Below are 56,651 nucleotides of genomic sequence, written 5' to 3'. Positions count from 1 at the left end.
CTCCCGCTCAGTGGGTGGCGATGTTCGCTCGGGGCCACGGGCACGAATACGGTGCGACGAGTGAGGACTTCGGACGCGTCGCGGTCCCGGCGAGCGGCCTCATCCTGGTAGCGAGGAGTGACGATGACATACACGGCAACCGAACCGGCCGGTGCCTGGCGCGGAGTGGACCTCGGTACCCGCACCGTGTCCTACGACGAGCGCGACGCGATCCTGTACGCCCTTGCCGTCGGCGCCCGTGCCGACGAGCTGGATCTGGTGTTCGAGGATCGGTTGCGGGTGCTGCCGACGTTCGCGCTGACCCTCGCGCAGTGGGCGCCGGACGAACTCGGTGCGCGTGGCGGCTTCGACACGACGACGGCACTGCACGGGTCGCAGGAGCTGACCGTGCTCGCTCCACTGCCGCGGAGCGGCGAACTCACCCTGCGCGCGTCGGTGGGGGAGGTGTGGGACAAGGGCGCTGCCGCGGTGTTCGAGGTGCTGGTGGAATCGGACCGGTTCGTGGCGAAGTGGTCACTGTTCGCGCCCGGATCCGGCGGCTTCGGTGGTGACCGCGGACCGTCGAAACCAGCTCTGCCGGAAGGTGTTCCCGAGGTCGATGGGGTGCTGGAGACCGCTCCGAATCAGGCCGCGTTGTACCGGCTCACCGGCGACCGTCACCACATTCACATCGACCCGGCTGCGGCGGAGCGAATCGGCCGGCCCAGGCCGATCATGCACGGGCTGGGCACCCTCGCTGCGAGTACCGTTCACCTGGCGCGACTGCTCGGTGCGCATCCCGCGGATCTGACCCACCTGGAGGGTCGCTTCGCCGCCCCGGTGTTCCCCGGTGACTCGCAGGCGCTGCGGGCGTGGGGGAACGGAACGGATGTCGCATTCGAGGTGGGTGACCCGGAGCGCCCCGCCGTGACCGGGGCCCGAGCCACTTTCGCCTGATCGCCGCCCCCGCTTCCGACACGATGTCACATCGGATCGCTCAGATCGATACGGTGGGTCATCGTGTCGGGGTGGGGTGGGTGGCCAGATACCGGGCCGGATACTCCCCGCCGCCGTGGACGGCCAGATCGGCGCCGTTGACGTACGACGCCTGAGGGCTCGCGAGGAAGAGGCAGGCGGCGGCGACGTCCTCGGGCACGGCCATCCGGGCCATCGGCAGTGTCGCGGTGACTGCGGCCCCACCGTCTTCGCCGTACCCGGAGGCCGCTGCCTCGGTGCGGATGAGGCCGGTGGTGATGTGGTTGACCCGCACCCTCGGTGCCCACTCCAGGGCGAGCGCCTTGGTCAGTGCGAGCAGGCCCGCCTTCGCGGCGGTGTAGGCGGCGGTGCCGGGCTGGGGATCGTGCGCCGAGACGGAGCCGATATTGACGATGGAACCGCCCTCGGGGCGGCGCTGCATCACCGCGTTGGCGGCCTGCGCCAGGGTGAACGGAGCGAGGAGATTGAGGGCCACGATCTTCTCGACGAATCGGGGAGACACCGTGGCCGCGTCCGCGTCCGGCGATCCGCCGGCGTTGTTGACGAGCACGTCGACGTACCCGAATCGTTCCACGGCATCGGCAATCAGAGCCTGTGCCTGATCCGGGTCCCGGACGTCGGTGGCGCGGAAGGCCGCGCGGCGGGAACCCGCCGACGGCAGGTCGCGTGGTTCGGTCCGGCCACAGACGAGGACGTCGGCTCCGGCCGCGAGGAACGTCCTGGCGATGACGTAGCCGATGCCCTGGGTGCCGCCGGTGACCACGACGGCGCGGCCCTTCCAGTCGGTGGTGCTCACGAATACCTCACGTCTCGTCTCGTATAGCTCTGTCGCTCAATATGTTTGACGGACCATACTCCTCGGGAATAGGGTGAAGCAAACGCTTGGTTCGGCAGCGGCGTTCGGTTCGTTGTCGAGGGCACGAGTCGACGGGACGGGCATGGGAACACTCGACGGTAAGGTTGCGCTGATCACCGGTGCGGGACAGGGAATCGGTCAGGGGATCGCGCTGGCTCTGGCCAAGGAGGGCGCGGCCATCGGGGTGGCCGGACGCACCGAGTCGAAGCTGCACACCACGTGCGGGCTCCTCGCCGAGATCGGCGCGACGTGCCTGCCGATTCGGTGCGACGTGAGCGTGAAGTCCGACATCCGCGACGCGGTCGACCGGGTGGTCGAGGAGCTGGGCGGGCTCGACATCGTGGTGAACAACGCGAACGACAGCAAGCCCGGGCCTCTTCTCGACGTCGCCGACGGGGAATTCGAGAAGGCTTTCGCCACCGGACCGCTCGCGACTCTGCGGGTCATGCAGGCCGCCCACCCACACCTCGCGGCTCGTGGCGGCGGGACGATCGTCAACCTCGTCACGTCGGCTGCCGTGCGCTGGGACGCCTCGAACTACGGTGTCTACGGGTCGGTGAAGGAGGGGATGCGCTCCCTGACCCGCGCCGCGGCCTGCGAGTGGGGTCGGGACGGCATCCGCGTGCTGTCGGTCGCGCCCCACGCGAAGACGCCGGCGCTGAACTGGTGGATGGAACGGAATCCGGAGGAGGCCGCGGAGTTCGTCGCAGGCATCCCGCTGGGCCGCGTCGGGGACCCGGAGCAGGACATCGGGCGCGCCGTGGTCTTCCTGGTGGGGCCCGATGCGGCGTATCTCACCGGGGCCACCGTCCCGCTCGACGGCGGCCAGTCGCGCTGGGGCTGATCCACGCCGGACGCAGGGTCCCGCCCACTGGGAGACCGGACCGCAGGCGGCCACGACGTGCCGTACTTTCGGCGGCGAGTTGATCGTTCGTACCGAGAGGGCCACCGTCGCCATGACGACCGTCGAAACGCCGAAGAGTTCCCGTTCCGTGCTGGTCACGGTTGCCGACGTGGTGCGTGAGACCAGCGACAGTGTGTCGCTGGTGTTCGACATCGCGGAGGAGCATCGCGATCGATTCGACTATGCGCCCGGACAATTCCTCACAGTGCGCATTCCGAGTGAGCGCACCGGCTGGGTCGCTCGCTGCTACTCGCTGGCGAGTTCCCCGTTCACCGGTGAGCGCCCGAAGGTCACGGTCAAGCGCACCGTCGACGGCTACGGATCGAACTGGCTGTGCGACAACATCTCGGCCGGCGATGCCCTCGAGGTGCTGCCGCCCTCCGGAGTGTTCACCCCGCCGGACCTGAACGAGAACCTGCTCCTCTTCGCGGCGGGTAGCGGCATCACTCCGGTCATGTCGATTCTCGGGTCCGCCCTTGCCGTCGGATCGGCGAAAGTGGTTCTGGTCTACGCCAACCGGGACGAGAGTTCGGTCATCTTCGCGGAGGAACTCCGCGCACTCGCCGCCGCTCATCCCGAGCGGCTGACCGTCGTGCACTGGCTCGAATCCGTGCAGGGTCTGCCGACGTCGGCACAGCTCGCGGCGACGGCCCGCGCCTTCGCCGACCATCGCGCGTTCACGTGCGGTCCGGGGCCCTACATGGACGCCGTGCGGGAAGCGTGCTCGGCGTTGGGGATGCCTCGCGACCGGGTGCACGCCGAGGTCTTCACCTCGTTGACCGGCGATCCCTTCGCCGATCTCCCCACCCCCGAACTCGACGACGCGGACACCGCCGATGCCGCCAGCGCCACCGTCGTCCTCGACGGCCGGGAACACGAACTCGCGTGGCCACGCAAGTCCACGCTGGTCGAGGTCATGCTCTCGAAAGGGTTGGACGTGCCGTACTCGTGCCGGGAGGGGGAGTGCGGGTCCTGTGCCTGCACCGTCACCTCGGGCGAGGTGGCGATGGACGCCGTGGGCATGCTCGAACCGGAGGACATCGCCGCCGGGTACGTCCTGGGTTGTCAGGCCCGCCCGATCAGCGACCGCGTGCAGATCGAGTTCTGACCGGCTCCGGGCGTCAGAGGGGGCGAACGGGTCGCCGCAGGATCGTTCGACGCTGTTCCGGCGGGACGCGACGGGCGTCGGACAGGTAGATCTCGTGGTGCGGGCCGGCCACGGTGAGGCCGTGCTCGGGAAGATATTCGTCGTACATCCGCGCGAGCGTGGGCCCCGCCTCCTCGTACGGTCCGACGTGGAGCACCTGCACCGATCGTCCCTCCTTGACCGTCGTCAGGCGGATGCGCTCGAGTGCGGGGTTCTTCCTCTTCTTGTGGGAAGTGGCCGCGGCGTCGGCGAGCATCTCCGCGGTGATCCACTCCGGCTGGGCGATCATCATCGTCCAACTGGTGGCGTCCCGGCGCGAGGCGTACGGGTCGTCCGAGTGCCACAGCGCTTCGAGCGGCCCCACGACGAAGTTGCAGCCGAGATACCTCTTGCTCTCGAATTTCTCGGTGTACCCGGCCGAGTACAGTGCCTCGACCGCCGCGACATGATCGGCCGACTCGTCCGGGGTACCGGTACCGTCGATCGCCGCGTACCGCATCTCCGGCACGTCCACCTGCGTGAACTCTGTCGTGACCTGCGCGTACAGATCGCGGTACCCGGTCTTGACGTCGAACGTGCGCATGGCAGTCTCCTCCCACCCATTCGACCCGGCCCCTTCCATTGTGAGCGGCCGCGGGCCACCAGTGTGCGCAATACGCGCGCTTTGCGCACATCGGCGACGATTATCCGACCGGACTCGCCGGGGCAGGAGGAGATCGCCGCTCGGGGGAGGGGCTGTGACCAGTGGATTCACCCCGAGCGGCGCGCGTTCAGGCCGTGCCGGACGATGCAGCGGCGGGAAGGTTCGACCACTGCTCGTCGGTGTGTCGGGACCAGGAACGCTCGGCGGAGGCGGTGCGCCTGTCCAACAGCTTCCGATACGCGTCGACCGGTGTGTCGACGCCGTGCCTGCGGAACGCTTCCGCCGGGGTCGTCGTCACCAGCCGCCGCGGCAGGACAGGGCGGAGTACCGGTTCGACGACCGGGTAGGTGGACGGTGAGATCCACCGGAGCAGCAGGAGCTGCGCCGTGTTGCTCTGCGCCACCATCCAGAACACCAGGGTCATGAGTGGTCGGAGCAGGCGGTCCACGATGCGGGGCTGGTGCAACCCGCCGAGTGCCCGTTGCCATGCCGGCATCGTGGCGATGGTGGCGGCGCGGAGCGTGCGGCTGACCACCCAGGCGCCGGGACGCAGGAACCACGGCACCGGCGGAAACATCACCTTTGCGTCGAGGAGCTGGTGCATCATCGCCTGTGCCGCCTCGCTGGCGGCCAGACGCGGCCGTTCCCGCGCGAAGTACTCGCGGATTCCCTCCCGCGTCCGGGGGATGTCGGCGGGATCGCACGTCTGGAGTTCCGCGGCGATCGCGCATTCGTCCCAGTACCTTCCCTCCTCCTCGGGGGTGAGCTTTCCGGGTCCGTACATCTCGTAGGCGTAGAGGATCGAATGCCAGGCGGTGAGGTGGATCCACAGCTGCTGGCCGGGATCGTTGGCGTCGTAGGCGTTGCCGCTGATCGGTTCGGTGCCGAATGCTCGGCCGTGCACCTTCACCAGGATCTCCGCCGCTTTCGTCGCGGTCCGGGAGTCGGCGAAGGCGGCGATCGCGAAGTACCGCAGGGTGTGGTCGTAGCGGATTCTGGGCTGCGTGTAGATCTTTCCGGTGTCGTCGACCGCGGCGATGAGGAACGGGTCCAGTTCCTCGATGACGACCGCGCGCTGGAAGCCGACGGTCAGGGACGTGGGGTAGCCCCACACCTTCCAGGTGATGGAGTCGGGTCCGAAGAAGCCGTAATCCTCGGGCGGCTCGACCTGGGTCTTCGCCTTCCTCATGCGGCGGTCACGGGTGGATGACGCAGTGTTCATGCTGATCCTCTGATTCTGGGAAACCGGCAATCTCTGGCGACGTCGTGTTAGCTACGGTAGCGTACTTACGTGACCGTAGCTAGAGAAGAACAGGACGGGGCGAGCTCTCGCCGGGACGGGCCGCGGGTGCGGCAGCACCGGATGCCGATCGAGGTCCGGCGGACCCAGGTGCTCGATGCCGCGCGTGCGCTCATCGGCCGAGAGGGGTATGCGGCCGCCACCATGGAGGCCGTGGCCCGCGAAGTGGGTATCGCCAAACCCGTTGTCTACAAGGCATATCCGTCGAGAGGTGCGCTGTTGTACGCGCTGCTCGAGCGGGAGCGGTCGGAGGCGGTTGCGGCGTTGATCGAGGCGATGCCGAGGACGTCGGCGGAGGTGGGGCGCACCGAGGCGATCCTGGCGTGGATGCACGCGCTCGTGCAGGTCATCGACGGTTCGCCCGACCGATGGCGGCTCATCCTCACGCCGGTGGACGGCACCCCCGACGAGGTGCGCGAACACGCGGAAGCGGGACGCGCGCTCGCCCGAGCTCAGCTCCGGAATCTCCTGGACGCCGGATTCGGTACCCATTCGGCCTCGCGAGGAGGGCGTGTCGACGTCGATCTGGTGGCGCACTCGGTGCTGGCCGTGGCCGAGCACTCGGCGCGACTGATGATCGAGAGCCGGGACGAGTACCCACCGGAACGCGTCCTCGCGTTCGCGGAGAATGCCGTCCGAGCCCTGAAGTTGTCATGAGTTCTCACCGGCCCGGATTCGAAGTCATTGTCGCCCAATGAGTCAATCTGGCTAGGTGATCGAAGATTCTTCTTACTTTTCGGTAAGTTCGCTGCTATCGTCTCGGTGTGGCGGCCGCCACAACAACATTGTCAAGTGACGTACATCCTCTTGTGGAGGTGTGCGGCCGGGATGTGGGGCACACGAAATGGGTGATCGAGAAGCGGTGGATCCGGCCGGTGTGGACGGCACCGCCGTGTCCGCGCGCGCTCCCGATCCGATCGGCGGCTTCTTCGCGGAGATGGGGGTCCTCTTCGTCTTCGCCGTGCGCGTCGGCCGGGCCGCTCTCGCGGCGCCCTTCAGCAGGCCGCCGTGGCGAGAGTACTTGGGGCAGATGTGGTTTCTCGCCCAGGTGACCACCGTCGCCTCGGTGTTGGTGATGATCCCGCTGGGGGTCGGGGTGGCCCTGCAGATCGGATCACTCGCGAGCCAGATCGGTGCGGACTCGTACAGCGGCGCGGTCGTCGCCTTCCTGATCATCGGGCAGGCCGGCCCGCTCGTGTGCGCCCTGATCATCGCCGGGGTGGGCGGCTCGGCGATCTGCGCGGACCTGGGTGCGAGGACCATCCGCGAAGAGATCGACGCGTTGGAAACCCTGGGCATCCCGGTGCTGCAACGCCTCGTCCTCCCCAGGGTGGTGGCCGCTGCGGTGGTCTGTGTCCTGCTGAACTCCATCGTCATGGTCGTGGGAGTGGGTGCGAGCCTGCTCGTCCAGGTCTACGTCGTGGGTGGCAATGCGGAGAGCTTCCTGCGCAACCTCGTTCAGTTCAGCCAGCCCAGCGATTTCCTGGTCTCCGCGCTCAAGGCGGTGGTGTTCGCGGTGATCGCCGGGATCGTCGCCAGCTACCGAGGTCTCACGGTCAAGCGCGGCGCCCAGGGGGTCGGGGACGCGGTGAACGAGACGGTGGTGCTCTCGTTCATTCTCGTGTTCATCGCGAATCTGGCCATCACGCAGTTCTATCCCCTGTTCGTTCCGGTGAAGGGCGCGTACTGATGCACCGGCCGCTGATCATCCGCGGACGACGTGCCGGTACCAGGACCGTCGACTCCCTCGAACGACTCGGCGAACAGGTGGCCTTCCACGGGCGGGTCGTCGCCGGGATACCCGGCACCGTCGCGCGCTACTGGCGCGAGGTACTGCGCCTGGTGGCACAGGTGGCGTTCGGCTCGGGAACCCTGCTCGCGGGCGGCGGCAGCGTCGTGGTGATCTTCGGGATCTCCTTCTTCGCGGGCTCGCAGATCGGGCTCGAAGGCTATCGCGGGCTGAATCTGGTCGGGCTCGCGCCGTTGTCCGGGGTGATGTCCGCGATCGCGAACACCAGGGAGGTCGCGCCACTGGTGGCGGCGATCGCGCTGGCGGCGAAGGTGGGCACCGGATTCACCGCGCAGCTCGGGGCGATGCGGATCTCGGAGGAGATCGACGCCCTCGACGTGATGGCCATTCCCTCGGTGCGCTACCTCGTCACCACTCGCGTGCTGGCCGCGATGCTCGCGGTCGTACCGCTGTACCTCGTCGGCCTGTTCGCATCGTATGTGGCGACGGCATTCTCGGTGATCGTGGTGAAAGGTCAGTCGGCCGGCACCTACGGCTACTACTTCGGACTGTTCCTCACGCCGAACGACATTCTGCTCTCGGTCGTCAAGGTGCTGGTGTTCGCGGTCGTCGTGACGCTGGTGCACTGCTACTACGGCTACACCGCCACGGGAGGGCCCGAGGGCGTCGGCCGTGCGGCCGGTCGCGCGCTGCGCACCAGCATCGTCTTCCTGGCCTTCACCGACGTGGCGATGACGATGGCACTGTGGGGCCTTCGCCCGCACATCCCGGGGTTGATGGCATGAGAATTCGGGAGGGGAGGGGCGGATCCCGGCGCGGAGTGCACGCGCTGCTCGGTGCCGGGTCGGTGCTCGCCGCCGCGGCCGTGTACGTCTTCGCGTTCTCGCTCGGCTCGGATGTCTACGTCACCCGCGCCGACGTCGCGGTCACCGTTCCCGCCGAGGCGGGTGCGCTGCGCACGGGTTCGTCCGTGCTGTACCGCGGAGTGGAGGTGGGTCGGGTCTCGGCCATCGACGCCGCGACGACCAGCTCGCTGGTCACCCTCGGGATGGACCCCGGCCGTCTCGACCGAGTCCCTCACGACGTGCAGGTGCGCCTGATGCCGCGCACCGTGTTCGGCGACTACTTCGTCGATCTCGTGGATCCACCAGGGCGGTCGGAATCCGTGCGCTCCCTCGTCGCCGGCGACCTCCTCACACCGGACCGCAGTGACGACGCACTCCAGCTCTACCAGGCCTTCTCCACGGTGTACGACCTCGTGTCGGCGGTGCGGCCCGCCGACCTCAATGTGGCGCTCACCGCCGTCGCCACGGCTCTCCAGGGCCGCGGCGAACGGATCGGCGAGTCCCTGGAAACACTGAGACAGCTGCTCGTGGAGGCTGCACCGACGATCGACCGTCTCGGTGACGATCTCGACGACGTCGCGATGCTGACCCGGCAGGTGTCGTCGGCGGCTCCGGATCTGCTCCGGACACTGCATGATTCGATCACCGTGTCGACGACGATCGTGGAGAAGCAGGACGGACTGCGGGGCGTGCTCGCGGCGGGAGCGGTCACCGCCGAGCAGGTCGCCGGGTTCACGGCGGACAATCGGGAGCGGGTGATCACGCTCGTCTCCGACACCGCCGCCCTCGGGGGTGCACTCACCGCCGAGCCGGACCGGTTGTCCGAGATCTACGAGGGCCTCCGTACTCTGGTGACCGATCTCCCTCCCGCGCTCGGCCAGGGCCCCTGGCTCAGTACGTCGTTGAAACTGACCGTGCAGGACCTGCGCCCGTACTGGCGGGAGGAATGCCCCCGGTACGGCGAGACGCCGGGCGCGAGCTGTGACCGTACGGCGCCACACCCGTTCGCACATCTTCTGCACCCCGAGGTGTACGGCGGTGCGAGTGGACCGGTCGGAAGCCCGACCGAGCGTGCCCAGATCGAGGGTGTGCTCGGCGACGGTGACCTGGGTGGGATCCTCGGCGGCCCGATCCTCCGCGGAACGACGGTGGTGAACTGATGTCCTCGAGAGCCGTGGTTCTGGGTTTCGGTGTGTTCGCGACGCTCTCGCTCGTGTGCACGGTGGTGATGGTCAGTACGCTCGTGAATCCCGTCGCGGGCCCCTCCACGACCTACCGGGCGGTGCTGTCCGATGCGACCGGGCTCGTCGCCGGCAGCGACGTGCGCATCGCGGGTATCCGGGTCGGCCGGGTCGGTGGCGTCGAGCTCGGCGAGAACAACGACGCCGTGGTCTCTTTCGATGTCGAGGCCGAGCACCGCATTCCCTCCGACGGCCGAGTCGTGGTCCGCTACGCCGACATGCTCGGCTCGCGAGCACTGACCCTCGAACCCGGGGATGCCGGAACCACGCCGACGTCGTTCCTCGCCCCGGGGGCGACGATTCCCCTCGAACGCACGACGCCCGCGCTCGACCTCACCGGCGTGCTCGGCGGATTCCGTCCGCTGTTCGATGCCCTCGACCCCGAACAGACCAACGAGTTGGCCACCTCTCTCGTGCAGGTGTTCCAGGGGGAGGGAGCGACGGTGGAGAGCGTGCTGCGGCGCACCATCGAGGTGGCGTCCACGCTGGCGGCCAAGGACCAGGTGATCGATCGGATGCTGGTCGATCTCGGGGGAGTGCTCGACGAGTTCGCCCGCAACCGACCGGATTTCGCGCAGATGATCACCTCCCTGGACGAGTTCGTCAACGGTCTCGCACAGGATCGCGACGACATCGGCGCCGCACTCGACTCGGCCGGGGGGCTCGCGGCAGAGCTTGCCGGCCTGACCGACCGGCTCGAGCCGGTCCTCGCCCCGGCCGTGGAATCGGTGAGCGCCGCGTCGCGCACCCTGGTGGACAACCGTGAGCCGATCGCGCAGGGAGTGTCCGCCTTCGACGAGCTCTTCGCCGCACTCGGCGCCGCGGCGAGCTACGGCAGCTGGGTCAACGTCTACATCTGCAACCTCAGCTTCGACCTGGTGGGGCATTCGCTCTCGCTCGAGGGGCCCGAACGTTCGGCGGTGTGCCGATGAACTGGCTGACCGTCCGCCATCCCGTTCGCGCCGGGGTCGTCTGCGTCGTCGTCGCGTTCGGCATCGTCCTCGCGGCGCTGGCGGTACCCCGGGCGACGCTCGTTCTCCGGACACACGACTACCACGCCACGGTGGCCAACGCGACGGGGCTGCAACCCGGGGACACCGTCAACGTGGCGGGGGTACCGAGTGGCACGGTGAGCTCGCTGTCGGTGCACGGCAACACCGTCGACGTCACGTTCCGGCTCGCCCGAGGGGTGCGTCTCGGAGATCACTCGACCGCCGACATCAAGATCGTCACCCTGCTCGGGCGCAGGTCCCTCGACGTCACTCCACGCGGGCCGGGCGCTCTCGAGCCGGGCGGTCACATCCCCCTGGCTCGCACGACGGTGCCGTTCACGCTCGACGAGATCAGCAGGGAGGGAGCGGCCACGGCGGAGGACGTCGATCTCGACCGCATGCGTGGGATGATCGACACCCTCGCCGAGGTCACTCCGCGGGATCCGGAGCTCGTCGGCGACGCCCTCACCGGGATCTCGGAGGTGGGGGCGATGATCACGCGTAATTCCGAGCGAGTGCAGCAGGTCCTCGACGCCGCGCGGGTGACGACGCGGGCGCTGGCCGATCAGCAGGACGTGCTGGTGACCTTGCTCGGCAACGCGGACCTGGTGCTCGCCACGGTGAACGAGCGCCGGGCGGTCCTGACCTCGCTGATCGCCGACGTCGAGCAATTGTCCACCGCTGCACGGCGATTCCTGGTCGACAATCAGGTGTCGAACGACGCCGTCCTGCGACAGTTGCACGAGGTCACCGCCACTCTGCGGGAGAACGAGACGGTGCTCACCGATCTCCTGGAGAACTTCGCGCCGAGCGTGCGGTACGTCACCAACGCGACCGGCAACGGCAACTGGCTCGATCTCAACTCGCCGTCGACGCTCATCGGCGACAACTGGCTCTGCAAGGTCCAACTGGTACGGGGGTGCCGATGACTGCGGCGACGAAGACGACGACGGCGACTGCGGCGACGACGGCGACGAAGTGGACGAGGTTCGGGGGCTTTCGCACGGCGACGGCCGTCGCCGTGGTGGCGCTGATCGCCGCAGGCTTCGCCGGCGTCCACTTCCTCGGATCGGCCACCTCCGTACGGATCACGGCAGAGTTCACCCGTACGGACGGAGTCTTCGCCGGTAACGCCGTGACGATCCTCGGCGTCCCGACCGGCCGCGTGGAGTCGGTGATCGAGGCCGGCCCGGTGGTTCGCGTCGAGTTGAGCCTGCCACGGGAGACCCGGGTCCCCGCCGACGCGCACGCATGGGTCGTGTCCCCGTCGGTGGTCAGCGACCGAGCGGTCGAACTGGGGCCCGGATACGTCGAGGGGCCGTCGCTCGAGGACGGGGCCGTCATCCCGGTCGAGCGCACCCATTCGCCCCTGACCTGGGATCAGCTCACCGACTCGATCAACGACCTCGTCGTCGCACTCGGGCCCGAGACCTCCGGCGGGGGAACCGAACTGGTGTCGCTGGCCGCGCACGCGGTCGACGGCAACGGGGAGCGCTTCCGCGACGCGGTGCAGCAGATCTCGGGGGCCACCGCACTCGTCGCCGGGGAATCGGAGAACCTCACCGAACTGGTCACCGCCCTGAGTGGTCTGGTCGGCACGCTGTCGGCCAACCGGGACGTCGTGGGATCGGTCACCGAATCCCTGACCTCGACGGCACGACAGTTCGCCGCCCAGCGCGCCGGAATCTCCGAGTCGCTGACGGCACTCACCGATGTACTCGGTCAGGTCTCGGCGCTGATCTCCGCCCACGGGGACACCCTGACCCACGACATCGCCGAACTCGGCGCGCTGACCGGCGCGATCGCCGAGAAGCGGGAACAACTCGCCGAGATCGTCGACGTCAGCCCCACCGGTTTCGAGAACGTCGCGAACCTCGTCACGGACGAAGGGCGGGCACGCATCCGGCTGAACGTGTCGACCAACCTCGCCCAGTTCCCGGCCACGAAGGAACTGTGCGACGAACTGCCGATCCCGCTGTGTCAGGGGCCGGGCCTGGTCAACCCGATCGAGTTCCCCCCGAACCTCGAGGGCACCGATCTGCGCTGGCTGTTCGAGGGGGGCCGATGACGAACACGCCGCTCGTGCGAACCGTCGCGGCACTGGCCGCCGTCGTTCCCCTGTCCGGGTGCGCTGCCGGGTTCCAGCACCTCGAGGTGGGAACGGCCCCGCCGGGGGACTCGTACCCACTGGTGCTCCGGTTCGCCGACGCGGCGCTGCTGCCGGTCGGCGGAGAGGTGCGCATCGGCCAGGCCGTGGTGGGCCGGGTCGCCTCGATGCGTGTGGAGGACTACACCGCGGTGGTCGAGGTGCGGATCCGATCCGACATCGCGCTCCCGGAGGCCACCGGTGCCCGGATCGAGCTGACCACCCCGATCGGAGATGCCTTCGTCAACCTCCGGGTGCCGCCCGGCGACGAGGGCGCGACCCTCGCACCGGGAGCCACGGTCGACCTGTCGCAGACCGACCGCGGACCGGACATCGCGCAGCTGCTCGCTCTCGTCGGGAACCTCCTCAACGGTGGCGGACTCGGCCAGATCCAGTCGATCGTCGCCGAATCCAACGCGATCCTCGGTGGGCGGGAAGATGCGATCGGTGATCTCGGCAGGAGGGTCGACGGGCTGCTCGGAACACTCGAGGACAGGAGCTCCTCGATCGACACCGCCATCGATTCGCTCGCCGACCTCTCCCGGCAGATCGGCAGCGAGACGGGGACCATCGACGCCGCGCTCCGTGCCGCGGCACCGGCCGTCGACGTCCTCGTGGGTGAGCGCGCGAGGATGCTCGAACTCACCCGCACGGTGCACACCCTGAGCGTCGAGGTCGAGGAGGTCCTCCGGCGGAGCGGTACCCAGATGTCCGACGTCGTCGCCCAGCTGTCGCCGATCCTGGACCAGATCGCCGCAACCGGGCCGACGCTCGCGGACACCATGGGCAAGGTGGCGGTGGCCAGAGACCTCGTCCTGCGCGCCGCACCCGGTGACTACATGAACATCGACCAGGTCGTCGAGGTGGACGGCACCGTTCTCGGTGTTCTCTCCGAGGTGATTCCCGGTGCCGCACCGCCGGTCCCGCCGCCGGCGCCCGCACCCCACGCCGCCGCCCCGCTGCCGGACATCCGCGGAATCCTCCAGATCGTGGAGGGAGGTCTGCGATGAGGACCAGCCAGCGCACGATCTATTTCGAGATCGTCGTCTTCGTGACACTCGCCGTGGTGTGCTCGATCTACGTCGTGCGCACGGTCGGCGGCCCGGACCCGCTCGGTGGGTCGTTCGGCGTCGTCGTGGAGATGGAGCACGCCACCGGCATGCCGGCCGATTCCGAGGTGTCCTACCGGGGGGTGTCGGTCGGCAAGGTCGACTCCGTCGTCCTCGGCGACCCCGGTGATCCGGTGGAACTGCACGTCCGGATCCGTCATTCCGCCAGGATTCCCGCCGACGCCACCGCGGCGATCAATCAGGATGCCGCGGCCCCCGTCCTCAAGCTGGAACTCGAGTCGGATGCCACGGCCGGGCCGTATCTCGAGGACGGGGCGGTGATTCCCGGTGAGCGGACGAGCGTCCCGGTGCCGTTCGGTGAGGTGCTCGCCAACTTCGACGCTCTGGCCCGCACCCTCGATCCCGACGACCTCCGGGTGCTCTCCCACGAACTCGGAGTCGGTTTCGACGGGAACACCACGGATTTCGCCACTCTGGTGGACGACTTCTCCACGATCGTCCGGACCCTCGACACGAACCAGGTGAACATCCGCTCTCTGGTGGACGATTCGCGCGTGCTCTTCGACGAGAACGAGGACGGCATCAGGGCGATCCCCACCATTGCGCAGTCGCTGCGTGAGATCACCGAACAAATACGGCTGTCCGACCCGTCCATACGGACACTGCTGGATCACACGCCCACAATCCTCGCGGACCAGGTGTCGCCGCTCCTCCGGGAGAATCAGCAGTCGTTGGCGGTCCTGATGGCCAACTCGTCGGTGTCGACTCGAATCGTGGCGAGCCGGATGCCTGCGGTGAACGCGCTTCTCGTCGCCGTTCCGAACGGTTTCACCGCACTGGGCAGCGTCGTCCGGGACGGTCGTGCCCGACTCGATCTCGTCACCCAGGTCGGCCCGGTGTGCTTCTACGACACTCCTCGGCGGTCGGTGCAGGACACCTCTCCTCGCGAGCTGGACCGGGACCGGCACTGCACCGACGAATCCGGACGCGTCCAGCAGCGCGGTTCGCAGAACGTCCCGCGCACCGGTGTCACGCCGGTGGGAGACGAGACCGGCCCTGTTCCGGCGGAGCCGGCGGACCAGGTCGCGGTGACCGTGTACGACCCCGCGACCGGCGTCCGGTCCGCGGGCGACGGTTCCACCGTCCGCATCGGCGGATCGGGTGGGCAACAGCAGATCCTGGGAGACAGGTCCTGGGTGGCACTACTACTTCAGGGAGCGCAATGACTGTCGACACCGATGCTCAGGCCGACGGAACGCCGGACACCGACGAGAACGGTGCGGCGGAGACCCCGTCCCCGGGGCGACCGTCCGGCCGGATCCGACTCCTCGCGTTCGCCGCAGTGGTGGCGCTCGTCGCCGGACTGGCCGGTGCCGTGGGCTACCTCCTGTGGGACAGAAGCTCTCTCGACGATGCCCGCGGCAGCGCTCTCGACGCCGGTCGCCGCTACGCGACGGACCTCGCCACCTACAGCTGGGACAGTCTCGACCGCAATCTCTCCGTGGTCCGGGAGAACTCGGCGGGTGACTTCGCCGAACAGTACGAGGAAGTTGCGACGAGCCTGTCGGAGATGATCCGCCAGTACCAGGGCACGTCCTCCGGCGAGATCGTGGAGGCGGGACTGGTCAGCGGCGACCGCGATCGTGCGGAGGTCATCGTCTTCCTGGACCAGACGGTGACGAACACCAACTCGCCGGAGCCCCGGATCGACCGGAACCGTATGCAGCTGTCGCTGATTCGTGAAGGTGACCAGTGGAAGCTCACGGATGTCCAACTGCTGTGACCGCCCTGCCCGGGACCGCCCCGGTCCGTCTTCTCGGAAAGGAATCGTTGTGACATGAGCACCGTCATATGGATTGTCGTCGTGGCCGTTCTCGCGATCGGCATCGGAGCCGGGCTGTGCGCGTTCGTGCTCGCCAGAGGTTCGCGCGCGGGAGCACGGTTCTCCGCCGACAGGGTGGGGGAGCATCGGGTGGACGCCTTCTTCGAGGACGGCGCCGCCTTCGCCGCGACCGTCGAGGTCGCACTCGACGCACCCCCGGAGATCGCCTGGGAACTGATCACCCGACCGGATATGTTCGCGTGGCTGCCGTTCGTGGACGGCTACGACTACGCCCGGCCGTCACGCGACCCGGGGACGGGGCGGACCTTTCGGTTCCTGCTGTACGCGATGGACGAGACCGTCCTCGTCGGCGAGGCTCCGCGGGAGTTCGTCACCGCCGCCACCGGTGCGAGCCTTCCGGTGCTGGGGACGGTCGCTCAACGCTTCGTCGTCGACGCGGCCGCCACGGGCGGCTCCCGGGTGCGGTGGACGTTGGCCGTGACCCCGCGCTTCCTCGGGTTCTTGCCACTGCGGATCGCCGCACCCTTCGTGCGTCCGTTCCTGCGACTGGGGTTGCGTGGCGTGGTCTCGCGTGCGGAGCAGGACAGCCGGCGCCGCTCCGCCGCGCCCCCTCCGCCCTCCACTCCGTGAGCCCCCGCCCCTGGGTGAAGGTGCCCTTCGCCTCGTCAGACCGGTCGAAGGCCACCTTCACCCAGGGGAGAAACGGGGGGAGAGGAGTGTCGAGGTCAGCCGAGGTCAGCCGAGGGCGTCGAGGGCGTCGATCGCCCGGGCCACGCCCTCGCCGTACGCCGGATCGCACTCGGTGCAGTTCTTGATGTGCCGCTGGACGATCTCGGGCTCCACGCCCATGAGGTTGCGGGCGGTGTTCTCGAACAGGATCTGTCTCTGTTCATCGTTCATCAGCGCGAACAGGGCGCGGGGCTGGGAGAAGTAGTCGTTGTCGTCCTCGCGGAAATCCCAGTGATCGGCGACCGAGCCCACCGACTCGGCCGGCTCCCGGAACGCCGGCTGCTCCTGCCATTTCCCGTAGCTGTTCGGCTCGTAGTGCAGCGTTCCGCCCTGGTTGCCGTCCACCCGCATCGCGCCGTCGCGGTGGTAGTTGCTCGTCGGGCACCGCGCGGCATTGACCGGGATCTGGAAGTTGTTGACACCCAGACGGTACCGCTGTGCGTCGCCGTACGAGAACAGCCGTCCCTGGAGCATCCTGTCCGGTGAGAAGCCGATACCGGGGACCACGTGCGCGGGATTGAACGCGGCCTGCTCCACCTCCGCGAAGTAGTTGTCGGGGTTACGGTTCAGCTCCCATTCGCCGACCTCGATCAGCGGATAGTCGCCCTTCGGCCAGACTTTCGTGAGGTCGAACGGGTGGTAGGGCACCTTGGCAGCGTCCGCCTCGGGCATGATCTGTACACACAGCTTCCACTTGGGGAAGTTTCCGTCCGCAATGGCGTCGAACAGATCCCGCTGATGGCTCTCCCGATCCTGCCCGACCACTGCAGCGGCCTCCGCATCGCTGAGGTTCTCGATGGGCTGCTGGCAGCGGTGGTGGAACTTGACCCAGAACCGCTCTCCGTCGGCGTTGACGAAACTGAAGGTGTGCGAGCCGAATCCGTGCATGTTCCGGTACGACGACGGAATGCCCCGCTCGCTCATGACGATGGTCACCTGGTGCAGGGCCTCGGGCAGCGAGGACCAGAAATCCCAGTTGTTGTTCGGACTCCGGAGATTCGTGTGCGGATCACGCTTGACGGCGTGGTTGAGATCCGGGAACTTCAGCGGGTCGCGGAAGAAGAACACCGGTGTGTTGTTCCCGACGAGGTCCCAATTGCCCTCCTCGGTGTAGAACTTGACGGCGAATCCGCGAATGTCCCGTTCGGCATCCGCCGCACCACGCTCGCCGGCCACCGTGGAGAAGCGGACGAACAGATCCGTCTTCTTGCCGACCTCGGAGAAGATCGCGGCCTTCGTGTAGCGGGTGATGTCATGGGTGACAGTGAAGGTGCCGTACGCGCCCGAGCCCTTGGCGTGCATCCGCCGTTCCGGGATCACCTCCCGGTCGAAGTGGGCGAGCTTCTCGAGAAACCACACGTCCTGCAGCAGTTGCGGTCCGCGCGGGCCCGCGGTGAGAACGTTCTGGTTGTCGGGAACCGGCGCCCCGACCGCCGTCGTCAGGTGGTCGGGGTTGTTGATCTCCGGGCTCACTGTGAATCCTTTCCGTTGGGGGCTGACGGACACGAGAACGAACGTGTGGGGGCCGGTTCACGGCCCGGCGGACTCGCGGCAGGAAGGGCAGATGCCCCAGTAGACGACCTCCGCCTCGTCGACGAGGAAGCCGTGGTCGGCATCGGGCGTCAGGCACGGCGTCCGCCCGGTGGCGCAGTCCACGTCGCGGATCGATCCACAGGATCGGCAGACGAGGTGATGATGGTTGTCGCCGACCCGCGTCTCGTAGCGGGCAGGAGAGCCCGCCGGCTCGATCCGGCGGATCAGGCCGACGCCGGTCAGCGCGCGCAGCACGTCGTACACCGCCTGGGTCGAGACCGACCCGATCTGGGCGCGCACACCCGAGGCCACCGTGTCGGCATCGACGTGGGGGTGCCTGCCGACCTCGTCGAGGACGGCGACTCGTGGAGCGGTGACCCGGAGACCGGCCGCGCGCAGTCTCAGCGCCAGCTCCGGATGTGTGTCGCCCGTCACACTTCGACAACGTACATGGAGTCGATCCATGAAGCGGCCGAATCCGGAGAATGCCCGCGTGCGAGACTCGGACCCGTCGACCGAGAGGAGCCGTGAGATGACGGACATCGTCGTGGGGGCGGACGAGAGCCTGAGTGAGCTGCTGGAACACCGGATCAGCTGCCGGGCGTTCCGGCCCGACCCGGTGCCCCGGGAGACGATCGAGCGCATCCTCGAACTGGCGCAGCGGACGCCGTCCTGGTGCAACACCCAACCCTGGCAGGTCGCGATCACCGAGGGCCCGGCCACGGAGAGGTTCCGCGAGGGACTGGCCGCATACGTGGTGTCCCACCCGCAGGAACCCGATTTCGACTTCCCGCGCGAGTATCGCGGTGAGTACCGCACCCGCCGCAAGGACTGCGCGATGCAGCTCTACGCGAGTGTCGGTATCGCGGACGGTGACCGCGCCGCGTCGGCCGCGCAGACCATGAAGAACTTCGATCTGTTCGGTGCCCCCCACGTCGCGGTGATCACCACGGACGAGGCGCTCGGGACGTACGGTGCCGTCGACTGCGGGCTCTACGTCGGCACCTTCCTGCTCGCCGCGCGAAGCCTGGGCGTCGCGACGATTCCGCAGGCCGCCCTCGCCGGCAGCGCGCCGTACCTGCACGAGTTCTTCGCCCTGCCCGAGGACCGGAAGGTCGTGTGCGCCATCTCGTTCGGGTACGCCGACGACGAACACCCGGTCAACGGCTTCCGCACCACGCGCGAGGCGATCGACGAGGTCGCGGACTGGGTGAGCGAGTAGTGGATCGAGCCGACGGGCCGGGTGCGCTCGACGCGCTGTTCGGCACACTCCGACGTCGGCCGGACGTCGAGGCGCCCAACCTGTTCGCGGTCGATGCCGCGGACCGGTTGATCCTCGACGAGGCCGACGACGCACTGTCCGCCGCGCCCGCCGGGAGTGTCGTCGTCATCGGCGACCACTACGGGGCACTGACTCTCGGCGCCGCCGTGCGTCACGGGGCCACGGGAATCCGGGTCCACCAGGACCCGCTGACCGGGGAACTCGCACTCGCCGCGAATGCGCGGGACACCCTGCGGGACGGCTGCTACCGCACTCTCCCGCTCGGCACCACGCTGGTGGAGGGCGCCCGGGTGGTGCTCCTCCAGGTACCGCGCTCGCTGGCGGAACTGGCCGAGGGCGCCGAGACGATCGCGCGGGCGGCCGATCCCGAGGTCGTCGTCTACGCCGGTGGCCGCGACAAACACATGACCCTCGCGATGAACGACGTCCTCGGGCGCTCGTTCGAGCACGTCCGACCGAGCCGGGGCAGGCAGAAGGCCCGAGTCCTCGTCGCGTCCGGGCCCGTGCCCGGTCCCGCGACGTACCCGGTGACCGAGTACGTCGCCGACATCGACCTCACCGTCGTCGCCCACGGGGCCGTCTTCGCCGGCGCCACCCTCGACATCGGCACCCGCTTCCTGCTCGAGCACCTTCCCGCACCGAGCCCGCAGGTGCGTACCGCGGTCGATCTCGGTTGTGGCAGCGGCATCCTCGCCGTCTCCCTCGCTCGCAGGCACCCGGAGCTCGTGGTCACGGCCACCGACCAGTCGGCCGCGGCGGTCGCCTCGGCCGCCGCGACCGCCGCGGCGAACGGCGTCGCCGATCGCGTGCGCACGCTGCGGGACGACGCGATGTCCACGCTTCCCGACGCGAGCGTGGACCTCGTCGTGTGCAACCCTCCCTTCCACGTCGGCGCGGCCGTCCACACCGGCGGTGCCCGGAAGATGTTCGAGGCCGCGGGGCGGGTGCTGCGCCCGGGTGGCGAGCTGTGGACCGTGTTCAACACCCATCTCGGGTATCGCTCCGCGCTCGAGCGGCTCGTGGGTCCGACGCGCCACGTCGCACGGGGCCCGAAGTTCACCGTCGCCCGCTCGATCGTGCCGATACCCGACTAGGCTCGCCTGGCACCGGTGGAACCTCCACCGGTAGAGTCCGAAATGTCCTGAGCGGATCCGGGGTGGGAACTCGCCGCCCGTGGGGAACGTTGGACAGTCAGACAAACCGGATCAGTCCGGCCAGCCATCAGAAGGGACGTACACGGTGCGCACCACCAGCAACCCGGTGTTCCGTAACCTGCCCAAACAAGAGGGCGGCGGTTACGCCTCGTTCGGATCTGCGACGGCGGGCGCCTCGCAGGTCACCCAGCAGTTCGGCCAGCCGCAGTACACGCAGGCCGATCCCTACCAGACCGGTCCCACTCAGCGGGCCATGACGATCGACGACGTCGTCACCAAGACCGGTATCACGCTCGGTGTCCTGTCGATCACCGCGATCATCTCGTACTTCATGGTGAGCAACAACAACGGGCTGGCCGTGCCGTTCGTGGTCGGCGGCGGTCTCGTCGGACTCGGCCTGGTGCTCGTCGCCACCTTCGGCCGCAAGATGGACAACCCGGGGATCGTGCTCGCCTACGCGGTCGCCGAGGGCTTCTTCCTCGGTGCGCTGTCCTTCCTCTTCACGGACGTCGCGTTCGGCGGTGTCGGCGGCTCCACGCTGATCGCCCAGGCGGTCCTCGGCACGTTCGGCGTCTTCTTCGGCATGCTGGTCGTCTACAAGACCGGCGCCATCCGGGTCACCCCTCGACTCACCCGAATGATCATCGGCGGCATCTTCGGTGTGCTGGTCCTGGCGATCGGCAACCTGGTCATCGGCCTGTTCACCGGAAGCGCGGGCATCCTGCGCGACGGCGGTCCGGTCGCGATCATCTTCAGCCTCGTGTGCATCGGACTCGCCGCGTTCAGCTTCCTGCTGGACTTCGATTCGGCAGACAAGCTGATCCGCGCCCAGGCGCCGGAGAAGGCCGCGTGGGGCGTCGCTCTCGGCCTCACCGTCACCCTGGTCTGGCTGTACGTCGAGATCCTGCGCCTGCTGAGCTACTTCAACAGCGACTAGGACTCGGCTCGTCGACAAGTCGACAAAGAAGGGCGGTCCCCCTCGGGGGACCGCCCTTCGTCGTTCTGTGCCCTTCCCCGATCCGGGGACCCGGCTCAGCTGAGGCGCTCGAGCACCATCGCCATACCCTGGCCGCCACCGACACACATGGTCTCGACGCCGAAGGTCTTGTCCTGCTCCTGCAGGTTGTTGAGCAGGGTGTTGGTGATGCGGGCGCCGGTCATACCGAACGGGTGGCCGAGCGCGATGGCGCCGCCGGAGACGTTCAGCTTGTCCTCGTCGATGCCGAGTGCCCGCGCGGAGCCGAGCACCTGGACGGCGAAGGCCTCGTTGATCTCGAACAGGTCGATGTCGTCGATGCCCTTGCCTGCGAGCGCGAGAGCCTTCTTCACGGCCTCGATCGGGCCGAGCCCCATGATCTCGGGGGACAGGCCGGTCACCGCGGTGGACACGATCCGCGCGAGCGGGGTGAGGCCGAGGGCCTTCGCCTTCGTGTCGGACATGATCACCAGGGCGGCCGCGCCGTCGTTGAGCGGGCACGCGTTGCCCGCGGTGACCGACCCGTCGGGGCGGAACACCGGCTTGAGCTGGCTGACACCCTCGTAGGTGGTCCCGGCGCGCGGGCCGTCGTCGGTGGAGACGACGGTGCCGTCCGGCAGCGTCACCGGGGTGATCTCGCGCTCGAAGAAGCCACGGTTGATGGCCTCCTCGGCGCGGTTCTGGCTGCGCACTGCCCAGTGGTCCTGGTCCTCACGGGTGATGCCCGTGTACGACGCGACGTTCTCCGCGGTCTGGCCCATCGCGATGTAGACGTCGGGGAGGTCGCCGGACTCGCGCGGGTCCTTCCACGCCGTGCCACCCTCGGCGAGCTTCGCCGTGAGCGCCTCGGCATCCGCGAAGAGCGGGTTCTTGGTGTTGGGCAGGCCGTCGGCGTTGCCGGTGACGAAGCTCGACACCGACTCGACGCCCGCCGAGATGAACGCGTCGCCCTCACCGGCGCGGATCGCGTGCATTGCCATGCGCGTGGTCTGCAACGAGGACGAACAGTAGCGGTTGACCGTCACACCCGGCAGGAAGTCGTAGCCGAGCTCGACGGCCACGACGCGGCCGATGTTGAAACCGGACTGTCCTGCCGGCTGACCGCAACCCATGATCAGGTCGTCGATCTCGGTCGGGTCCAGTGCGGGAACCTTCGCCAGTGCGGCAGCCACCATCTGGGTGGCCAGGTCGTCCGGCCGGATCGTCTTCAACGACCCCTTCATGGCGCGCCCGATGGGCGAGCGAACTGCAGAGACGATGACTGCCTCGGGCATGGCGGGAACTCCGTTTCGTCGACTGCGGGACTGGAGCCGCAGTGCGGATCGTGTGGTCTGGGAAACAATTTACGTGGCGTCGGGTTCGCGCTGCGGCGGGGGCGGCCCCCCGGCCACCCGGGTGAGGCCGCGCCCCGCCGGTCCCGGCGGTGCGGATTCGGAGACCTCGGGAAGATCCGGGAGGGGACCGCCGTGCCAGAGGCCCAGCGCCGAGGCCAGCACCGGAACGATCTGCTCGGCGGCGAGCTCGTAGCCGGCGGCCGAGGGGTGGAACCCGTCCGGTGAGAAGAGCCGGTCCGGGGCGGCGAGAAACTCCCGGCTCAGCAGGTCCGCGAGCGGTACCGCGTGCCCGCCGGCAGTGCGGGTGGCCTGGGCCTGTGCCCGCGCGAGCCGCAACCCCCAGGTGCGGACCACCGTGCGCAACGGCTGCGGTATCGCGGTGACGACTCCGAGGTCCGGGCAGGTGCCGACGACCACCTCGCAGTCGCGCTCGCGGAGGCGGCGCACTGCGGAGCCGAGCCGGCGAGCGGACGCACGGATCGAGTTCTTCCTGGTGACGTCGTTGGCCCCGATCAGGATCACTGCCGCATCGGGTGGCGGGCCGGCCACGAACATCGCGTCCACCTGGCCGCTGAGCCCCTTGGACGTGGCACCGCCGATGGCCTTGGTACTGAGCCGGATCCGTTTGCCGGTCTCGTCCGCGAGCCGCCGCGCGATCTGGACGCCGGGGACCTCCTGCGCCGTCGCACATCCCACCCCGGCGGCGGTGGAGTCGCCGAAGATCATCAGGTGCAGGTCGAACGGGTCGCCCCGATACCACCGTCGACAGCCGCTCTCGCCGGGAACGTAGACGCCGTCCGCCTCGGGTGGCTTGGCGACGTTGCGGCCGATCACTCCGCGAGCCGCGCCCGCCTGGGACATCAGATAGTGATAGGCCACCCACGAGAGCGTGCCCGCGCCGGAACCCGCGACGACCGCCGCCGCGCTCGCCGCCAGACCCGTCCGCCGGGTGAGTCGCGCCACCGGAGTTCACCCCTCCCGCGTCCGGAAGACCTTCACCGTCGTGGTGTGTGTCGATCCCAATCTAGTCGCCGGCCGTCCGCGGCGCGGGACGTCCGTGAGCACCGGGCGGTGCCATCTGGGACGATGGGAGCATGCGCATTGCGGAACACGTCGTCGATCTCGTCGGCAACACCCCTCTGGTCAAGCTCAACTCCGTTGTCGGCGAGAACTACGGGACGGTCGCCGCGAAGATCGAGTACCTCAACCCCGGCGGAAGCTCGAAGGACCGGATCGCCGTCAAGATGGTGGACGCCGCCGAGGTGTCCGGCGAACTGAAGCCCGGGGGCACCATCGTCGAACCGACGTCCGGGAACACCGGTATCGGACTCGCCCTCGTCGCCCAGCAGCGCGGTTACAAGTGCGTGTTCGTGTGCCCCGACAAGGTCAGTGAGGACAAGCGCAACGTGCTGCGCGCCTACGGCGCCGAGGTCGTGGTGTGCCCGACGGCGGTGCCGCCGGATCATCCGGACAGCTACTACAGCGTCTCCGATCGCCTCGCGCGGGAGCTGCCGGGCGGCTGGAAGCCCAACCAGTACTCCAACCCGGGCGGTCCGGAGAGCCACTACGAGACCACGGGTCCCGAGATCTGGGCCGACACGGACGGCGCGATCACCCACTTCGTCGCCGGCGTCGGCACCGGCGGAACGATCACCGGTACCGGCCGCTACCTCAAGGAGATGTCCGGCGGGAAGGTCAAGGTGATCGGCGCGGATCCGGAGGGATCGGTCTACTCCGGCGGCACCGGCCGGCCCTACCTCGTCGAAGGCGTCGGGGAGGACTTCTGGCCCAGCGCCTACGACCCGTCCATCCCGGACGAGATCATCGCGGTCTCCGATGCCGACTCGTTCGAGATGACCCGTCGCCTGGCGCGCGAGGAAGGCCTGCTCGTCGGCGGGTCCTGCGGCATGGCCGTCGTCGCCGCGCTCGAGATCGCGCGGCGTGAGGGCCCGGACGCGCTCGTCGTCGTCCTGCTGCCGGACGGCGGCCGCGGATACCTGTCGAAGATCTTCAACGACAAGTGGATGGCGTCCTACGGATTCCTGCGCACCCCGCTCGACGGCAAGAACGACGAGAAGACCGTGGGTGACGTGTTGCGCGGCAAATCCGGCAAGTTGCCCGATCTGGTGCACACCCATCCGTCCGAGACCCTGCGTGACGCGATCGAGATCCTGCGCGAGTACGGCGTCTCGCAGATGCCCGTCGTCGGTGCCGAACCGCCGATCATGGCAGGCGAGGTGGCGGGCAGCGTCACCGAGCGTGATCTGCTCAGCGCCGTCTTCGAGGGCCGTGCGCAGCTCGCGGACCCGGTGGAGAAGCACATGAGCAAGCCGTTCCCGCTGATCGGTGCGGGCGAGCCCGTCGGCGCCGCGACCAAGGCGCTCGGGGACAGCGACGCACTCATGGTCGTGGACGACGGCAAGCCGGTCGGGGTCATCACGCGCCACGACCTGCTCGGATTCATCAGCTCCGGCGCCTGAGAGGTCTCCGGAGGGCAGCGCTGTCGACAGGGGGAATGGCATGTGGGTACGACCGCGTCCGCGGATGGTCCTGATCGGAACGGCCGTGGCCGCTGCCGCAGCGCTCACCGGATGCAGTAACACGGTGGACGGCACCGCCGTCGCGGCCGGGGAGGGGTCCGTCGGTGCGACGACGTCGGGTTCGGTCCCCACACCACCCGAACGCACGGCGGCCGGTGCCGCGACGGACTGCGCGAGCCTGTCGGCGGTGATCGCTCCCCTGGTGCCGGCAGTCTCCGACACTCCGCAGGACGTGCCCGGGGTCGCGGGCACCACGATGTGCGTGTGGACCGGCAGCCGCGGCGCCGCGGTGAGTGTCAACGTGACCGCCAAGGACGTCGATCCCGAGATCATCGCGCTCATCCGGGACGACGACAGTGCGGTCACCGACGAGCGGGTGGCCGCGCTCGGGGCGGTGGCATTGCGCACGGTGGGCGTCGGGTTGCAGACGCCCACGCACCTGATCTCCGTCGTGGTCGCCGCGCAGGAGGACACTCCCGACCTCGATCTGGACGTGGCCGTCGCGATCGCGGAGTCGCTGCGGGGCTGATCGAGCGGGGCCCGACTCGAGCCGGGAAGCCGACGCGGGCGGCGCCCATCGGGCCGGTACCGCGAGCTATTAGGCTGGTGCCATGAGCGAGCAGCGCAGCAAGGCGGACGACATCAGCTGGGCCGGGTTTTCCACCAAGGCCGTGCACGCGGGATACGACCCGGATCCGCAGACCGGCGCAGTGAACGTCCCGATCTACGCGAGTTCGACGTTCGCCCAGGACGGTGTCGGCGGCATGCGCGACGGCTTCGAGTACGCCCGCACCGGCAACCCCACTCGCCGTCCGCTCGAGGCGAACCTCGCCGCCCTCGAATCGGGAACGTACGGAAGAGCGTTCGGGTCGGGCATGGCGGCCACCGATTGCGTGCTCCGGGCGGCGCTGCGCCCCGGCGACCACCTGGTGATCCCGAACGACGCCTACGGCGGCACCTTCCGGCTCATCGACAAGGTGTTCACGCAGTGGGGTATCGAGTACACCCCGGCCGCGGTCAGTGACGTCGACGAGGTACGTGCGGCGATCCGCCCGAACACGAAGCTCGTGTGGATCGAGACGCCGACCAACCCGCTGCTCAACATCGGCGACATCGAGGCGCTCGCGGACATCGCCCACGAGGGTGGCGCCAAGCTGGTCGTCGACAACACGTTCGCCTCGCCCTATCTGCAGCAGCCGCTCCAACTGGGCGCCGACATCGCGCTGCACTCGACCACCAAGTACATCGGCGGCCACTCCGACGTCGTCGGTGGCGCCCTGGTGACCGACGACGAGGAACTGGACGCGGCGTTCGCCTTCCTGCAGAACGGTGCGGGTGCGGTGCCGGGGCCGTTCGACGCCTTCCTCACGCTGCGCGGCATCAAGACCCTCGCCCTGCGGATGGAACGGCACAGTGACAACGCCGAGAAGATCGTCGATCTCCTCACCGGGCACGCGGCCGTCTCCCACGTCATCTACCCGGGTCTGGACTCGCATCCCGGCCACGCGACGGCGGCGCGGCAGATGCGGCGATTCGGCGGCATGATCTCGGTCCGGCTCGCCGGAGGCAAGCAGGCGGCACTCGACTTCTGCTCCCGCACCGAGGTGTTCACCCTCGCCGAATCGCTCGGTGGTGTCGAATCGCTCATCGAGCACCCCGGCGCGATGACGCACGCGTCCACCGCGGGCTCCGCCCTCGAGGTGCCCGACGATCTGGTGCGGCTGTCGGTCGGCATCGAGGATGCGGCAGACCTGGTGGGCGACATCGAGCAGGCGCTCCGGTAGCGGCCTACGCTCGCGTGGTGGAACCGGTTTCCTACGAGCAGATCGTCGCGGCCCGCGCCGTCCTCGACCCCGTCATGCGGCGCACGCCGGTGATCGCCTCGCGTGTGCTGTCCGAGCGATGTGGACGCCAGGTGTTCCTCAAGTGCGAGAACCTCCAGCGCACCGGGTCGTTCAAGCCGCGCGGGGCCTACTACCGGATCTCCCGGTTGAGCCCCGACGAGGGGGCCCGCGGAGTGGTCGCGGCCAGCGCCGGTAACCACGCGCAGGGTGTGGCGTGGGCGGCATCCGAACTCGGTATCTCCTCGACCGTGTTCATGCCCGACGGTGCGCCGCTGCCGAAGGTGGCGGCGACCCGCGCCTACGGTGCGGACGTCCGGTTCGCCGGTGACAGTGTGGACGACGCACTCGTCGCGGCCCACGAGTTCGCGGACCGGACCGGCGCGGTCCTCATCCATCCCTTCGACCATGCGGACATCGTTTCCGGGCAGGGCACGGTCGGGCTCGAGATCCTCGAACAGATACCCGACGTCGCCACGATCGTCGTCCCCACGGGCGGAGGCGGCCTGATCGCCGGCATCGCCGCTGCGGTCGCGGCCGTCCGCCCCGAGGTCCGAGTCGTCGGGGTGCAGGCCGAGCAGGCGGCGGCGTGGCCGGCATCCCTCGCCGCCGGTGCACCCGTCCCGCTCGACGGAATGAGCACGATGGCGGACGGCATCGCCGTCGGCCGTCCGGGCGAGGTGCCGTTCCGGCACGTCTCCACGCAGGTGGACCGGATCGTGACGGTCACCGAGGAGGAGCTGTCGCGCGCCGTGCTGCTGTGTCTCGAGCGCGCCAAGCTCGTCGTCGAACCGGCAGGCGCGGCCGCGGTCGCGGCCCTCGCGACCGGCATGCCCACCGAGCCGGGGCCGGTGTGCGCGGTGCTGTCCGGGGGAAACGTGGACCCGTTGCTGGTCACCCACCTGGTGACCCACGGTCTCCGGGCAGCCGGTCGGTATCTCGGTGTGACGGTGACGATTCCGGACCGGCCGGGAGGGCTGGTCGCGATGCTCGAGATCGTCCGGGACGCCGGGGCGAGCGTCGTCGACGTGATCCACTCGCGTACCGCGGGCACCCTGGACCTCGACGAGGTGGAGGTGTTCCTCACCGCGGAGACGCGGGGCCCGCAGCATCGCCGCGAACTTCTCGACGCGTTGGTCGCGGCCGGATACCGGACCCAGGTCACTACCTAGCCGCGGCGGGCCACCCGCTCAGCGTCACGATTCGCATCTCCTGATCGACCAGCCGAGTCGGGACGCCCAGGCCGGACACCCAGTCCACCGCGGAGCCCGCCCGGCGCAGTGCCGAGCTCGCGACGGCATGGGCCCGGGCGCACGACTTCTCGACGACGGAGGCCGTGCGCCAGAGCGGAATCGAATCCGGGTGCAGGGGAGTGACGGTGCTGGACGTGGCGACGGCCGCGCCTGCCGGAACCGCGATCTGGCAGGAGGGGTCGCCCGGCAGGTCCCGCACGCGGATCTGCCACCCGCCCTCCGGTGCCGTGCCTGCGGTCGCGATGTCGCCGCCCAGGCCGACCAGGACCCCGCACTCGAGCAGTCCGGAGATCTGTTCCGCGACGTAGTCGGCGGCAGCGGCCCGCGTCGTGGCGGTGAGGTCGAGTGATGCACCGTCGGGGAGGTCGAGCCGGTCCCCGTCCACCCGGATCGAGCGCCAGTCGGGGGTGCCCGGAGTGGGGCACAGGTAGCCGTCGGTGAGTTCGGCGGTGGCCATCGCCTCGGTGACGAACCGGGCGAGCAGCGGGGTGACCCGGTTCGGGCCCGCCGCCAGTCCCGCGATCTCCGAATCCGAGCGCTCGGCGTTCGTCGCCGCGTCGACGGCGGCGAGGTATCCGCGCGCCAGGTTCTCCGCGGGGACGAGGCGGTCGGCGTCGGTCACCACGACCCGTACGCCGTACCCCCACGTCGTCCACTCCACCGAGGCACGATCCGCCTCCGTCACGATCCACTCGACGTCGCGTCGGGTTCGCCCTGCCCCGCGGACACCGCCGGGGCGGAGGGGAACTGGGCGGTCGCGGCGGCCGGGGCGTCCGCCGCGCCGTCGACCGCGCCCCGGCCGGTGAAGGCGGCGGCGGCGATTCCCGCGGCGCCGAGGAGACCGGCGGCGGATCTGAGCGGGCGTCGGAGGACTCTGCGGGCGGGTGTTGCGGCCATGCCCCACATGGTGCCTGTCGAACCTGTGACGGAGCTGGGAACGGCCCTGGCCACCGTCGAGTCTTCCGCTCACGGGCGTGCGCAGATAAGTTAACGATGAATCTCTGGCATTCGGCCACGAGAAAGGTGTGACCGGTCGTACGGTGGACTGCACTCGGTGACTGTGGGCCGGGAAGAAGGAGTGCATGCATGTCAGTGGACGCAGCAGCGATCATCGTGGCGATCACTACGGCAGCGGGGGCCATAGTTCAGGGGGCGGACATTCCGCAGGAGCTTCAGGAGCAGGCCGAGCAGGCCATCGCCTCGATCGAGGAGGCCGCCCCCGAGGTACGCCAACAGGTGGGGGATGCCCTCGCGACCCTGCCGGACGGTACTCGCCAGCAGGCCGAGGAGTTGTTGAGCCGCACCTCCGACGCGGTGACGGAGGCAACCGACCCGTTCATTCCCCCCGAGGCCAGGGCCGATGCCGAGGCCGCCGACGAGGAGCAGGCCGAGCCGGTACCCGGACAGCCACCCGGCCCCCGCCTCGAAGGTGTGCCGCTGCAGCCGGATCCCCGGTACGGCGCTCCGCCGGCCACCTCGGGAGGCGGTGGAGCCGCCGCGTTCGGATCACCGGCTGTGGGTCCCTCGGTGTTGTCCGAACTCGCCGCGTCCGCGCCGAGTGTGCTCGGTGGTCTCGGGGCGCTGATCCCGTCCGTCCCGGCGGCCTATGCGGGAAGCTCGGTGGCGCCGGTCGGAGCGGTGGCGGTGTTCGCCCCGTGGATCCGCAAGGCCGGCTCGCTCTGCGAGGAGATCACGCCACCCACCCTGGCCGCACTCTATTCGGTGCAGAGCGGGTTCCGGTGGGGTGCGAACGCCCCGGTGTCCCGACTCGGAGCGCGCGGTCCTGGGCAGTTCCTCCCCGGCGAGTGGAGCCGCTACGGCGAGGACGCGGACGGCGACGGCAAGGTCGACATCCTCGGCGTCGCCGATTCCACCATGGCCTCGGGGCGCATGCTGTGTGACCTGTATCAGCAGGTCGAGCAGTGGAAGGGCGACGGCGTCGTCTCCGGGGACACCCTCGATCTCACCCTCGCCGCCTACACCGCCGGGCCGGACACGGTGCGGGTGGCCGGGGGGATACCGCCCGGCATGGCGGACCTCGAGAACGAGACCGTCTCGCACGTGCACCGGATCCGCTCGCTCGAGGAATCCTTCGCGCGGATGCTGTCGCCGTTCTTCTACGGAGCAGCCGGCCTCGGCGAGAGCCGAGTGGTCGATGTCGCGATGCGCTTCATCGGGCTTCCGTACGTGTGGGGCGGCGGCAACATCAACGGACCCACCATGGGCGGCTTCGACTGCTCCGGGCTGACGTCCTTCGCCGTCTACGCTGCCACGGGTATCACGCTGCCGCGCACGTCGGAAACGCAGTGGCACGTCGGTACCGAGATTCCGTTGACCGAGGCCAAGCCCGGTGATCTGCTCTTCGGCAACTGGCAGGCGGGCGGACCAGGCCACGTCGCCATCTACGTGGGCAACGGCCAGATGCTGCACGCGCCCACTACCGGCGACATCGTGCGGATCGGGCCCGTGTTCGACGGGATGAAGGCACGCCGGATCGTCTGAGGGTGGCGGCTGCCGTGCTCACTCGCGACAGTGAACGAGGCTCCGGCCGGGGATTCCCGGCCGGAGCCTCGTTCACTGTGGCCGGGTCCTTCCGGCCGGACGATCGTTCGATCAGCTGTGGTACGGCTCCGCGCTGACCAGCGTCACCTTCATGGTGCTGCCGTTGGGCAGCGTGTACTCGCGGGTCTCGCCGACCTTCGCGTCGAGCAGCGCTCCACCGAGCGGTGAGTTGGGCGAGTACACCTCGAGCTCGCCGCCGCGGGCGCCTTCCTCGCGGGTGGCGATCAGGAACGTCTCGGTGTCCTTCTCGTCGCCGTCGTAGTAGACCTTCACCACGGAACCCGGCAGTGCCACACCCGACTGGGTGGGCGCCTCGCCGACCTTGGCGTTGTTGAGGAGTTCCTGCAGCTGGCGGATACGCGCTTCCTGCTGGCCCTGCTCCTCGCGGGCGGCGTGGTAGCCGCCGTTCTCCTTGAGGTCGCCCTCTTCACGGCGCTCGTTGATCTCGGCTGCGATCACGGGACGGTTGGCGATGAGTTGGTCGAGTTCGCTCTTGAGCCTGTCGTGTGATTCCTGGGTCAACCAGGTCACCTGGGTCTCGGTCATCTCGATCACTCCCTCGTAGTTGAAGCCGTCCGGCTCCTTCGTCAGGACGCTGCGACGGCAGTGGTCGGCGGCCGGACGCTCGCGGCACCCTGCCGCAGACATACGTCTTGCCCGCCTTGCCGTCCACGGTGCGGACATGCGTCGTAGCGCCGCATAATGCAGCAATACACGGTTCCACCCGGAACCGTGTATCAGGCAATTCTAGCACGGAGAGTTCGTCGGCCGAGCCGATCGGTGATTCGTCAGTTACCGATCGAGTCACCGGTCAGGTATGCCGGAACGTCCAGGCTGCACCCGTACACGTCCCCCACCGCGGGCCGCTGTGAGGTGTGTACCGGGGAGGTGAGCAGGACGGTGGCGGAGTCCCCTCCGGGGATGTAGACCTCGCGCCGACCGGTCTCCGATCCGTCCCGGGAACGGGCCCGCACGATGCACACGGCATCGTCGGCGGGATCCTCCCGGGTGACGGTGAAGGTGACCTCGAGGGTGCCGTCGTCGACCACTTCGAAGGAGGTGAGTTCGGTGTCGATCTCGTTCACCGCGAACTTGTCGTACGCGAGATAGGCGATGACCAGCCCCAGTACGATCACCCCGGCGCCCAGTGCCCACACCAGCGTCTTTCGCGGTCGCTTCGGTGTCGCCGACGCGTATCTGCCGGGGGGAAGCGTTCTCGTCATCACTCTGCTCTCACCGCCGCGCGCACGTCGGTCGACGCGGCTTTCGGTACTCCTCGCAGCGCTCCCACGGGGGCACGGCTGCGTGCGGAACTCACGGGTGGAACTATAGAGGACGAGCGAGCACGCTCCACCGGCGCCGGTGGAGGCGACGAACAGCGACGACAAGCCGAGGTGAACGAACACGTGAGCGGATTCCGGCTCATGGCCGTCCATGCCCATCCGGACGACGAGTCCAGCAAGGGTGCTGGCACCACCGCCCGCTACGCGGCGGAAGGAAATCGTGTTCGAGTTGTGACCCTGACGGGGGGAGAGCGCGGCGACATCCTCAATCCGGCGATGGACGTTCCCGGCGTTCGGGACCGCATGTCCGAGGTCCGGCGCGAGGAGATGGCCGAGGCCGCCCGGATCCTCGGTGTCGAGCACGAGTGGCTCGGGTTCGTCGACTCGGGGCTTCCCGAGGGCGACCCACTGCCGCCGGTGCCGGAGGGCAGCTTCGCGGCGATCCCGCTGGACGGCCCGGTGGAGGCGCTGGTGCGGTCGATCCGCGAATTCCGTCCCCACGTCGTGACGACGTACGACGAGAACGGCGGCTACCCGCACCCGGATCACATCCGGTGTCACGAGGTCACCATGGCCGCGTACGAGGCTGCCGCCGACCCCGACCGCTACCCCGACGCGGGTGAGCCGTGGGAGGTGCTCAAGGTCTATTACAACCACGGATTCATCAGGAAACGCCTGCTGCTCTTCCAGGAGGAGTACGAGCGCCGCGGCGAGGAATTCCCGATGGCCGACTGGCTGAAGAAGTGGAAGACCGAGCAGGGTGACCTGATGGCCAGGGTGACCACCCAGGTGACCTGCTCCGACTACTTCCCGCAGCGGGACGACGCACTCCGTGCGCACGCGACGCAGATCGACCCGAACGGCTCGTTCTTCGCGGTGCCGCTCGACATCCAGCAGAAGGTGTGGCCGACCGAGGAGTTCGAGCTCGCGAAGACTCGCGTCACCACGTCGATTCCGGAGTCCGACCTGTTCGCGGGTGTCGAGGAGAGTGGCCGCAGATGAGTGTGTGGAACGTGGCGTCGCTCGGCGTGGCCGAGGTGCTCGCGCAGTCGCCGGCCAACCCGACCGGGCCGGAGTTCGGCAAGGCATCCCCGGTGGGGCTCGTGGTGATCATGGCGCTGCTGATCGGGATCGTCCTGCTGGTCCGGTCGATGAACAAGAAACTCGGGCAACTGCCCGAGACGTTCGAGCCCGAGCATCCCGAGCCCGACCAGGCGCTGGACGAGGGGACCGACCGCGGTGCGGTCCACGAGGATTCCGACCGTGGTGCGGTCGGTCAGGACGACGAGCACACGGACAATCCACCGAACGTGACGAAGTAGCCGCGTCGGCGTGGTCCGTGGCCGAGCGGCCCCGGCGGATACGCTCGAGGTATGTCCAACCGCCTGAGCACCGCGACCAGTCCCTACCTGCGGCAGCATGCCGACAATCCGGTGCACTGGCAGCAGTGGGGCCCGGAAGCGACGGCCGAGGCGCACGAGCGGGACGTGCCGATCCTGCTCTCCGTGGGATACGCGGCGTGTCACTGGTGCCACGTGATGGCGCACGAGTCGTTCGAGGACGAACAGACCGCTGCGCTGATGAACGCGAACTTCGTCTGCGTGAAGGTCGACCGCGAGGAACGCCCCGACATCGACGCGGTGTACATGAACGCGACCGTGGCGATGACCGGTCAGGGCGGCTGGCCGATGACCTGCTTCCTCACGCCGGCCGGATCGCCCTTCTACTGCGGGACGTACTACCCGCGGCACCCCCGCGGGGGAATGCCCTCCTTCACCCAGCTCCTCGAGGCGGTCACCGACACCTGGACCTCACGGCGCGACGACGTCGACCGTGCCGCACAGTCCGTGGTCGCCGAGCTCGAACGGGCCGCGGGAGCGGTTCCCGCCGGCGGCGCCCCGCCGGATGCGGCCGAACTCGACGCTGCGGTCGCCGCGGTCCTGCGGGACGAGGACACCGAGCACGGCGGATTCGGTGGTGCCCCGAAGTTCCCGCCGTCGGCCCTGCTCGAGGCGCTGCTGCGGCATTGGGAGCGTACCGGCGACGAGGCGGCGCTCGCGACCGTGGAACGCACGGCGTCGGCGATGGCCCGCGGCGGAATCCACGACCAGCTCGGCGGGGGTTTCGCGCGCTACTCGGTCGATGCGGAGTGGGTGGTGCCGCACTTCGAGAAGATGCTCTACGACAACGCGCAACTGTTGCGCTTCTACGCGCACCTGGCGCGGCGCACCGGCTCGCCACTCGCCACTCGCGTCGCCGAGGGCATCGCCCAGTTCCTCCTGCGGGACCTGCGCACCGCCGAGGGCGGGTTCGCATCCGCCCTCGACGCCGACACCGACGGAATCGAAGGCCTGACCTACGCGTGGACCCCGGACCAGCTCGTCGACGTGCTGGGCTTCGAGGACGGCGTGTGGGCCGCGGGGCTGCTGGCCGTCGGTACGGCCGGAACCTTCGAGGCCGGTACCTCCGTCCTGCAACTCCCGGAGGATCCCGACGACCCCGCGCGGTGGAACCGCGTGCGCGCCGCGCTGCTTGCTGCGCGTGACACGCGGCCCCAGCCGGGCCGGGACGACAAGGTCGTCACCGCGTGGAACGGGCTGGCGATCACCGCACTCGCGGAGGCGGGCGCGGGCCTCGGTCGTCCCGAGTGGGTGGAGGCGGCGGCCGCGGCCGCGGATGCGGTCCTGCGCACCCACCTCGTGGACGGCAGGCTGCGGAGGGCGTCGCTCGGCGGTGTCGTCGGCGACCCGGCCGGAGTCCTCGAGGACTACGCCTGCCTCGCCACCGGTCTGGCGGCGCTGCACCAGGCCACCGGCGACCCCGGCTGGGTGCAGCGGGCCGTGGCGCTGGTGGACTCGGCGCTCGAGCACTTTCCCGACGCCGACGAACCCGGCAGCTGGTTCGACACCGCCGACGACGCCGAGCGGCTGGTCGCCCGGCCGAGGGACCCGGTCGACGGGGCGACGCCGTCCGGCGCGTCGAGCATCACCGAGGCGCTGCTCACCCTCGCCCCTCTTGCCCCGGCGTCGGCGGGAGAGCGCTATGCGGCTGCGGCGCTGCGGTCCCTGGCCAGGGCTTCGCTGGTGATCTCCCGTGCGTCCCGCTCCGCCGGTCACTGGATCGCGGTCGCCGAGGCGGCGCTGCGGGGACCACTCCAGGTGGCGGTGGCACTGGCGGCCGACGCTCCCGCGTCGTCGGAGCTGCTCGCCGCAGCCCGGGCTCACGCCCCCGGTGGCGCCGTCGTCGTCGGCGGTGTGGGCGATTCCGGTCCGCTGCTGGCCGATCGACCCGCCGTGGACGGAGGCGACGCCGCCTACGTGTGCCGGGGCACCGTCTGCGACCTCCCGGTGGGGAGTGTCGAGGAACTCCGCCGGGCGCTGGACCGGTAGGAGTCAACGCACGTCACGCCGGTCGAAGCCGACGCATCCGGCAGCGGCGACGACGGCGGCGGCGATCACCAGCAGTGCCACGGCGACCAGCGACGTGCTCGCGCCGCTGCCCACCGAACCGAGGACGGCGGTCCCGGGCAGTCGCGGAGTGTGCTCGAACGGCGAGAGATCCTGCACGGCATCGGGCAGCCGGAGCGTCGGCCCGAGGATCGTGACGACGGCGGACCAGGCGAACAGGATCCACACCAGCGACGTCCGGGCCGGAGCGAAGCCGAACAGGGCGACCGCCACCGCGAGGAAGAGCCACACGGCGGGCAGGTGGGCGAGGGCGGCGCCGGCCATCTCCGCGACCGCGCCGGCCTCGCCGGTGCGTAGCGCGTGCGCTCCGCCGAGCCCGAGACCCCCGCCCACGAGCACCAGGGCGGAGACGATCCCCGCGACCAGCACGTGGCTGCCGAGCCAGCGCAGGCGGCTCACCGGTGTGGCCAGTACGGTGTCGGCGCGGCCGGAATCCTCCTCGACCCGGGTGCGCAGGACGGCGACCAGTGCGCCCGCGCTCGCGAGAATCGCGACGAACAGCGCCGCCATCGCGAAGTAGGAATCCACGAGATCGCCGGTGGTGAAGCCGCCCATCAGCTCGAGCGCCGCGGCCGAGCTCTGTGCCATCTGCTCGGCGTCCGCGCCGACCACGCCGAAGGCCGCACCGAGGCCGACACCTGCCACCACCCATCCGATCGCCGGGCCCCGGTAGCTGCGGCGAGCCAACGCACCCGCCGATGCCAGGCCGGGCGCGCCCTCGGCGGGCCCGGGGCGAGGACGGAGCAGGCCGGCATCGTGATCGCGCCGCGCCTCGATCGAGAACGCCCCGACGACGAGGAGGCCACTGACGGACCAGGCGAGGAAGAGTGGCCACCATCGGTTGTCGGCGAAGGCATGCGCGGCCTGCGCCCAGCCGAGCGGCGAGAGCCAGGACGCGAAGGACACCGATCCCGCGTCGCCGATCGCGCGCAGGGCGAAGGCGACCCCCAGGGTGGAGAAGGCGATGGCGTAGGTACCACGCACGTGCTCGGTGAGTTGGGCGGCGAGGGCCGTGACGGCGGCGAAGGTGACGCCGACGGTCGCGAGCGCGGCGCCGAACACGACCGCACCCTCCACACCGGCGCCCGCGACGACGAGGGCGGTGGCCGCGCCGGCGCCGACGAGCAGATCGGTACCGACCACGACGGCGAGCAGGGCGGCGAGGTTCGCGTGTGTCCCGAACAGTCCGGCGCGCAACATCTCCAGGCGCCCGAGTTCCTCGGCGCCGCGCGAGTGCCGGGCGACGACGACGATGTTGAGCGCGGCGACGGCGAGGGCGATGTACCAGCCCGCCTCGAACACGGCGATACCGCCCAGGCTCGTCAGTCCCACGGGAGGCCCGTTCAGTGCATGGGACGCCACGATCGTCGACGTCGCGGCACCGTAGGAGAAGCGATCGGCGGCGGTGGGGTACAGGGCCGCGATCCCGAAGGCGACACCCGCGACCAGCGCGACGGTGGCGACGATCCACACCGACAGGAGCGTGCGCTCGAGCCGCAGGATCAGGCGCAGCGCGACGGTGGTGCCGGTGAACGCCCGCGCGGGAGCGGCCGGGGCGGAGGTGGTGGTCACGACCGCGCTCCGACCGCGGCGGGCTCGGCGACGGGCGCCGGAGAATAGTGTTCGAGGAACAGGTCCTCGAGCGCCGGTGGCGTCGAGGTCAACGCGACGAGCCCGTGCCGTCCGAGGCACGCGATCGCCCCGTCGAGGTGCTCGGCGTCGACCGCGAATCGAACATGGAGACCGTCGGATTCGAGATCGGTGACGCCCGGTGAGCCGGCGAGGTCGGTGGCCGGGGTCCGGGTGGTCGCGTCCACGAACGTTCTCGTGCGTGCGCGCAGGCCGTCCAGACTGCCCGACTGTACGGTCCGGCCCGCGCGGATGATGCTGACTCGCTCGCACAGCTTCTCGACCTCGCTGAGGATGTGACTCGACAGCAGAATCGTGCACCCGCGCTCCCGTGCCTCACGGACGCACTCGGTGAAGACCCGTTCCATCAACGGATCGAGACCGGAGGTGGGCTCGTCCAGGACGAGCAGGTCCGCGTCTGCGGAGAAGGCCGAGACCAGGGCCACCTTCTGCCGGTTGCCCTTCGAGTAGGTACCGGCGCGCTTGGTGGGGTCCAGGTCGAAGCGGTCGACGAGTTCGTCGCGGCGGCGCCGGTCATGATTCGCGCGCATCCTGCCGAACAGGTCGATCACCTCGCCGCCGGTGAGGGCGGGCCAGAGGTTGACGTCACCGGGGACGTAGGCGATTCGGCGGTGGATGGCGAGGGCGTCGCGTCGCGGGTGCAGCCCGAACACCTCGGCGGTGCCGGAGTCGTGCCCGAGCAGGCCGAGCAGGATGCGGATGGTGGTCGACTTTCCCGCCCCGTTGGGGCCGAGGAAACCGTGGACCTCGCCGGGGCCCACCCTCAGGTCGAGGCCGGACAGTGCGCGGAAGCTGCCGTAGTTCTTCACCAGCCCTTCGACCCGCACGACGGGCTCGGCCAGGTCCCTCTCGTGCTGCTGTTCCGAATGTGTGGTCATCGCGGTCCCCAGACGTCGTCTCGAGTGAATGCCGTCAAGTGAATGTCACTGTCTAATGACAGTGACTCTACGATTCTCGACACAAAAAGTGCAAGTGACTTTCAGTTTTTCGCTGAGGCTGGGTAGGCTCGTTCGGGTGACCGAACAACTCCCGAAGGCGCCCGGATTGCGCGAACGCAAGCGACTCGAGGCGATGCAGCGGATCCAGGCGGTGGCCCTGGATCTGTTCGACCGGCACGGATACCGCACCGTCACGATCGAACAGGTCGCGGCTCAGGCGCAGGTCTCACCCAGTTCGGTGTATCGCTACTTCGGCACCAAGGAGCGACTGGTGCTCCATGACGAATACGATCCGCAGATTCTCGAGATGCTGAGGACCGTGGACCCCGGTGCGACCTGGACGGTGTCGGAACTGATGCAGGGCCTGCGAGCGGGTATCGCGTTCGTCATGGCGGCCATCGGGCCGGAGGAGGAAGTGCAGATCCAGCGCAGGATGCGGTACGTGGTGACCGAACCCGACGTGCGAGCGGGAATGACCCGGGACGCCGAGCACTACGAGGCCGAGATCCGCTCGATCGTGGCGAGTCGGCTCGGCCGCGACGAGGACGACCTCGAGGTGCGTGTGCTCGTCGCGATGGCGGTGTGGGGGTTCATCTCCGCGGTCTACCACTGGGTGGAGTCGGGGTTCTCCGATCCGCTGGGCGAGGTGGTGGACACCGCTCTGGCGGTGTTCACGCGCGGGCCGGGCTCGACGAGCCTCACGTGAGGATCCACCACACGGCGACGTAGTGGCACAGCGCGGCGATCGCGGTGGCCGCGTGGAAGAACTCGTGGTGACCGAAGGTGCCCGGCCACGGATTGGGCCACTTGGTGGCGTACAGGATCGCGCCGCCGCTGTAGAACAGTCCGCCGACGAGGAGCAGGATCATCGGGGTGACCCCGGCCTGGTCGATCAGTTCGGGGGCGACGGGCACGATCGCCCATCCCAGCAACAGATACAGCGGCACCCCGACCCAGCGCGGGGCGGTGGGCCAGAGCATCTTCAGTGCGACTCCGGCGAGGGCGCCGGACCAGACCACGACGAGCAGCGTGCGACCGGTCTCGGTGGGCAGGGCGAGCAGTGCGAACGGCGTGTAGCTCCCGGCGATGAACAGGAAGATCATCGAATGGTCCGCACGCTTCATCCAGATCCGGGCGGAGACGGTGTTCCAGTGGATCCGGTGGTAGGTGGCGCTCACCGCGAACAGGCCGCACACCGTCACGCTGTAGACGGAGGTCGCGACCACTGCCGTGGTGGAGACCTCGAGCGCCGCGTAGGTCACCAGCGCCGCGCCGGCGACGACCGCGACGGCGAACGCCCAGAGGTGAATCCACCCGCGCATGCGCGGTTTGACGGGGATCTCGTCGATTCCGGATGCCGTCACGTCGGGGCTCCTCACTGTCGGTCGCGGGACTCTCACGAGTTGCGGCGACCGGGGCTCTCCCGAGTCGGTCACCGGCGGTTCCGTAACCTACGCAAGCGTAGGTTACGGCCGTGTGGGTCAGCGTACCGGCCGGTAACCGATGACGGGAACACACGGGCCCTTCGCCGGTGGTGGGGTGACGGCGACGGCGTAGTGTGGGTACCCATGGTGATAGCCCGGTGAGTGCGCGTTCCCTGCTGTACACGATTTACGAGCGACGGTTGCTGTCGCGGCTCGACGGCTTGCAGCACCCACGCCACGTGGCCGTGATGTGCGACGGCAACCGCCGGTGGGCGCGGGAGAACGGGTTCACGGACGTCAGTCACGGCCACCGGATGGGTGCGCTGAAGATCGCCGAGATGCTGGGCTGGTGTGACGCCGCCGGGATCGAGATGGCCACCATCTATCTGCTCTCCACGGAGAACCTGCGCCGCGACCCCGGCGAGCTGGACACCCTGCTCGAGATCATCACCGACGTCGTCGAGGAGATCTCCGGTCCCGACCAGAACTGGAGCGTCAAGATCGTCGGCGCGCTCGACCTCCTTCCCCCCGGGCTGTCGCGGAGGCTGCGCGACGCGGCCGAACGAACCCAGGGCCGCACCGGGACCCACGTCAACGTGGCCATCGGCTACGGCGGCAGGCAGGAGATCGCCGACGCCGTGCAGTCACTCGTCGGCGAGAAGCTCCAGGAGGGGCTGGCCGGGGACGCGCTCGTCGAATCGATCACCGTCGACAACATCGAACGCCATCTCTACACCTCGGGCCAGCCGGATCCGGACCTGGTGATACGGACCTCCGGCGAACAGCGACTGTCCGGATTCCTGTTGTGGCAGAGCGCCTACTCGGAAATCTGGTTCACCGAGGCGTACTGGCCGGAGTTCCGGCGGGTGGACTTCCTGCGTGCCCTGCGGGACTACGCCGCCCGGCATCGGCGCTTCGGGACGTAGTGCCGCCTCGGGGCCCGGTACACGGTCGCAGTCGTGCACGGGTGCCTTTACTTTTAATTGTGCATTTCTTCAACTGGTGACATCGCTCGCCTCGCGACTTGGTTTTCCGGTCTGACGGGTGGCCCGCGGTTTCGGTCGGGTCCTCGCGTCACGACCGACAATCGAGAGGCCGATCATGTCCGACCCAGAGAAGACCGAACCGGCCGCGCAGGGCGGCGATCCCGGCACCACCCCCACGAAACGTCCGTGGCTGACCGGTGTCGCCTTCCTGGCGGTGGCGGCGCTCGCCGCCACCGGCGGGGCGCTCATCGCGGGAGGCGGTGGTGGTGGCGACGATTCGGCGGCGGTGCCCGGCAGCACCGGTGGTGAGATCGCCGCCGTCAGCGCCCAGTCGCTCGCCACCGGCGAACATCGCGGCTTCGACGACGTGCACCAGGGCGGCACCGAGGACCTCGAGAACGTCCTCGTCGGCACGGACTGGCTGGCCGAGAAGATCGAAGCGGGGCTCGAGGAGAACGACATCGTCCTGATCGACATCTCCGAGAACCTGGCGAGTTCGGAGCTCACCCCGTACGCCGAGGGCCACATCCCCGGCGCCCAGTACGTGGACTGGGGAACGGATGTCGTCCGGGAGAACCTGCGCGAGTTCGTCACCCAGGACGAATTCGCCGAACTCGCTCGGGGCCTGGGTATCTCGGACGATTCGACCGTGGTCCTCTACGGCGACAACGACAACTGGTTCGCCGCGTACGGGGCGTGGTTGTTCAAGCTCTACGGTGTCCCCGACGTTCGACTGCTCGACGGTGGCCTGAAGAAGTGGGAACAGGTCGACGGCCGGGAACTGGTCCAGGAGGTTCCGCAGTACGCACCGGGCACGTTCGAGGCGAAGCCACAGAACTTCGACCTCCGGGCCTTCCAGGCGGAGTTGCTGGACGTCGTCGTCGACGAGCACGCGGTCTCACTCGTCGACATCCGTTCGGCGAGCGAGTACTCCGGTGAGGCCGGGGTGAACCTCCAGACCTTCCCCGGCGAGGGCGCCACGGTGTGGGGCCACATCCCGAGCGCGGTCAACGTTCCCTGGGGTGCGATCGTCGAGGACGACGGTACGTACAAGAGCGCCGACGAGATCCGCCGGATCTACGAGGAAGCGGGCGTCGATCTCGACAACCCGGTCGTCACCTACTGCCGGATCGGGGAGCGCGCCAGCCACACCTGGTTCGCGCTCAGCCAGATTCTCGGTGCGGAGGTCGCGGTCTACGACGGCTCCTGGAGCGAATGGGGCAACTCGGTGGGAGTCCCGGTACAGAACGACACCGGCCGCCGCGGCGGACTGTGGGGCTGAACCGGGTGTCCCGGCACCCGGACGGGGTCGGGTCGGTGGCAACGGTGCCCGCGGCGCCCGGGTCCGCCGACCCACCCCCGGGGTGGATCCGCGGTGACGGCGCGCGCACTGCGCTCGCCGCGGCACTGGGCCTGACGGTTCTCGCCGTCGCCTACCACCTCGGTGCCACACGTGGGGAGGGCCTCGGCGGAAGCGCGGCATCCTTCGCCCTGCTGGCCGGCACCGCGCTGGGCGTACTGTTCCAGCGCGGCCGGTTCTGCTTCTATTGCATCTCCCGGGACCTGTTCGTGGAGAAGAACAGTCGCGGAGCCTTCGCCGTCCTGGCCGCGCTGGCAGTCGGCACCGTGGGCTACGTGCTGATCTTCTCCCTCCGACTCCCCGACCCGTCCGGCGGCCGGCTTCCCGCCGGGGCGCACATCGCGCCGGTGGGACCGGCACTGGTACTGGCGGGCATCGTGTTCGGGCTCGGCGTCGTGATCTCCGGCGGTTGTATCGCCGGGCACCTGTACCGGCTCGGGGAGGGCAGTGTGCGGGCCGTGCCGGCCCTGCTGGGCGCGCTGGTGGGGTTCGGCGTCGGATTCGCTACCTGGAATCCGATCTACGGCGCACTGATCGAGGGTGCCCCGTCGCCGTGGCTGCCGGCCGGGGGCGGCTACGGGATCGCCACCGTGTTCCAGCTCGCGGTACTCGCGGGGATCGCCGTGGTGCTGTTGCGATGGAACCCGGCTGAGCCGCAGCGGGATTCCCGCCGGATCGACGGACCGGAGATCCGCAGGCAGCTGTTCTTCACTCGATGGCCGACGTTGCTCACGGGTGGACTGGTCGGACTCGTCGGTGTCGCCGCCTATCTCCGCGACCAGCCGCTGGGCGTGACGTCGCAGCTGAGCGGTCTGACCCGCACGGTTCTCCACGAGCGGGATCTGTTGCCGGTCACCCTGCGCGGGCTCGACGAACGCCTCGCCGGCTGCGTCGCACTGGTCGTCGACACCGTCACCACCAACGGCTGGCTCGTCGGCGGCATCGTCGTCGGATCACTGGCCGCGGCCCTCCCGGGGCGTCGCGTCCGCTGGGAGCGGATGAGTGCGCGGCAGGGCCTGACCGCCGTGCTCGGCGGGATCATGCTCGGCTGGGGCGCGGTGATCGGCCTCGGCTGCACGGTCGGCGTGTTCCTCTCGGGCACGCAGGCACTCGCCGTGTCCGGGTGGGTCTTCGCCGTCTCCGTGGTGCTGGCGCTGTGGGCCGGCTTCCGGCTCGGCCTACATCGTTCCTGAGCATCGAATCCGGGCATCGTTCCCGGGCGCAGCGGATCGGCCGCCGGGCGGTCTCACAGTTTGCGCAGGCGCAGCCGGTTGATCGAGTGATCGGCGTCCTTGCGCAGCACCAGCGTCGCCCGCGGCCGGGTCGGCAGGATGTTCTCCACCAGGTTCGGCCGGTTGATGCTGTTCCAGATCTCCTTCGCGGCGGCCGTCGCATCACGGTCGGACAGGCTCGCGTAGTGGTGGAAGTGTGCGTCCGGGTCGGCGAACGACGTCTTGCGCAGCGCCAGGAAGCGGTCCACGTACCACTTCTCGATGTCCTCGATCCGGGCATCGACGTAGATGGAGAAGTCGAACAGGTCCGACACCATCAACCGGGGGCCGGTCTGCAGGACGTTGAGGCCCTCGATGATGAGGATGTCGGGTTGACGGATGAGGTGGAACTGGCCCGGCACGACGTCGTAGGAGATGTGCGAGTAGATCGGCGCCGCGACCTCGCGGGCACCGGATTTCACCTCCGTCACGAAACGCAGCAGCTTCCGGCGGTCGTAGCTTTCCGGAAAGCCCTTGCGGTGCATGATGCCCCGGCGTTCGAGCTCCCTGGTGGGGTACAGGAAACCGTCCGTGGTGACCAGATCCACGCGCGGATGGTGCTCCCACCGGGCGAGCAGTGCCTGCAGGACGCGGGCCGTGGTGGACTTGCCGACCGCGACGCTGCCGGCGACACCGATCACGAACGGCACCTGCCGGTCCGGGTGCTTCTCCCCGAGGAAGGTCGCGGTCGCGGCGAACAGTCGCTGGCGAGCGGCGACCTGGAGGTGGATCAGGCGGGCGAGGGGCAGGTAGACCTCGGCCACTTCCTCGAGGTCGATCTGCTCACCGAGACCGCGCAGCCCCCGCAGCTCCTCCTCGGTGAGCACCAGCGGAGTCGACTTGCGCAGTGTGCGCCACTGCTTGCGGTCGAACTCGACGTACGGACTCGGCTCACTGATCCGGGACATCAGCGCAGCTCACACTCGGTGCCGAGTACTCGTGAACTCTTCATGCGCGGGCTCGCCGGTAGCGGTTGCATAGTCGGATTGTGCTCGGTCCCACAACCCGACGTGTCGGCGGGTTGTCCTACATCGTGTCGTACTTCCACCAGGTACTAGAGTCGAACGGCATGGATCCCGACACACTCGTCCGCGAATACCTGCTGCTGGGTCTGGGTTTCGACCGTCTCGAGGAAGGGTTCGTCGACGCCTACACCGGCGATCCCGCGCTGCGGCGGCAGGTGGAGAACGCGCCGCGACCGGACCCGCGGGAACTCTCGCGCACCGCGCGCACCCTCCGGACGGAACTGCCCTCGGCGGGGCTGCCGGAGCAACGCACCCGGTTCCTCGACGCGCACCTCCGGGCGCTCGAGCTCTCCGCACGCAAGCTGGCGGGCGACGACGTCGGCTTCGTCGACGAGGTGGAGGCGTACTTCGATGTCCGGATCACCCGCGGTGACGAGGAGGAGTACCGCGAGGCACACCGGAAGATGGAGCGGGTGCTGCCCGGGCCCGGCTCACTCGCCGACCGGGTGCGGGCACACCGCGCCGCCGACGAGATTCCGGCCGAGCGCCTTCCCGAGTGCGTCGAGGCGTTCTCGAGCGCGTTGCGGGACCTGGTACGTGCCCGATATCCGCTGCCCGACGCGGAGACCGTCGAGTACGAGGTGGTCGGTGACAAGCCGTGGTCGGGGTTCAACTACTACCTGGGCGACTACCGGTCGAAGGTTGCGATCAACTCCGATCTGAAACAGCACCGGGCGAACCTGCCGCGGCTGATCGCACACGAGTCGTATCCGGGCCATCACACCGAGCACTGCCGCAAGGAGGCCGGACTGGTCGGTGCCGGCCAGCTCGAGCAGACGCTGTTCGTGGTGAATACCCCGCAGTGCCTCATGGCGGAGGGCCTGGCTGATCTCGCGCTCGAATCGATCGTGGGCGAGGACTGGGGGATGTGGGCGCAGGAGATCTACGCGGACCTGGGTCTGCGGTTCGACGGGGCGAAGGCTCAGGAACTGTCCGTGGCCTCGGCGCAGTTGCTCGGTGTCCGGCAGGACGCGGCGCTGATGCTGCACGACGGGCGCCGCAGCCACGACGACGTCGCGGCGTTCCTGCAGCGGTGGAGCCTGTCCACCCCGGAGCGGGCGAGGCAGTCGCTGCGGTTCCTGTCGTCGCCGCTGTGGCGGGCGTACACGAGTACCTACGTGGAGGGATATCGCCTGCTGGGGGAGTGGCTGGCACAGGTCCCGGTCGGTGACCGGCGGTCCGAACGCTTCCGCCGTCTGCTCGACGAGCCGCTCGTGCCCGGCACGCTGCGTGGTGAGCTGCAACCCGTCTGACCACGAGGGGCCGGTGCCTCTCTAGACTGGAGCCACCCGTTCCCGCAGATCAGCTTGGAGAAGCCTCGATGACCGCTGTGCCCGGTTCCGACATCAACACGGCCCCGCTCGCCGAACTCGACCCCGAAGTCGCCGAGGCGATGGCCGGGGAACTCGGTCGTCAGCGGAACACGCTCGAGATGATCGCGTCGGAGAACTTCGTCCCGCGTGCCGTGCTGCAGGCTCAGGGCAGCGTCCTGACGAACAAGTACGCCGAGGGCTACCCGGGCCGCCGCTACTACGGCGGCTGCGAGTACGTCGACGTCGTCGAGGACCTCGCCCGCACCCGGGCGAAGGAGCTGTTCGGTGCCGAGTTCGCGAACGTGCAGCCGCACTCGGGTGCGCAGGCCAACGCCGCCGTGCTGATGGCGCTGATGAACCCGGGCGAGAAGCTGCTCGGGCTCGACCTGGCCCACGGCGGCCACCTCACCCACGGCATGAAGCTCAACTTCTCCGGCAAGCTGTACGACGTCGCGTCCTACGGGGTGTCCAAGGAGGACTACCGGATCGACATGGACGAGGTCCGGTCGATCGCCCTCGCGGAGAAGCCGAAGGTCATCGTCGCCGGCTGGTCCGCGTACCCGCGGCACGAGGACTTCGCCGCGTTCCGCTCCATCGCCGACGAGGTCGGGGCCTACCTGTGGGTGGACATGGCGCACTTCGCCGGTCTCGTCGCCGCGGGCCTGCATCCCTCCCCGGTGCCGCACGCCGACGTCGTGTCCAGCACCGTGCACAAGACGCTCGGTGGCCCCCGCTCGGGTCTGATCCTGGCCAAGCAGGAGTGGGCGAAGAAGCTCAATTCGGCCGTGTTCCCCGGCCAGCAGGGCGGGCCGCTCATGCACGCGATCGCGGCCAAGGCCATCTCCCTGAAGATCGCGGGCACACCCGAGTTCAAGGACCGCCAGCAGCGCACCCTCGACGGCGCGAAGCTGCTCGCCGAGCGTCTGACCGCCCAGGACGTCGCCGGTCAGGGCGTCAGCGTGCTCACCGGTGGCACCGACGTGCACCTGGTCCTCGTGGACCTGCGGAACTCGCACCTGGACGGCCAGCAGGCCGAGGATCTGCTGCACGAGGTGGACATCACCGTCAACCGCAATGCGGTGCCGTTCGATCCCCGCCCGCCGATGGTCACCTCCGGTCTGCGCATCGGCACCGCCGCGTTGGCTTCCCGGGGGTTCGGCGACAAGGAGTTCACCGAGGTCGCGGACATCATCGGAACCGCACTCGCGGGCGGGGCGGACCTGGACGCGCTGCGGGCGCGCGTCGGCACGCTGGCCGCGGACTTCCCGCTCTACGACGGCCTGGAGGACTGGCGCCTGGTCTGAGCCGGGCTGCGCACGTGGGCGTGCGCCGAACATGCCGCGAACACCCCGGAACGCCGCACGGCGTTCCGGGGTGTTCGCGTTCGTGATCAGGGAACAGTCTCAGCCGTAATCGCGTGGGAGCACCGCCTGCGCGGCCCCGGCGACGCCGATCCGAGTGAGCGACCTGGCCACGGTGCCGAGGCCTGCGGTTCGTTGCGGAGTGAGACCGCGGGCCATCCGGTGCAGCTGGTGGCTGTGCGCGGCGAGTTGCAGATAGCCGTCGACCGGACGGTATCCGAGCGTGGGCGGGCCTGTCGGCAGCATCGGTTCGGGCTCTCCGGCGAGAATCCGCGCGGGATAGTCGGGCACGAACGCCATCGGCCGGGCCATTCCGATGATGTCGATTCCCCTCGCCACCGCCAGCTCCATCGCTGCTCGCGTGCGGAGCCCGCCGGTGAGCATGAGCGGGACCGCGGTGACCTCTCGTGCCCTCGTGGCGAATCCGGCGAAGTAGCCACGGGAGGCGTTCGCGTCGTCGCGGTGGGCGACACCTTCCATCGCCGGTACCGCGTAGTTGCCTCCGGAGATCTCGACGAGGTCGACTCCGGCCCCGTCGAGCGCCCGCACGACGTCCAGGGACTCGCCCTCGTCGAACCCGCCGTATTGGAAGTCGGCCGAGTTCAGCTTGACCCCCACGGGAGTATCGGACCCCACGGCGTCGCGAACCGCCTCGACGGTGTCGAGGAGAAGCCGCCTCCTCCCGGCGGCGTCGCCGCCGTAACGGTCGGTGCGGGTGTTGGCGAGGGGGGACAGGAACTGCGAGAGCAGATACCCGTGTGCGGCGTGGATCTGGACGCCGTCGAACCCCGATTCGACTGCGAGGGCAGCGGTCTGTGCGAAACGTGCGACGATGCGCTCCACGTCGCGCACGGAGAGGGCGCGCGGCTTGCGCAGATTGAATCCAGGTACCGCCTCGCGTCGAGCGGACGGACCGACGGGCCTGCGGTTGAACGGCACGGTCGCGACGCGGCCGGGATGGCCGATCTGCATCCAGAGATGGCTCGGCGCCCCGCGTACGGCGCCGCTCCACTCGCGGAGCCCGGGCACCGCGCGATCCGAATCGACGATGACGTTACGGGGCTCGACGAGGGCATCCCTGCCGGTCACCACGTTGCCGGTCACGAGCAGCCCGGCGCCACCGGTGGCCCAGGTCGCATAGAGCCTTCGGAGCTCGGGAGTCACGCTGCCGTCGCGCGCGGCGAGCTGTTCGCTCATGCCCGCCTTGGCGATTCGATTGGGGATCGTCACTCCGCAGGGAAGGTCGACGGTCTGGTGGAGGAGGTCGGTCATGTCGTCACAGAACTCTCGGTCGGAGGCGGGACAGGGTGTACAGGGGTGTGAGGGGACGAAGGGGCAGCGGTGGCATGCGTGCCGACAGATCGACGCGATGCAATCGGGCATCCACGACGTCGCCGAGGCCCATCTGATCGATCGGGTCGCGCTCGGACCCCGAGATCCGGAGGGTGACGTCTTCGACACGCCGGACCTCGATCGGGGTCTCGACCGGAGTGAACGCGACCACCCAGGGAACGAAGACTCCGGAGAGCCCGACGACGTTGCGGTGGGGGCGGCCGAGGATCATGGGCGGCGAGTCGATGACGTCCCCGAGGCTTCCGGACATCGAGAGGAGCTCGTGCGACCGGCGGGTGGCGGTGGCCGTCACCGTGTCGGAAGTATGCTGCCATTCGATCTCACCGAGCTTCTTCGGGTAGCCCAGCAGTTCACGCCCGAGGATGAGTGCCACGTCGTCGTCCAGGATCATCCAGGGGCAGTGGATTCCGGTCCTGCGACCCGCCTTCACGTGGACGAACACACCCGCCTCGTGATAGACGGAACCGTAGTTGCAGTCGGGAAACCACGCGGTGAACACGTCTGCTCGAGGCTTGTCCGCCAGGCGGATTCCCGGCGGCAGCCACTGCCGCATCCGGTCGGGATCGACCTCGACAGTGGCGACGAAGTAGTGCGCGTCCCGATAGAGGGTGCGACGAGGACGGCCGAGTTCGAGTGCCCGGCGCACGTCACCGGACATCGTCCGACCGTCGGTGCGGGGAGATCCTTCCCGGAACATCACGCGATCCTCGAATAGGCGGCGCGCAACAGTGGGCCGCTGACCGACCGCGGGCCGAACTGCCCACCGAACGTCTGTACCTTTGCGAATGCGCCGGGAACGATTCTCCGCCTGCCCTTCGCCATACCCTCGATCGCGGCCTCGGCCGCTTGCTCCGCGCCGACCCACAGCGGGGCCGGAAGCAGGCGTTCCAGGCGCGGCAGGTCGGCCGCCGTGCTGAATTCGGTGCGCACGGGCCCCGGCGCCAGGAGGCTGCACGTGACCCCCGTCCCGCGCAGTTCGCCGGACAAGGACTCGGCGAAGGTGTTGGCGAAGGCCTTGGACGCGGCATAGGTCGTGTTTCCCGGCCCTGGTTGGTTGCCCGCGGTGGAGCCGGTGACGAGGATCGCGCCACTGCGCCGGGCGAGCATCCCGGGGAGTACCGCGAGCGTGAGATCGTGTACGGCAACGGTGTTCAGCTCGACCTGTTCACGTTCCCGGACGGGGTCCAGCGTGGCCAGGTCCCCGTAGCTCGCGAAGCCCGCGTTGTTACACAGTACGGAGATCTCCCGGGAGGCGAGCTCGGCGGCGAGTTCGGCGCGCCGGGAACGGTCGGCGAGGTCGCACGCGAGGACGTCGGCGTCGATGCCGTGGTCCGTGGCCAGCCGGTCGGCGAGAGTGCGCAGCCGGTCGATGCGGCGGGCGACCAGGATGACCGAGTGGCCTCGGCGGGCGAGTGAACAGGCCAAGGCCTCACCGATGCCGGACGAGGCGCCGGTGACGACGGCGCGAGTCTGGGGCGTGGGTACGGGGACGTTCATACGAGGGACTCCTCACGGCCGTGTGCAACGGCCTCGTGTTCGTCGGTGGTCGGGGTTTCGACAGATGCGGAGGGCGTCGGGGCCCGAACGGCCTCGCCGATCCCGAACTTCCTGGCGGTTCGGGTGTAGCGGTGCAGCATTCGGCGCAGTCGTCGGATCCGGGTGAGGATTTCGGCGGAGCCCGCCAGGATGGAGCTCTGCGCGGGCAGACGCGACGCGGCGATATCGGCGAGGGGGGTCGCGAACAGTCGTTGCCAGCCCGCGGCCTCGGCGAGGAAATCGGCTCCCCGCGAGATGATTCGACCTGCGCCCGAACGTGGAGCGACGAGGCCCCAGATGTAGATGTTCGCGTGGCGGGGCACCAGGGTGTGCTCCACGAGTAGGGGTTGACCGTTCTCCCACGTGAACATCGACTCGTCCAGGAAGGGAAACCGGGTGTGATATCCGGTGGCCCACACGATGGTGTCGTACTCGCCGCACGTGCCGTCCACGAAATGCACCGTCTCACCGTCGAATCGGTCGATCGCGGGGCGACGTGCCACCTTGCCGTGCTGGAGCGCGTACATCAGCGACGAGTTGACGGTCACGTCCTTGGTGAACAGCGCGTGATCCGGGCGGTCCAGTCCGTACCGCCGGTAGTCGCCGTAGGAGAGCCGCAGGAGCATGCGGAATCCTGTTCGCTGCAACGCCATCGGCAGCGGGAAGCGGTCCCACTCGGAGGACGGGATGCCGAAGATGGTCTTCGGGATGAACCAGTAGCCGCGGCGCATCGAGATGTCGGCGCGCCCGAACGTCGCGGCAGCCTCGACTGCCAGGTCGCTCGCCGAATTGCCGCCGCCGACGACGAGTACCCGGTTGCCGCCACCGAGGTCCGCGGGGCACTTGTAGTGCTTGGAGTGGATCCGGCGCCCGGTGAACGTGCCGGGGTAGTGCGGAATGTTCGGCTCCCAGTAGTGCCCGTTGGCCACGACGACGCCGGCATAGCGACGTTCCTCGCCGGAAGAGAGGCGTACCGACCACCCGGCAGCGCCGGTGCGGTCGAGGGGACGTACCTCGACGACCTCGGCGCGCCACTCGATGGCGTCGCGCAAGCCGAAGTGGTCGGCGTAGTCGTCGAGATACCGCAGCATCTGTGCCCGGCTAGGGAAGGTCGGATAGTCCTCCGGCATCGGGTACTCGGGATACTGCGTCGAGTTCTTCGAGCTGATCAGGCTGGTGGAGTCGTATACCCCGTGAGCCCAGTTGCCCCCCAGGTGATCGGTGGCCTCGAGGTGGTCGTACGGAACTCCCCGTCGAGTGAACGCCCGCGCCACACCGAGCCCCGCGTACCCGGCGCCGATGATGCAGAAACGCGTCGGCTCCTTCGTCATCACCTCTCCCTTCTCATAGCTACACATATGTAGCTTTCTTGGAGACGATAGCTACAATCGTGTAGCTTTAGCAAGAGGGCTGGCTGCGGCGGTGCGGCCGAGCGGGATGCGACGAAAGGTGAGCGGCTGTGTCGGCACAGGAGACAACGCGCAGAAACCGTCCCTACGCGCGGCGGATGTCCCCGGACGAGCGGCGCGAGCAATTGCTCGACGTCGTGCTCGAGATCATCGACACCCGGGGGGTCGCAGCCGTGAGCATGGATGCCGTCGCCCGCGGCGCGGGCGTCACGCGCCCGGTGGTCTACGGCCTGTTCAGCGACACCGACGACATCCTGCGCAGTTCACTCGATCGTGAGGAGCGACGCGCGATGGAGCAGGTGGGTGGCGCGATTCCGGTGCCGGGCGAGGGGGACGTCGTCGATGCCTTCGGGCAACTGATCGAGGCATTCCTGCGGGCTGTCGACGAGGCCCCGCAACGGTGGCGTGCCATTTTCATGGTCGCCGACAGCGGCACTCCGGCCTTCCATCATCGGGTCGAGCACGGGCGGGCCCTTCTCATCGAGAGGTGCGCCGACGCGCTGCGTGCGTCCGATCGTGTCGACGGCAGTGTCGACGTCGAACTACTCGCCCACCACCTGCACGCGGCGCTGTGGGGTGCCGGCCGGCTCCTGCTCGTCCGCCCCGACACGTTCCCTCTCGAACGGCTGCGTCGTTCGCTCCACCAGTTCGTGTCTGCAGTTGTCCCCTGACCGACAGTCGTCCCCTGATCGAGAGGAATCCCTTGTCCAGAATCTTTCCGCACCTGCTTCGCGCGCATCAGTGGATCTACGAGCAGTCCGGCGGGCTGCTCGGCCACCGGCTGCTGCTGGGTAATCCGACCCTGCTGCTGCGTGCCAGGGGCCGTCGTAGCGGCCTGATCCGGACGAACGCTCTCACCTATGCCCGCGACGGCGACTGCTACCTCGTCGTCGCGTCCAACGGGGGAGCGCCGAAACCGCCGCACTGGCTGGCCAACCTCACCTCCACGCCGCACTGCGAGGTGCAGGTCGGTCGTCGCCGACTGGCGGTCGACGCGCGCCCGACCTTTCCCGGGGATGCCGACTACGCGCGTCGTTGGACGATCGTCGATGCCGTCAACAAGGGCAGGTACACGCAGTATCAGCGCAAGACCTCGCGGCCGATCGCGATCGTGGAGCTGCGTCCGACGTCGTGAGCGCCTCTCACCCCGCAGGCTTGCGGGCGACGACGCAGAAGGCCATTCCGCCACGTCCGCGCCGCTGCACGGTATCGACGGCGAAACCGGCCTGCTCGAGGTAGGGCTGCGGTTCCCGCGTCAGATGGTCGGCACCGAATCGAATGAAGAGCGGTTCCACCGTGCGCATCAGCATCCGGCCGACCCGGGAGGTCACCGGACCGTGTTCGGCGAGCACGAACCGGCCCCCGGGGGCGAGCACGCGCAGCGCCTCCCGGCTCGCCTGCAGCGGATCGGGGATCGTGCAGAACGTGAACGTCGACAGCACGGTGTCGACGGAGGCGTCGGGCAGGTCCAGGCGTTGGGCGTCCCCGCGTCGCACCTCGGCACGGTCGAGGTGCAGTTCCGTGATGCGACGGCGGGCGATGTCGAGCATTCCGTCGGAGAGATCGACACCGGTGATCCGGGTGACGTCCGGGCCGTACCGGGGCAGATTCAGGCCGGTGCCGACAGCGATCTCCAGGACCCGGCCGTGTGCCTGCGCGACCGCCCAGTCCCGGGCGCCGCGGAGGAAGAACCGTTCGAACCGCCCCATCTGGGTGTCGTAGCGGGGCGACATCGTGTCGAAGATCTGTCTGACCTGCTCGTTTCCGGGCTGTCGCACGGGCCTCTCCTCGACGATCGGGTGAGTTCACTGTAACCGCGGGCCACGCGTCCGGACAGTTTTCGAGATCTGTCGTCGATGCCCGCTCCGACCTGGGATTTCCTTCTCCGTAACGCGAAGTTCACCGACACACCCGTCGGCTCGCGCGGCCGGGCGCGCGATTTCGCGCTAGCGTGCGAGTTACAGGCAGCGGGGAAGCTGCTTGTGCGGGAGGTCCTGATCGTGGCTGAGAACCTGATCGAAGGTTCAGTGCGAGGGGGCCGGCACCCGGCCTCCGGGCGATACCTCGCCCCAGGGACGGACCGGTCCAGCGAACCGAGTGTGCGTGGTGCCACGCATACCTAGGAGCCTCACGTGACCACAACACGCTCCGCATCAGCCCGTCCGGGTACGCCCACCGGCGTCAAGACATACGTATTGGACACGTCGGTACTGTTGTCCGATCCGTGGGCGGTCGTCAGATTCGCCGAACACCGGGTGGTCCTTCCGCTGGTGGTGATCAGCGAACTCGAAGGCAAACGGCATCATCACGAACTCGGGTGGTTCGCGCGTGAGGCGCTGCGCATGCTCGACGATCTCCGCCTCGAGCACGGCCGCCTCGACCGGCCGATGCCGATCGGCTCCGAGGGCGGCACGCTGCACGTCGAGCTCAATCACACCGACCCCACGGTGCTGCCGGTGGGCTTCCGGACCGAGGACAACGATTCGCGGATTCTCGCGTGCGCGCTGAACCTGGCCGGCGACGGGGACGACGTGGTGCTGGTGAGCAAGGACATCCCGCTGCGGGTGCGCGCGGGCGCGGTGGGGCTGCGGGCCGACGAGTACCACGCCCAGGACGTGGTTCCCTCGGGGTGGACGGGAATGTCGGAACTCGACGTCGCCTCGACCGACATCGACGCCCTGTTCTCCGACGGCTCCATCGATGTCGAGGATGCACGGGAACTCCCGTGCCACACCGGTGTTCGTCTGCTCGGTGGCTCGTCGAGTGCGCTGGGCCGGGTCACCGCGGACAAGCGGGTCCAGCTGGTGCGCGGTGAGCGGGAGGCGTTCGGTCTGCACGGCCGCTCCGCCGAGCAACGGATCGCCCTCGACCTGCTTCTCGACGACAGCATCGGCATCGTCTCCCTCGGCGGCAAGGCGGGAACGGGCAAGTCCGCCCTCGCGTTGACCGCCGGGCTCGAGGCCGTCCTCGAACGTCGTTCGCAGCGCAAGGTGGTGGTGTTCCGTCCGCTGTACGCCGTCGGCGGCCAGGACCTCGGCTACCTCCCGGGCAGTGAGAGCGAGAAGATGGGTCCGTGGGCCCAGGCCGTCTTCGACACGCTGGAGGGGCTGGCGAGCCCCGAGGTGATGGACGAGGTGATCAGCCGAGGAATGCTGGAAGTGTTGCCGCTCACCCACATTCGTGGGCGATCGCTGCACGACTCGTTCGTGATCGTCGACGAGGCCCAGTCACTCGAGCGCAACGTGCTGCTCACCGTGCTGTCCCGACTCGGTGCCGGTTCGCGGGTGGTGCTCACCCACGACGTCGCCCAGCGCGACAACCTGCGCGTCGGCAGGCACGACGGGGTCGCGGCCGTGATCGAGAAGCTCAAGGGCCATCCGCTCTTCGCGCACATCACACTGACGCGCAGCGAGCGTTCGCCGATCGCCGCCCTCGTCACCGACATGCTGGAGGAGTTCGGCCCCACCCCGTGACCGAGTGATCGGCGCGCGCTGATCCCCCCGTCACCGGCACGATGTCACACCGGTTTCGTTGAACCGAACCGGTGTGACATCGTGCCGGAACACGTTGTCGGGCACAATGTCACATCGGTTTCGTTGGATCGAACCGGTGTGACATCGTGCCGCAGGGGCAGGGGCAGGGGCAGGGGCAGGGGCAGGGGGCAGGGGGCAGGGGCAGGGGTTGGGGGTCAGCGGGTGAAGGTGCCCGCTCCGTCGGCGTCGAAGTATTCGAGGGTGACGGTGGTGGGGGAGAAGTCCGCGCGCGAGATCGTTCCGGGTGGGGCGTTCTCACTGGCGATCTCGAAGGTGAAGGTGTCGCCGTCCCAGTGTGTCAGCGGGAACGTCTGCCCGGCGGGACCCAGGCCGAGGACGAGATCGCCGTCGGCCTCGGTGACGGTGGCCGGGCCCCAGTAGTCGTTCGCGTAGGTTCCCGCGTATTCCGGGAGCGGGCGTGGCGGCGCGGGGTCGGCGGGCGGGCTCTGCCCGACGAGGGTGCCCTCGGGCTCGCTCATCGAGGCGAAGGCCTGGGAGTACAGCGTCCGCCAGTCCTCCCGGACGTCGCCGTACTGGACCAGGTCCGCGAATTCGGCGGTGAGGGTCTCCGGAAGACCGGTGGGGCTGCCGTTGGTGAGCGCGACGATCGCGACGTCCGCCGAGGGTAGGGCGAGGAACGACGTCGCCGCGCCGAGTTCGAACGCGCCGGAGTGGCTGAGCTGTACCCGCCCGGCCGAGGTGGTCGAGACGTTGAACCCGTATCCGTAGAAGCCGGCTCTCGTCTCCGGAGACGTCGGGGGATTCGACACCGATTGTGGACTCACCGCGGGCAGCAGCGCGTCCTCGGCCACGATGCGGTCGCCGTCGAACTCGCCGTTCGCCAGCAGCATCGTCATCCACTCGGCCATGTCGTCCACGGACGAGCTGACCCCGCCCGCGGGCGCCTGGGCATCCGGATCGCGGATCGCGCCGGCCACGTAGGTCCCGTCGACGAGTTGGTGCTCCACCGCGCGATCGGGGGCGGCGAGGTAGTCGGCGAATCGCGAACTCGTCGACGACATCCCCAGCGGTTCGTACAGAGACTCCCGCGACAGGGTCGCCCAGTCGGTGCCCGCAGCGGCGGCCACCCCGTCCGCTGCGGCGGTCAGCCCGAAGTTGGTGTAGTCGTAGTTGGCCCGGAACGGCGCCAGCGGCTCGAGTCGGAGCTTCTCGATCACCTGCGGGCCGTCGAACCCGAGATCCTCGAGGCGGTCCCCGGCGTGGTCGGGAAGTCCCGAGCGGTGCGCGTACAGGTCGCCGACGGTGACGTGCTCGGTCACCCAGGGATCGGCCAGCTCGAATTCCGGCAGGATCGACGCCACCGGGGTGTCCCAGGAGACGTCCCCTTCGCCGACCTGACGGGCGACCACCGTCGCGCCGACGGGCTTGGACAGCGACGCCAGCGGGAAGACCGTCCCGGTGCCGACGGCGTCGTCGGTACCCGCCTCGCGCACACCGAAGCCCTTCGCATAGATCGTCTCGCCGCCGTGGACGACGGCCACGGCCATCCCGGGAACCCCGGACGACGCCATCAGTTCGTCGGCGATACCGTCCAGCCTCCCGACCGCATCGGTGACCCGGTCGGCAGGGATGTCCTCGCCCGAGTACGCGCCCGGATCGCCGGTGGCGGTCGTCTCCTCCGGTGCAGACTCCTCGGTGGAATCGGTGCAGCCGACGAGGAAGGCGCCCGCTGTCACCAGGGCCGCCGCCGTCGCCACGAATGTCCGCCGTGCGCTCATCGCGTCACCTTCTCCGTCGGACCCTCCCCGTTCCAGGATGGCATCCGGTCGCCTCGTCCGGCGGGCGTTTCGTCCGCTTCGTCCGAG

General features: G+C 69.1%; 55 protein-coding genes. 34 read left to right on the top strand and 21 right to left on the bottom strand.

Annotated elements, in window-relative coordinates; genetic code table 11:
* Positions 1–123: 123 nt before the first annotated feature.
* Positions 124–936: a MaoC/PaaZ C-terminal domain-containing protein gene (locus G4H71_RS04480; RefSeq protein WP_072737935.1), complete on the top strand. Its 813-nt coding sequence runs from the start codon at positions 124–126 to the stop codon at positions 934–936.
* Positions 937–994: 58 nt separating this feature from the next.
* Here G4H71_RS04480 and G4H71_RS04475 read toward each other — a convergent pair whose 3' ends face one another.
* Positions 995–1,771: an SDR family oxidoreductase gene (locus G4H71_RS04475; RefSeq protein ID WP_072737934.1), complete on the bottom strand. Its 777-nt coding sequence runs from the start codon at positions 1,769–1,771 to the stop codon at positions 995–997.
* A 142-nt stretch (positions 1,772–1,913) separates the two neighbouring features.
* On the opposite strand from G4H71_RS04475, the gene G4H71_RS04470 reads away from it, so the two are divergent.
* Positions 1,914–2,675, top strand: a complete 762-nt coding sequence (locus G4H71_RS04470; RefSeq protein WP_072737933.1) for an SDR family NAD(P)-dependent oxidoreductase — start codon at positions 1,914–1,916, stop codon at positions 2,673–2,675.
* Between the two features lie 112 nt (positions 2,676–2,787).
* On the top strand, positions 2,788–3,843 hold the full coding sequence (locus tag G4H71_RS04465; RefSeq protein WP_072738067.1) for a ferredoxin--NADP reductase: 1,056 nt from the start codon (positions 2,788–2,790) through the stop codon (positions 3,841–3,843).
* A 13-nt stretch (positions 3,844–3,856) separates the two neighbouring features.
* On the opposite strand, the gene G4H71_RS04460 is transcribed toward G4H71_RS04465, so the two are convergent.
* Positions 3,857–4,465 (bottom strand): GyrI-like domain-containing protein, encoded by a 609-nt coding sequence (locus G4H71_RS04460; protein WP_072737932.1) that lies wholly within the window; start codon positions 4,463–4,465, stop codon positions 3,857–3,859.
* Positions 4,466–4,652: 187 nt separating this feature from the next.
* Positions 4,653–5,747 (bottom strand): oxygenase MpaB family protein, encoded by a 1,095-nt coding sequence (locus G4H71_RS04455; protein ID WP_246442567.1) that lies wholly within the window; start codon positions 5,745–5,747, stop codon positions 4,653–4,655.
* Between the two features lie 69 nt (positions 5,748–5,816).
* On the opposite strand from G4H71_RS04455, the gene G4H71_RS04450 reads away from it, so the two are divergent.
* The 11 genes from G4H71_RS04450 to G4H71_RS04400 all read left to right on the top strand — a co-directional run bounded on the left by G4H71_RS04450 (position 5,817) and on the right by G4H71_RS04400 (position 16,342).
* The gene (locus G4H71_RS04450) at positions 5,817–6,482 is read left to right on the top strand and encodes a TetR/AcrR family transcriptional regulator (protein WP_139183108.1); all 666 of its coding nucleotides are present in this window, start codon (positions 5,817–5,819) and stop codon (positions 6,480–6,482) included.
* 280 nt (positions 6,483–6,762) lie between these two features.
* On the top strand, positions 6,763–7,515 hold the full coding sequence (locus G4H71_RS04445) for an MlaE family ABC transporter permease (RefSeq protein WP_072738066.1): 753 nt from the start codon (positions 6,763–6,765) through the stop codon (positions 7,513–7,515).
* Positions 7,515–8,360 (top strand): MlaE family ABC transporter permease, encoded by an 846-nt coding sequence (locus tag G4H71_RS04440; RefSeq protein ID WP_072737929.1) that lies wholly within the window; start codon positions 7,515–7,517, stop codon positions 8,358–8,360. The genes G4H71_RS04445 and G4H71_RS04440 overlap by 1 nt, the downstream gene beginning before the upstream one ends.
* Positions 8,357–9,580: an MCE family protein gene (locus G4H71_RS04435; RefSeq protein WP_072737928.1), complete on the top strand. Its 1,224-nt coding sequence runs from the start codon at positions 8,357–8,359 to the stop codon at positions 9,578–9,580. The genes G4H71_RS04440 and G4H71_RS04435 overlap by 4 nt, the downstream gene beginning before the upstream one ends.
* Positions 9,580–10,593: an MCE family protein gene (locus G4H71_RS04430; protein ID WP_072737927.1), complete on the top strand. Its 1,014-nt coding sequence runs from the start codon at positions 9,580–9,582 to the stop codon at positions 10,591–10,593. The genes G4H71_RS04435 and G4H71_RS04430 overlap by 1 nt, the downstream gene beginning before the upstream one ends.
* Positions 10,590–11,582, top strand: a complete 993-nt coding sequence (locus tag G4H71_RS04425) for an MCE family protein (protein ID WP_072738065.1) — start codon at positions 10,590–10,592, stop codon at positions 11,580–11,582. The genes G4H71_RS04430 and G4H71_RS04425 overlap by 4 nt, the downstream gene beginning before the upstream one ends.
* Positions 11,579–12,721, top strand: a complete 1,143-nt coding sequence (locus G4H71_RS04420) for an MCE family protein (RefSeq protein WP_139183107.1) — start codon at positions 11,579–11,581, stop codon at positions 12,719–12,721. Before G4H71_RS04425 ends, G4H71_RS04420 begins: the two co-directional genes overlap by 4 nt.
* A complete protein-coding gene (locus G4H71_RS04415; RefSeq protein ID WP_072737926.1) occupies positions 12,718–13,809 on the top strand; it encodes an MCE family protein in 1,092 nt (363 codons plus the stop codon). Before G4H71_RS04420 ends, G4H71_RS04415 begins: the two co-directional genes overlap by 4 nt.
* Complete coding sequence (locus G4H71_RS04410; protein WP_072737925.1) at positions 13,806–15,095, top strand: MlaD family protein; 1,290 nt, start codon at positions 13,806–13,808, stop codon at positions 15,093–15,095. The genes G4H71_RS04415 and G4H71_RS04410 overlap by 4 nt, the downstream gene beginning before the upstream one ends.
* Positions 15,092–15,652: an Rv1363c family protein gene (locus G4H71_RS22525; protein WP_246442569.1), complete on the top strand. Its 561-nt coding sequence runs from the start codon at positions 15,092–15,094 to the stop codon at positions 15,650–15,652. Before G4H71_RS04410 ends, G4H71_RS22525 begins: the two co-directional genes overlap by 4 nt.
* Before the next feature lie 54 nt (positions 15,653–15,706).
* Positions 15,707–16,342, top strand: a complete 636-nt coding sequence (locus G4H71_RS04400) for an SRPBCC family protein (RefSeq protein ID WP_072737924.1) — start codon at positions 15,707–15,709, stop codon at positions 16,340–16,342.
* 105 nt (positions 16,343–16,447) lie between these two features.
* On the opposite strand, the gene G4H71_RS04395 is transcribed toward G4H71_RS04400, so the two are convergent.
* Entirely contained in the window at positions 16,448–17,902 is a 1,455-nt protein-coding gene (locus G4H71_RS04395; protein WP_139183136.1) for a catalase, read from the bottom strand.
* Positions 17,903–17,971: 69 nt separating this feature from the next.
* Positions 17,972–18,409, bottom strand: a complete 438-nt coding sequence (locus G4H71_RS04390; RefSeq protein WP_246442571.1) for a Fur family transcriptional regulator — start codon at positions 18,407–18,409, stop codon at positions 17,972–17,974.
* Between the two features lie 97 nt (positions 18,410–18,506).
* Here G4H71_RS04390 and G4H71_RS04385 point away from each other — a divergent pair, with 97 nt between their 5' ends.
* From G4H71_RS04385 to G4H71_RS04375, 3 genes are all read left to right on the top strand, one after another.
* The gene (locus G4H71_RS04385) at positions 18,507–19,196 is read left to right on the top strand and encodes a nitroreductase (RefSeq protein ID WP_072738061.1); all 690 of its coding nucleotides are present in this window, start codon (positions 18,507–18,509) and stop codon (positions 19,194–19,196) included.
* Entirely contained in the window at positions 19,196–20,350 is a 1,155-nt protein-coding gene (locus G4H71_RS04380) for a class I SAM-dependent methyltransferase (protein ID WP_072737922.1), read from the top strand. The genes G4H71_RS04385 and G4H71_RS04380 overlap by 1 nt, the downstream gene beginning before the upstream one ends.
* 145 nt (positions 20,351–20,495) lie before the next feature.
* On the top strand, positions 20,496–21,347 hold the full coding sequence (locus G4H71_RS04375; protein WP_072737921.1) for a Bax inhibitor-1/YccA family protein: 852 nt from the start codon (positions 20,496–20,498) through the stop codon (positions 21,345–21,347).
* Positions 21,348–21,442: 95 nt separating this feature from the next.
* Here the strand turns inward: G4H71_RS04375 and G4H71_RS04370 are convergent, their stop codons facing one another.
* Both G4H71_RS04370 and G4H71_RS04365 read right to left on the bottom strand, forming a co-directional pair.
* Positions 21,443–22,660, bottom strand: coding sequence for an acetyl-CoA C-acetyltransferase (locus G4H71_RS04370; RefSeq protein WP_072737920.1), 1,218 nt, complete (start codon positions 22,658–22,660; stop codon positions 21,443–21,445).
* Positions 22,661–22,729: 69 nt separating this feature from the next.
* Positions 22,730–23,683, bottom strand: coding sequence for an SGNH/GDSL hydrolase family protein (locus tag G4H71_RS04365; protein ID WP_083342775.1), 954 nt, complete (start codon positions 23,681–23,683; stop codon positions 22,730–22,732).
* Positions 23,684–23,814: 131 nt separating this feature from the next.
* Here G4H71_RS04365 and G4H71_RS04360 point away from each other — a divergent pair, with 131 nt between their 5' ends.
* The 4 genes from G4H71_RS04360 to ilvA all read left to right on the top strand — a co-directional run bounded on the left by G4H71_RS04360 (position 23,815) and on the right by ilvA (position 28,273).
* The gene (locus tag G4H71_RS04360; protein WP_072737919.1) at positions 23,815–25,200 is read left to right on the top strand and encodes a cystathionine beta-synthase; all 1,386 of its coding nucleotides are present in this window, start codon (positions 23,815–23,817) and stop codon (positions 25,198–25,200) included.
* A gap of 40 nt (positions 25,201–25,240) precedes the next feature.
* Positions 25,241–25,789, top strand: a complete 549-nt coding sequence (locus G4H71_RS04355; protein WP_139183106.1) for a DUF3558 domain-containing protein — start codon at positions 25,241–25,243, stop codon at positions 25,787–25,789.
* Between the two features lie 82 nt (positions 25,790–25,871).
* Positions 25,872–27,044, top strand: coding sequence for a cystathionine gamma-synthase (locus G4H71_RS04350; protein ID WP_072737917.1), 1,173 nt, complete (start codon positions 25,872–25,874; stop codon positions 27,042–27,044).
* A 74-nt stretch (positions 27,045–27,118) separates the two neighbouring features.
* Positions 27,119–28,273 carry a threonine ammonia-lyase gene (gene ilvA / locus G4H71_RS04345; protein ID WP_217631292.1) on the top strand — a complete coding sequence of 385 codons (1,155 nt, stop codon included), beginning with the start codon at positions 27,119–27,121 and terminating at the stop codon, positions 28,271–28,273.
* Here ilvA and G4H71_RS04340 read toward each other — a convergent pair.
* Together G4H71_RS04340 and G4H71_RS04335 are read right to left on the bottom strand one after the other, a co-directional pair.
* Entirely contained in the window at positions 28,266–29,039 is a 774-nt protein-coding gene (locus G4H71_RS04340; protein WP_072737915.1) for an FAD:protein FMN transferase, read from the bottom strand. The genes ilvA and G4H71_RS04340 overlap by 8 nt on opposite strands.
* Positions 29,036–29,251, bottom strand: a complete 216-nt coding sequence (locus G4H71_RS04335; RefSeq protein ID WP_072737914.1) for a hypothetical protein — start codon at positions 29,249–29,251, stop codon at positions 29,036–29,038. Before G4H71_RS04335 ends, G4H71_RS04340 begins: the two co-directional genes overlap by 4 nt.
* Positions 29,252–29,440: 189 nt before the next feature.
* On the opposite strand from G4H71_RS04335, the gene G4H71_RS04330 reads away from it, so the two are divergent.
* Positions 29,441–30,856 carry a C40 family peptidase gene (locus tag G4H71_RS04330; protein WP_072737913.1) on the top strand — a complete coding sequence of 472 codons (1,416 nt, stop codon included), beginning with the start codon at positions 29,441–29,443 and terminating at the stop codon, positions 30,854–30,856.
* A 111-nt stretch (positions 30,857–30,967) separates the two neighbouring features.
* Here G4H71_RS04330 and greA read toward each other — a convergent pair whose 3' ends face one another.
* Together greA and G4H71_RS04320 are read right to left on the bottom strand one after the other, a co-directional pair.
* Positions 30,968–31,462 (bottom strand): transcription elongation factor GreA, encoded by a 495-nt coding sequence (gene greA, locus G4H71_RS04325; protein ID WP_072738060.1) that lies wholly within the window; start codon positions 31,460–31,462, stop codon positions 30,968–30,970.
* 242 nt (positions 31,463–31,704) lie between these two features.
* On the bottom strand, positions 31,705–32,139 hold the full coding sequence (locus G4H71_RS04320) for a DUF4307 domain-containing protein (RefSeq protein ID WP_072737912.1): 435 nt from the start codon (positions 32,137–32,139) through the stop codon (positions 31,705–31,707).
* A 183-nt stretch (positions 32,140–32,322) separates the two neighbouring features.
* Between G4H71_RS04320 and mca the strand changes: the two genes are divergently transcribed.
* From mca to G4H71_RS04305, 3 genes are read left to right on the top strand one after another with little or no spacing between them, the layout of a single operon-like run.
* Entirely contained in the window at positions 32,323–33,201 is an 879-nt protein-coding gene (mca, locus tag G4H71_RS04315; protein WP_072738059.1) for a mycothiol conjugate amidase Mca, read from the top strand.
* Entirely contained in the window at positions 33,198–33,521 is a 324-nt protein-coding gene (locus G4H71_RS04310) for a hypothetical protein (protein ID WP_072737911.1), read from the top strand. Before mca ends, G4H71_RS04310 begins: the two co-directional genes overlap by 4 nt.
* A 51-nt stretch (positions 33,522–33,572) precedes the next feature.
* Positions 33,573–35,588 carry a thioredoxin domain-containing protein gene (locus G4H71_RS04305; protein WP_072737910.1) on the top strand — a complete coding sequence of 672 codons (2,016 nt, stop codon included), beginning with the start codon at positions 33,573–33,575 and terminating at the stop codon, positions 35,586–35,588.
* A 3-nt stretch (positions 35,589–35,591) separates the two neighbouring features.
* Here the strand turns inward: G4H71_RS04305 and G4H71_RS04300 are convergent, their stop codons facing one another.
* Positions 35,592–37,238 (bottom strand): ABC transporter permease, encoded by a 1,647-nt coding sequence (locus tag G4H71_RS04300; protein WP_083342774.1) that lies wholly within the window; start codon positions 37,236–37,238, stop codon positions 35,592–35,594.
* Entirely contained in the window at positions 37,235–38,194 is a 960-nt protein-coding gene (locus G4H71_RS04295) for an ABC transporter ATP-binding protein (protein WP_072737909.1), read from the bottom strand. The genes G4H71_RS04300 and G4H71_RS04295 overlap by 4 nt, the downstream gene beginning before the upstream one ends.
* Positions 38,195–38,330: 136 nt before the next feature.
* Between G4H71_RS04295 and G4H71_RS04290 the strand changes: the two genes are divergently transcribed.
* Complete coding sequence (locus G4H71_RS04290) at positions 38,331–38,960, top strand: TetR/AcrR family transcriptional regulator (RefSeq protein WP_169847150.1); 630 nt, start codon at positions 38,331–38,333, stop codon at positions 38,958–38,960.
* Here the strand turns inward: G4H71_RS04290 and trhA are convergent.
* A complete protein-coding gene (trhA, locus tag G4H71_RS04285) occupies positions 38,953–39,618 on the bottom strand; it encodes a PAQR family membrane homeostasis protein TrhA (RefSeq protein ID WP_072737908.1) in 666 nt (221 codons plus the stop codon). The two genes, G4H71_RS04290 and trhA, sit on opposite strands and share 8 nt — an antisense overlap.
* 218 nt (positions 39,619–39,836) lie before the next feature.
* On the opposite strand from trhA, the gene G4H71_RS04280 reads away from it, so the two are divergent.
* The 3 genes from G4H71_RS04280 (at position 39,837) to G4H71_RS04270 (ending at position 43,217) form a co-directional block, all read left to right on the top strand.
* Positions 39,837–40,604 (top strand): isoprenyl transferase, encoded by a 768-nt coding sequence (locus G4H71_RS04280; RefSeq protein ID WP_072737907.1) that lies wholly within the window; start codon positions 39,837–39,839, stop codon positions 40,602–40,604.
* A gap of 175 nt (positions 40,605–40,779) precedes the next feature.
* On the top strand, positions 40,780–41,946 hold the full coding sequence (locus G4H71_RS04275; RefSeq protein WP_083342772.1) for a sulfurtransferase: 1,167 nt from the start codon (positions 40,780–40,782) through the stop codon (positions 41,944–41,946).
* A gap of 35 nt (positions 41,947–41,981) precedes the next feature.
* The gene (locus G4H71_RS04270; RefSeq protein ID WP_169847149.1) at positions 41,982–43,217 is read left to right on the top strand and encodes a YeeE/YedE family protein; all 1,236 of its coding nucleotides are present in this window, start codon (positions 41,982–41,984) and stop codon (positions 43,215–43,217) included.
* Between the two features lie 53 nt (positions 43,218–43,270).
* Here the strand turns inward: G4H71_RS04270 and coaA are convergent, their stop codons facing one another.
* Complete coding sequence (gene coaA, locus G4H71_RS04265) at positions 43,271–44,203, bottom strand: type I pantothenate kinase (protein ID WP_072737906.1); 933 nt, start codon at positions 44,201–44,203, stop codon at positions 43,271–43,273.
* A 161-nt stretch (positions 44,204–44,364) separates the two neighbouring features.
* On the opposite strand from coaA, the gene G4H71_RS04260 reads away from it, so the two are divergent.
* The gene (locus tag G4H71_RS04260) at positions 44,365–45,573 is read left to right on the top strand and encodes a DUF885 domain-containing protein (RefSeq protein ID WP_072737905.1); all 1,209 of its coding nucleotides are present in this window, start codon (positions 44,365–44,367) and stop codon (positions 45,571–45,573) included.
* 68 nt (positions 45,574–45,641) lie between these two features.
* A complete protein-coding gene (gene glyA / locus G4H71_RS04255; RefSeq protein WP_072737904.1) occupies positions 45,642–46,937 on the top strand; it encodes a serine hydroxymethyltransferase in 1,296 nt (431 codons plus the stop codon).
* Between the two features lie 99 nt (positions 46,938–47,036).
* On the opposite strand, the gene G4H71_RS04250 is transcribed toward glyA, so the two are convergent.
* Genes G4H71_RS04250 through G4H71_RS04235 form a run of 4 tightly spaced genes read right to left on the bottom strand, consistent with a single transcriptional unit; the run spans position 47,037 to position 51,214 of the window.
* Entirely contained in the window at positions 47,037–48,266 is a 1,230-nt protein-coding gene (locus G4H71_RS04250; protein ID WP_072737903.1) for an oxidoreductase, read from the bottom strand.
* A 4-nt stretch (positions 48,267–48,270) separates the two neighbouring features.
* Entirely contained in the window at positions 48,271–49,005 is a 735-nt protein-coding gene (locus tag G4H71_RS04245) for an acetoacetate decarboxylase family protein (protein ID WP_072738054.1), read from the bottom strand.
* A 38-nt stretch (positions 49,006–49,043) separates the two neighbouring features.
* Positions 49,044–49,844: an SDR family NAD(P)-dependent oxidoreductase gene (locus tag G4H71_RS04240; protein ID WP_072737902.1), complete on the bottom strand. Its 801-nt coding sequence runs from the start codon at positions 49,842–49,844 to the stop codon at positions 49,044–49,046.
* Complete coding sequence (locus G4H71_RS04235; protein WP_083342838.1) at positions 49,841–51,214, bottom strand: flavin-containing monooxygenase; 1,374 nt, start codon at positions 51,212–51,214, stop codon at positions 49,841–49,843. Before G4H71_RS04235 ends, G4H71_RS04240 begins: the two co-directional genes overlap by 4 nt.
* Before the next feature lie 176 nt (positions 51,215–51,390).
* On the opposite strand from G4H71_RS04235, the gene G4H71_RS04230 reads away from it, so the two are divergent.
* Together G4H71_RS04230 and G4H71_RS04225 are read left to right on the top strand one after the other, a co-directional pair.
* Complete coding sequence (locus G4H71_RS04230; RefSeq protein ID WP_072737901.1) at positions 51,391–51,963, top strand: TetR/AcrR family transcriptional regulator; 573 nt, start codon at positions 51,391–51,393, stop codon at positions 51,961–51,963.
* Between the two features lie 32 nt (positions 51,964–51,995).
* On the top strand, positions 51,996–52,427 hold the full coding sequence (locus G4H71_RS04225; RefSeq protein ID WP_072737900.1) for a nitroreductase/quinone reductase family protein: 432 nt from the start codon (positions 51,996–51,998) through the stop codon (positions 52,425–52,427).
* A 7-nt stretch (positions 52,428–52,434) separates the two neighbouring features.
* On the opposite strand, the gene G4H71_RS04220 is transcribed toward G4H71_RS04225, so the two are convergent.
* Positions 52,435–53,070 carry a class I SAM-dependent methyltransferase gene (locus G4H71_RS04220; RefSeq protein WP_072737899.1) on the bottom strand — a complete coding sequence of 212 codons (636 nt, stop codon included), beginning with the start codon at positions 53,068–53,070 and terminating at the stop codon, positions 52,435–52,437.
* Positions 53,071–53,424: 354 nt separating this feature from the next.
* Between G4H71_RS04220 and phoH2 the strand changes: the two genes are divergently transcribed.
* Positions 53,425–54,765, top strand: coding sequence for an RNA 5'-3' helicase PhoH2 (phoH2, locus tag G4H71_RS04215; protein ID WP_072737898.1), 1,341 nt, complete (start codon positions 53,425–53,427; stop codon positions 54,763–54,765).
* A gap of 215 nt (positions 54,766–54,980) precedes the next feature.
* Here the strand turns inward: phoH2 and G4H71_RS04210 are convergent, their stop codons facing one another.
* Positions 54,981–56,564, bottom strand: a complete 1,584-nt coding sequence (locus G4H71_RS04210; protein WP_072737897.1) for a serine hydrolase — start codon at positions 56,562–56,564, stop codon at positions 54,981–54,983.
* Positions 56,565–56,651 lie beyond the last annotated feature (87 nt).

It is taken from the genome of Rhodococcus triatomae, from assembly GCF_014217785.1.
In the GTDB taxonomy this organism is placed as follows: Bacteria; Actinomycetota; Actinomycetes; order Mycobacteriales; family Mycobacteriaceae; genus Rhodococcus_F; species Rhodococcus_F triatomae.
Note: the sequence above shows the minus strand (reverse complement) of the source record. Positions and strands in the feature narration are given on the sequence as shown.

Coding starts and splice junctions, on each gene's coding strand:
- G4H71_RS04275 (WP_083342772.1), top strand. CDS start 40,780: ATGTCCGACCCAGAGAAGACCGAACCGGCCGCGCAGGGCGGCGATCCC.
- G4H71_RS04410 (WP_072737925.1), top strand. CDS start 13,806: ATGAGGACCAGCCAGCGCACGATCTATTTCGAGATCGTCGTCTTCGTG.
- G4H71_RS04350 (WP_072737917.1), top strand. CDS start 25,872: ATGAGCGAGCAGCGCAGCAAGGCGGACGACATCAGCTGGGCCGGGTTT.
- G4H71_RS04295 (WP_072737909.1), bottom strand. CDS start 38,194: ATGACCACACATTCGGAACAGCAGCACGAGAGGGACCTGGCCGAGCCC.
- G4H71_RS04435 (WP_072737928.1), top strand. CDS start 8,357: ATGAGAATTCGGGAGGGGAGGGGCGGATCCCGGCGCGGAGTGCACGCG.
- G4H71_RS04260 (WP_072737905.1), top strand. CDS start 44,365: ATGGATCCCGACACACTCGTCCGCGAATACCTGCTGCTGGGTCTGGGT.
- G4H71_RS04245 (WP_072738054.1), bottom strand. CDS start 49,005: ATGTCCGGTGACGTGCGCCGGGCACTCGAACTCGGCCGTCCTCGTCGC.
- G4H71_RS04305 (WP_072737910.1), top strand. CDS start 33,573: ATGTCCAACCGCCTGAGCACCGCGACCAGTCCCTACCTGCGGCAGCAT.
- G4H71_RS04355 (WP_139183106.1), top strand. CDS start 25,241: ATGTGGGTACGACCGCGTCCGCGGATGGTCCTGATCGGAACGGCCGTG.
- G4H71_RS04465 (WP_072738067.1), top strand. CDS start 2,788: ATGACGACCGTCGAAACGCCGAAGAGTTCCCGTTCCGTGCTGGTCACG.
- G4H71_RS04440 (WP_072737929.1), top strand. CDS start 7,515: ATGCACCGGCCGCTGATCATCCGCGGACGACGTGCCGGTACCAGGACC.
- G4H71_RS04370 (WP_072737920.1), bottom strand. CDS start 22,660: ATGCCCGAGGCAGTCATCGTCTCTGCAGTTCGCTCGCCCATCGGGCGC.
- G4H71_RS04460 (WP_072737932.1), bottom strand. CDS start 4,465: ATGCGCACGTTCGACGTCAAGACCGGGTACCGCGATCTGTACGCGCAG.
- G4H71_RS04335 (WP_072737914.1), bottom strand. CDS start 29,251: ATGGCCGCAACACCCGCCCGCAGAGTCCTCCGACGCCCGCTCAGATCC.
- G4H71_RS04210 (WP_072737897.1), bottom strand. CDS start 56,564: ATGAGCGCACGGCGGACATTCGTGGCGACGGCGGCGGCCCTGGTGACA.
- G4H71_RS04240 (WP_072737902.1), bottom strand. CDS start 49,844: ATGAACGTCCCCGTACCCACGCCCCAGACTCGCGCCGTCGTCACCGGC.
- G4H71_RS04320 (WP_072737912.1), bottom strand. CDS start 32,139: ATGACGAGAACGCTTCCCCCCGGCAGATACGCGTCGGCGACACCGAAG.
- G4H71_RS04230 (WP_072737901.1), top strand. CDS start 51,391: ATGTCCCCGGACGAGCGGCGCGAGCAATTGCTCGACGTCGTGCTCGAG.
- glyA (WP_072737904.1), top strand. CDS start 45,642: ATGACCGCTGTGCCCGGTTCCGACATCAACACGGCCCCGCTCGCCGAA.
- G4H71_RS04425 (WP_072738065.1), top strand. CDS start 10,590: ATGAACTGGCTGACCGTCCGCCATCCCGTTCGCGCCGGGGTCGTCTGC.
- G4H71_RS04385 (WP_072738061.1), top strand. CDS start 18,507: ATGACGGACATCGTCGTGGGGGCGGACGAGAGCCTGAGTGAGCTGCTG.
- G4H71_RS04445 (WP_072738066.1), top strand. CDS start 6,763: ATGGGGGTCCTCTTCGTCTTCGCCGTGCGCGTCGGCCGGGCCGCTCTC.
- greA (WP_072738060.1), bottom strand. CDS start 31,462: ATGACCGAGACCCAGGTGACCTGGTTGACCCAGGAATCACACGACAGG.
- G4H71_RS04250 (WP_072737903.1), bottom strand. CDS start 48,266: ATGACCGACCTCCTCCACCAGACCGTCGACCTTCCCTGCGGAGTGACG.
- G4H71_RS04470 (WP_072737933.1), top strand. CDS start 1,914: ATGGGAACACTCGACGGTAAGGTTGCGCTGATCACCGGTGCGGGACAG.
- G4H71_RS04400 (WP_072737924.1), top strand. CDS start 15,707: ATGAGCACCGTCATATGGATTGTCGTCGTGGCCGTTCTCGCGATCGGC.
- G4H71_RS04420 (WP_139183107.1), top strand. CDS start 11,579: ATGACTGCGGCGACGAAGACGACGACGGCGACTGCGGCGACGACGGCG.
- G4H71_RS04235 (WP_083342838.1), bottom strand. CDS start 51,214: ATGACGAAGGAGCCGACGCGTTTCTGCATCATCGGCGCCGGGTACGCG.
- G4H71_RS22525 (WP_246442569.1), top strand. CDS start 15,092: ATGACTGTCGACACCGATGCTCAGGCCGACGGAACGCCGGACACCGAC.
- G4H71_RS04480 (WP_072737935.1), top strand. CDS start 124: ATGACATACACGGCAACCGAACCGGCCGGTGCCTGGCGCGGAGTGGAC.
- G4H71_RS04310 (WP_072737911.1), top strand. CDS start 33,198: ATGAGTGTGTGGAACGTGGCGTCGCTCGGCGTGGCCGAGGTGCTCGCG.
- G4H71_RS04430 (WP_072737927.1), top strand. CDS start 9,580: ATGTCCTCGAGAGCCGTGGTTCTGGGTTTCGGTGTGTTCGCGACGCTC.
- coaA (WP_072737906.1), bottom strand. CDS start 44,203: ATGTCCCGGATCAGTGAGCCGAGTCCGTACGTCGAGTTCGACCGCAAG.
- G4H71_RS04330 (WP_072737913.1), top strand. CDS start 29,441: ATGTCAGTGGACGCAGCAGCGATCATCGTGGCGATCACTACGGCAGCG.
- ilvA (WP_217631292.1), top strand. CDS start 27,119: ATGCGGCGCACGCCGGTGATCGCCTCGCGTGTGCTGTCCGAGCGATGT.
- G4H71_RS04415 (WP_072737926.1), top strand. CDS start 12,718: ATGACGAACACGCCGCTCGTGCGAACCGTCGCGGCACTGGCCGCCGTC.
- G4H71_RS04360 (WP_072737919.1), top strand. CDS start 23,815: ATGCGCATTGCGGAACACGTCGTCGATCTCGTCGGCAACACCCCTCTG.
- G4H71_RS04455 (WP_246442567.1), bottom strand. CDS start 5,747: ATGAACACTGCGTCATCCACCCGTGACCGCCGCATGAGGAAGGCGAAG.